Genomic DNA, 54,766 nt, shown 5'->3' with positions numbered 1-54,766 from the left:
CGTCACCACGACGGTGAGCGTGCCGCGCGCGGCCGGACGCCGTGCGCTCCCCCGCCCGAAGCCGCGGAAGCAACGAAGGAGGACCGTCATGAACGGACCGGTACGGTCCCGTACGCCCCGGCCGCAGTCCGCCGGCGGCACCGACATGAAGCTGCTCGGTATCTATCTCAACGACCACCTCGCCGGCGCCACCGCGGGCACCCAGCGGGTCGGCCATCTGGCGCGTGCCTCCCGCGGTACCGCGCTCGGCCGTGCCATCGGTGGCGTGGCCGCCGAGATCGCCGAGGACCGGGCGACGCTGCTGGAGATCATGCGGGACCTGGACGTCCCCGTGCGCCGCTACAAGGTCTGGGCCGGCTGGGCGGCCGAGAAGGCGGGCCGGCTGAAGGGCAACGGCCGGGTGGTCCGGCGCTCTCCGCTCAGCACCGTGCTGGAACTGGAGGCGCTGCGGCTGGGCGTGGAGGGCAAGGCGGCCGGGTGGACCACCCTGCGCCGGCTCTCCGCGGCCGACACGCGCCTGGACCCCATCCTGCTCGACACCCTCCTCGACCGGGCCGAACACCAGCAGAACACCGTGGAGGAATGGCGCGTGCACGAGGCCGAAACGGCCCTCCGCACGACCGACCGGGCCACCGCGTGATCCTGGGCCGGGGCGTGGCGCTGGGCCGGGCCGGCAGATCCCTCTGCCGTGGCCGGCCCGCCGGATCCGGCTGCCCCGGCCGCTCCAATCAGCCCGGCCGCCTCGGCCAGTCCAACCCGCCGAGCAGCCGGCCGACTCGACGAGTCCGGCCGACCCCGCCGGCCTTGCCAGCCCGACGACCTCGGCATCCGCCTGCCCCGGCCGCCCCAACCAGTCCGGCCACCTCGGCCAGTCCAACCCGCCGACCAGCCGACCGACTCGACGAGTCCGGCTGACCCGGCCGACCCCGCCGGCCCGACGACCTCGGCCGGCCCGCTGCCCCGACGGCACCGGTGGCCCCGACCACTTCTGGTGACCCGTCCGACCCGGCACGGCCCGGCCGACACCGGTCACCCGCCCACCCGACGCAGCCACCGCAGCCGACGCCCCCCCACGCAGCCGCCGCCCGCCCGACGCGGGTCCCCGGCCACCCGGCACGGTCGCCCGTACGCCCCTCATCCCCACCTGTCGGCCGGAGCGGCTCGGCGGGGGCTTTCGTAGGCTGGAGGGATCCGTTCCTCCTCGTGGAGGGCTGCCGGCAGGCAGGAGATGGTCGTGATCGAACTGGCCGCGGCGTTCGCCGTCGCGGGAGCGGCGAGCAACGCCGTGGGCACCGCGTTCCAGCGGAAGGCGGCCTCGGCGAGCAGCCGCAGCGGGCTCCGGCTGCTCGCGGATCTGGTGCGCCAGCCCTTCTGGGTGATCGGCATGGCCGGCGTGATCTGTGCCGCGTTGTTCCAGAGCCTGGCGCTGGTCAACGGCCCGCTCGCGCTGGTCCAGCCGCTGTTCATCCTGGAACTGCCGTTCGCCCTGCTGGTCGCCGCGCCGCTGATGCACCGGCGGCTGCCCCACTGGGGCTGGTGGGGGGTGGGCGGCTGTGTGGCGGGCCTGGCCGTGCTGCTCGTCGCGGCCGCCCCGCACGGCGCGACCGATCACGCGCCCCTCGCTCGGTGGATCCCGGCCCTGTGCCTGTGCGTCGGCGCGATGGCCGTGGCCGTGCTGCTGGCGGGCCGGGGACACTCCCCGGCCCGGCGCGCGGCGCTCCTGGCCGCCGCGTCCGCGACGGGCAACGCCCTGACCGCCGCCCTCCTGAAGTCGGCCAGCGGCACCTTCGCCGACGACGGCTTCTCGGCGTTCCTGCGGTCCTGGCAGACGTACGGCTTCGCACTCGCCGGTGTCGCCTCCGTGCTGCTGCTGGAGAACGCGCTGCAGGCCGGCCCGCTGGCGGCCGCGCAGCCCGCGCTGACCATCGGCGACGCGGTGGTCAGCCTGACCCTGGGGATCACCCTCTTCGACGAGCGGATCCGCACCGGCTGGTGGCTCGTGCCGGAGGCCTGCGGGGCCCTGCTGATCGTGGGGGGCGTACTGGTCCTCAGCCGGGCCGTGCAGCGCATCATCGTGCTGCCGGTGCCGGCCGAGGAGCAGCACTCCACGACGTGAGGCCGCTCAGGGAACGGTGACGAGGCGGCGGCGCCCCGCAGTCGGCCGTCAGCGCGTCCCGCAGGGCGCGGGCGGGGGGCCGGCCCGTTCCAGCGGTCGTCCGGATCAGGCGGCGGCGTGCGGACTCGGGGTCGGGTACCTGCTCCAGCAGCCCACGCCGGTCAGCTCGTGCACCGCCTGGTGGCAACGGTCACCTGGTACGCCCCTCCCCGCTCGGCACCGTACTGGATCGAGCGTCAGCGGTGTGTGCCCGCTGGAAGGTCCCGTACAGCAGCCACAGGGCCGGGATCAGCAGCACTGCGCCGCAGGCCAGAGCGATGAGACAGGCGGAGAGCACGGCGGGCTGGGAGGCGGCCTGGTCCACGGTGAGGCTGCCCACCAGCATGGCCGGGTACTGGGCCGCGCCCCACGCCCACAGGATCGCGGCGACGGCCAGCGCAGCCGCTCCTCGGGCCGCGACGTACCGCCGCCGCGTCAGCAGGCCGAGGCCCACGACACCGCTGATCGCGCTGAGAACGACCAGCGGCAGCGCCCGGTGGGTGAGTCCGTGGAACAACTGGGGAGCGTCCGCGTGCAGCACGGCGATCCCGGCCAGGGCGACGGCTCCGCTCGCCAGTCCGCTGGCCACCGCGCGCCGGGCGAAGGCCCGCGCCAGTTCCGCCTCGCCCTCGCGGTCGGCGTCCGCGCACAGGTAGACGGCGGCGAGATGCGCGCAGGTCAGCACGGCCAGGACACCGCCGAGCGCGGAGGTGGGGTTGAGCCAGCTGGTGATCACGTTCCCCTCGGCGAGGCCGGCCGGCACCCGTCCCGAGGCGACCGCGCCGGCGACGGCGCCGAGGAAGAAGGGGGTGACCAGTGAGGAGACGGCGAAGCACGCGCCGAAGAGCCGGCGCTGCCACAGCTCGGTGCTGGCCTTGCGGAAGGCGAAGGCGGCGCCGCGGGCGATGATGCCGAGGGCGGCGAGGGTCAGCGGCAGGTAGAGCGTGGACATCACGGCGGCGAACACCGGCGAGAAACCGGACCAGAGCAGCACGATCACGAAGATGAGCCAGACGTGGTTCGCCTCCCAGATCGGGCCGATGCTGTGCTCGATGAGTCGTCGCTGCGCCTCGCCCCGGCGTGCGCCCCCGGCGAGCAGGTCCCACACACCGGCACCGAAGTCGGCGCCTCCGAACAGGGCGTAACACGTCAGCCCGAGCCACATGACGGCGAGGGCGGTGTCGGCGAGCACGGTGCCTCCAAGGACGACTTCTGTTCGCTGGTCGACGGCGGTGGTGGGGTCGGGAGGGGCCGAGGCGACATGGTCCGGCGAGTCCGCGTGCCGTCTGGTCAGACCACGGGGTACCTCCGCACGTCCGCTTCCTGTGGTGCGGCCGGAACGGCTGTTCCACGAGCCAGGCGGCGCAGCACGTACACCGTGGCGACGGTCATGGCGGCGTACACCACCAGCACCAGCCACAGGCCCGCCATCAGGCCGGGCGCGGGGTTCACGGCGTCCCGTACGCTCATCACCCCCCAGACGATCCACGGCTGCCGGCCCAGTTCGGTGACGGTCCAGCCGCTCTCCAGTGCCACCACGGACGCAGGCCCTGCGAGCGCGACGAGCACCAGGAGCAGACGGCTCCCACGCCGGTCAAGGAGTCCGCCGCCCGAGCGCCGGGTGCGCCACCACGCCAGGAGCAGCCACAGGCCGAGGGCCAGCAGGAAGAAGCCGACGCCGACCATGAGGTCGAAGGCCCAGTGGACGCCGGTGACGGCGGGCCACTGGCTGCGGGGCACCGTGTCCAGTCCCTTGACGACCGTGTCCGTGCGGTATCCGACCAGCAGGGAGAGACCGTCGGGAATCTCCAGGCCGTACTTCAGTCCGTCCTGCCCGGCGACGCCGCCGATGGTCAGCGGAACGTGGGAGCCGGTGCGGTACACGCCCTCGATGGCCGCCAGTTTGACCGGCTGGTAGTCGGCCAGGAAACGGGCGGCCCAGTCACCCACCACGATCTGGAAGGGGGTGACCACCGCGCCGACGGTGAACGGAATGGCGAAGCCCGCCTTGTGGTAGGCGTCGCGGCGACCCCGCAACAGGGCGACCGCGTACACGGCGGCGGTCAGGAAGGAGGACACCATGAACGCGGCGAGGATCATGTGGACCGTCTGCGGCGGGCTCGCCGGGTTCAGCATGGCCGCCCAGGGGTCCACGTGGACGATCTTGCCGTCGCGCAGTGTGAAGCCGCGGGGCTGGTTCATCCAGGCGTTGGCGCAGACGACGAAGAACGCCGAGGCGGTGCCCGCGATCACGATGGGAACGCCCATGAGCAGGTGCCTGCGGGGCGGCAGCCGGTCCCAGGCGTAGAGGTAGATGCCGAGGAAGATGGCCTCGATGAAGAAGGCGATGCCCTCCAGGGCGAAGGGCAGCCCGATGACCTGGCCGAAGCGCCCCATCAGCCCCGGCCAGAGCAGCCCCATCTCGAAACTGAGAATCGTGCCGGACACCGCGCCCACGGCGAACAGCACGCCCATGGCCCGCGCCCAGCGCCGCGCCAGCAGTTGCAACGCCGGATCGTTCCTGCGGACGCCCAGCCATTCCGCGAGGAGGGTCAGCGCCGGCAGGCCGACTCCGAGGCAGGCCACCACGATGTGCCAGGCCAGCGAGAAGCCCATCTGCGCCCGCGCCGCCGACAGGTCTCCCTCTGTCGCGGCACGCGCCAGGACGATGACGGGATACGAGCCAGGGGCCACAGCGATGTCGTTCACAAGCACTCTCCCGTGCGCCCGAAGACTGTCACCGCAGGCTGCCCCTGCGTCACCGGCACCAGCCCGCGGCCACCTCGGGGTAACCCGCACGTGTCAGGGCAAACCGGCCAGAAGTATGAGTGCCGCACTGCCGGCACGTCCCGGCGCCTATCCGGACCAGGGGGCCCGTTGCGAGGGCTTCGACCGCCCCGGTGTCAGCTGGGGTCCTCCCCGGACTCCGCTCGTTCCTCCAGGGCCTCGTCGGTGGCCTCGCCGGTCGTGTCGGGCTCGGGGTGTCCTTCCTCCTCCGGGCGGACGTCCCGCTCGTCCGTTTCCCGCTCCGCGGTGTCGCGGGAGGCGATGCCCGGCGCGCGGTGTCCTCCACGACGGACAGGGCGTTCAGCAGCCGCTCGGTGGCGGTGACGACGGCCGGGTCAGCGCATGAGGGGGACGGCGGCGATGGCCGCCCGGGGCAGCGGCTCCCGCACGGCGGCCACGGTCTGTTTGCCGGCCACCCGTCGCGAAGACGGAGGCCTGCGCCGTCGCCGGCGCCGAGCGGCAGCGCCTCGAAGGTGGCGGGGTCGTGCGGGTCGGAACGGCCCGGTGGCCGGTCGTCGGCGAGGCGGGTGGGGTCGGGGGCGTAGGCCACGTGCCGACGGCGCGGCGGCGACCGTACGCGGCTGTGCCACCCGGTGGCCGACGGCTCGCCCCGCCGGCCCTCCCCGCTAGCGCCGCCGCGTGAGCCGTACCTCCTCCACGCCCAGCAGCCCCAGGAGCGGCACCCGGCCGACCCGCTGGCCGGGGTCGACCACCAGCCCGGAGTCGCGGACCAGGTCCAGCAGCAGCTCGGCGAGCGGCATGACCATGTGCCGGCCCCAGCAACGCTCCGAGGAGTGCCCGAAGGGCAGGTAGCCCGGGGTGGTGTCGGGGTCGAGGCGGTCCCAGCGCTCCGGGCGGAAGGAGTCGGGGTCGTCCCAGAGGGCGGGGTCCCGGTGGGAGAGCAGCGGCAGCAGCAGGACGTCGTCCCGCTCGCCGATGCGGCCGTCTATGGCCGGGTACTCGGGCGAGGCGTTGCGCAGGATGTTCCACGAGGGCGGCAACAGCCGCAGCGACTCCAGGATGACGTTGCGGTGGGACGTGCCGTCGTCGAACGGGAAGCCGAGCCAGAGGGCGTTGGCCACCAGCGTGGAGACGGTGAAGCACAACGGGGCCGCGGCCCTGCGGTACATACCCATCACGTACCGCCGTTCCTGGTACCCCCGCGCCCGCGCCGCGCGGTTCGCGAGGCCGGTGAGCCGGTCGTCCGGCCGGGGCCAGCCGGGCAGGGCGGCGCCGACGGCGATCACCGACCAGGTGAGCTTCGGGGTGAGTTCGAGGGTGCGGCTCATCAACATGCGCAGTCGGTACGGGTCCTGACCGAGGATCAGGTCGCGCAGGAAGAGGTGCCCGGTCAGCGGCCAGGGGCCGGCGAGGTCCACGTCCTTCGGCAGCGGCCCGGCCAGGGCGTCGCGCACGTCGTTGCCGATGGTGCGGGTGACCGTGGAGGCCTCGGTGCGGGTGATGGAACGCCCGTGCAGCGGCTTGAAGGTGGGGCGTTCGGCCTCGGTCGCCCGGCGTGCGGCCAGGATGCGGTCGGCGACCTCGTGTCCCGCGACGCCGACGGTGTCGGGTTCGAGCCGGAAGACGTCCTGGCCCAGGTGGTCGTCGAGGAGCGCGGCGAGCCGCGGGGCGAACACGGTGGCGCGCGCACGCGCGGGGGATGACGGCGGCATGGCTGCTCCGGTACGGGGCGGGGCGCGGACGGCGGGGGACGACGGGGCACCGCTGCCCGGCCGGACCGCGTCGCGGTACGGCCGGACAACGATGTCAGCGCACGCGGCGGTGCGCGATCGGTACAGATCAGTACCAGAGGTACCAGGCGTTGGCCTTGAGGCTCTTGGCGGCGGCAACGCGGTTGCGGAGTGCGAAAAGGAGCTTCATCACTGCACCTCCCCTCGGGGGCGGACGGATGACACGCGTCGGTCCGGACCGGGCCGGGGGAGATCACGTGTCGGCGACGCCCCGGAACCTTCCCGTGATCGTTCACTGGTTAATCATGAGGACGCTCAAAAGCGCTGCTGTGCAGTCGGTTTCGGACTTTCGCCGATCATCGGCGCTCCGGTTTGACGCAGGGTCCCGCAGGCGGGAGCCGTGACCGCCGCCGGGACCCCACGCGCAGGTGACGGGAGACGGCGACCGCCCGGATGCCGGACGTCCACTCGTGGAATGCGGACACGCGCCGCGCCTTCGCCCACGGGCCGACGCCCCGACATTGACCGGATTACCCATCCACGCGATCGCCGTGCCGGACAAGGCCACTTTGCGCCGATTGGACTTTGCCCGGCCGCTGTTGGCCTTCCTAACGTGGGCGGCATGGCATTACAGGACAGCTCAGGCGATGAGAGGGCAGGGCGGATCGTCGTCGGGGTGAGCGACTCGCTCGCCGGGTTGGCCGCGTTGCGCCGCGGCATCCGGGAGGCCCGCGAAACCGGCCGGACACTGGTGGCGGTCCGGGCCTGGGAGCCACCGGAGGGCGAGGCGCTCTATCTCCGCCGGCCGGAGACCTCGTGGGCCCGGCTGTGGGCCGACGACGCCCGGCAGCGGCTGGAGCGGGCCTTCGACCTGGTGGCGGGCGGACCACCGGCGGACCTGCGGATCGTACGGCGGGTGGTCAGGGGCCCGGCGGGGCCGGTGCTCTGCTCGGTCGCCTCGGCCCCGGACGACCTGCTGGTCATCGGCATGTCCCGGCGCCGTGGCCCCTTCGCCCGGCTGCACCGCAGGCCGGTACACCGCTTCGTGCCGGACCGGGCCGGGTGCGAGGTCCTGGTGGTGGCCGGCCCCCGGCTGCTGCCACACGAGGCCCGGATCCTGCGACGCGACGACGCGGCGACTCCACTGGGCCGGGCTACGGCGGACCGGTGACCCGGCCCGGGCGGGACGGGGCTACCGGTGACCCGTCCCACCCCGCGACAGCAGCGCACCCCGCCCAGGGACAGCCCCGGAGTCGTCGCTCGACCCGCAGCGAGGCCGCGGCTCAGCCCGCGGTGGCAGCCCGGGCCGTGGGCGGGCGGCGGGCGTAGGCCTCTATCTCGATCTTCATTCGGGGGTCGGCGAGGCCGCACTCCAGCATCGTGGCGGCCGGCCGGACCTCGCCGAAGCAGCGGCGCAGCACGGGCCAGCAGGGCTCGAAGTCCGTGCGGTCGGGCAGCAGGTAGCGCACCCGCACCACGTCGGCGAAGCCGCACCCGGCCTCGGCCAGCGCGGCCCCGATGTTGCGCAGGCACTGCTCGGCCTGCTCCACCACGTCGTCGGAGATGGTCATGGTGGTGTAGTCGAAGCCGGTGGTCCCGGAGACATGCACCCAGTCCCCGTCGACCACGGCGCGGGCGTACCCGATCTGTTCCTCGAACGTGGAGCCGCTGAGGATCGCGCGTCGTTCCGTCATGCGCCGAACGCTAGGCGACCGGCGCCGGCCGGTCTAACCCCTACTCGGCCCGCACCGGGTGGCGGCTCATGATCGAGACCCGGTTGAAGGCGTTGATGGTGACGGCCACCCAGACCACCGCCGATATCTGGTCCTCGGTCAGGACGTCCCGCGCCGCCGCCCAGGCGGTGTCGGCCGCGGACGTGTCGGCCGCGGCGGTGGTCGCCTCGGCGAGGGCCAGGGCGGCGCGTTCGGCGGGCGTGAACAGCTCGGTCTCGCGCCAGGCGGCGAGCACGCCGAGGCGCTGCGGGGTGTCGCCCGCCCGCAGTGCGGCCCGGGTGTGCAGGTGCAGGCAGTAGGCGCAGCCGTTGAGCTGGGACACCCGGAGGTTGACCAGTTCGACCAGGACCCGGTTCAGACCCGCGTCGGCGGCGACCGCGCGGACCGCCTCGGACGTCTGCACCAGCGCGTGGTACGCCTTCGGGCTCTGCTTGTCGATGAAGATCCGCCGCGTGCTGCCGGCCGGTTCGGGACTGGTCAACCTGGACTCCTCCGGGTCAGTTTTGTTGAACTTGAAACTATCACGCCGACCCGGCGGCACCGAGGGGACAGATCCAACCGACCGGAGCACAGTCCGGGAAGCCCCGCCGTGGCGCCGACGGGCGCGTCGGTGACGTCGTGCATAGCATCCAGGTATGGCAGACATTCCCGACCAATTGGTCAGGCTGGAACGTTCCGCCGAATCGGAGCGCGCACAGCTGGCCGGCCTGAGCGGTGAGGAGTACGACGCCCAGTGGCAGGCCTGGCGACGGGCGGCCGAGGCGTTCCAGGCCGCGGTGACCGAGCACTCGGCGCACGAGGGCATGTCGCGGTACGAGCTGGAGCAGGCGGTGAAGAAGGCGGTCCGGAGCGCGGAGGAGGATCCGGCACAGTAGCCGGCACGGGCAGCGGAGGCTCGGTGGCCGTCGGGCGCAGGTCGCCGGCGTGGACGGTGGCCGGGTCGAGGCGGTCCCGGCCGATGACGGCGTCCCGGTCGGCGCGGCGGCCGGCTCGGCCCGGCGGCCCGACCGCGCCGCGCGCGGGCCTCCCCGCCGGCGAGCCCGCGTAGCCAACCGCTGGCGGTGCCGACCGTGCCCTGGCCGGGATACGGGCCGCGGCCCGCGTGCCCCCGCCCTCGCGCGGGATGTCTACGGGCGCTCCCATCCTGACCGCCGGACTCGACCTCGACGACCTCGCCCGCGCCCGCTTCGACTTCGATCCGACCGGGCACTACGCCCGCCCCGACGTCTTCACCCTCCACGTCGACGAGTCCGCCCGCACGGCCGTCAGCGGCCACTGACCGGCCCCTGCGTGCCCCGTCGACGGTGGCCGAGACGCTGATCCGTCCGGACGCCCTCCGGCCGCGCTGCTGTCCAGGTCAGGAGGAGACGATGATCCGGCGGCCGCTGTCGCTCGCGTCGACGCACTCCCGGTAGGGGTTCGGGTCGCCCTGACGCTCCTGGCACTTCCACGAGGTCCCGCCCACGCGGACCGTCGCGGGTGCGGCCCCCTTGTCGGAGGTGGCCCTGGCGTAGACGTCGGCCACTTGCAGGGCCGTGGCGCAGGACACGCTCCGGTCGGCCGACACCGCCAGTCCGGTGGCCTTGTCCGGCCCGCAGTACGACACCGATGGCCGGGTGGGATCGGCGCCGCCGGTACCGGTGTCGGCGACCGCGTGGGCCGGGGCCCACAGGCCCAGTGCCGCGGCCCCCAGCAGGGCCGCGGCCGAGCTCCTCTTGATCGAGCGCATGGGGTGTGCCTCCCTTACGGCGACGACGGGGGTGGCCTGTGCGTTCGTCCCCGGGGCGGGGCAGGCCGGATGCGCCGTGTAGCCAGCCTTCCCCGGTACGCGAACCGCTTACCAGGGTGGCTGGGCCGCCTGAGTCCGTCCGGGAGCGGAGTGCGCGGGCGGCGTCAGCGGTTGACGAAGGTGAGGCTGTTCGCGTCGTAGCGGTCGCCCGCGATCTGCCCGGCCGGGGCGGCGGCCTCGATGGCGGCGAGGTCCTCGGCGGTCAGCTCGATGTCCAGGGCCGCGAGGTTCTCCTCCAGGTACCGCTGCCGCCGGGTGCCGGGGATCGGCACCACGTCCTCGCCCCGGTGCTGCACCCAGGCCAGGGCGAGCTGGCCGGCGGTGACGGACTTGGCGGCGGCCAGCTCGTCCAGCTTCGCGACGATCGCCAGGTTCCGTTCGAGGTTGCCGTCGGCGAACCGCGGCTGGCTGCGCCGTACGTCGGTCTCCGCCAGTCCGTCGAGCGTGGAGTACCGGCCGGTCAGGAAGCCGCGCCCGAGCGGCGAGAACGGGACCAGGCCGATGCCGAGCTCGCGGCAGACCGGGGCGACCTCCGCCTCCAGGTCCCGGGTCCACAGCGACCACTCGCTCTGCAACGCCGAGATCGGGTGCACCGCGTGCGCGCGCCGGATGGTCTGCGCGCCGGCCTCGGACAGCCCCAGGTGACGGACCTTGCCGGCCCGCACCAGCTCGGCCATGGCGCCGACGGTCTCCTCGATCGGCACCCGCGGATCGACCCGGTGCTGGTAGTAGAGGTCGATGTGGTCGACGCCGAGCCGGCGCAGCGAGGCCTCACACGCCTGGCGTACGTAGGCGGCGTCGCCGCGGATCAGGGTGGGCTCGCCCAGGCGGTTGGCGAAGCCGAACTTGGTGGCCAGCACCACCTCGTCGCGCCGTCCGGCGACGGCCCGCCCGATCAGCTCCTCGTTGTGGCCGAAGCCGTAGAAGTCGGAGGTGTCGAGGAAGGTGACGCCGAGGTCGAGGGCGCGGTGCAGGGTGGCGATCGACTGCTCGTCGTCCGTGGCGCCGTAGCCGTGGCTCATGCCCATGCAGCCGAGTCCCTGCGCGGACACGGCCAGCTCGCCCAGATACCGGGTGGGGACGTCGGTCATGCTGCTGCCTCCTGGGCTCGTCGATCGTTTCCCCGGGACGCTAGGTGTTGGAGCGCACTCCATGTCAAAGCGTCTGCTCTTGGCGTCGGGCGCGTCCCGAGGGTGTGGACGGGCCGGCGTGGCGGGCCTTCCTGGACCCCGTCCGGTCGAGGACAGGGAGTACGCGGACATGACGGTCCCGCGTGACGAGCCGCTGGCGCGTCGGGCACGGCGCCGGGACGCGCGCCGCGGCCGGCGGCGCGGTGGCGGCGGCGCGTGCTGATCGCGGGGGTCACCACCGCGCTCCTCGGCGGGGGTGTCCGGCATGCCGTCTCCCGGTACACGGCGCGACCCCGGCCGGCCGTCGTCTCCTCCCGGTCCGCGAAGACGATGCCCTGGCCGGCACAGGCCGGTCCGGCGGTCACGCCGTCACAGCACGCCTCCCGCCTCGTCGTGGAAGACCTCCGGCCAGTACCGGTGGTCGTCCGGACCCTCGGTGGGGCGGCAGGCCACGGGGTCGACCGCGGCCAGCACCTCGATCATGGTGTCGGCGAGCTGGTGGTAGAAGTCCCGGGTGAAGCCGTGCTCCTCGTCGAGGGCCTGCTCGCGCTGGTGCAGCCAGAGGGTGAAGGCGAGCGTGGAGACGTCGGCGTTGACGGGGACGACGTGGTCGGCGCCGGTCTCCGTGAAGAACAGGGCACCGGTTCGGCCGTCGACGAGGACCGTGAGGTCGTGGACCAGTCCGCCGAGTACGACCAGGTGTTCCGCGTCCGGCGGCAACTGCTCGGAGCCGTCCCACAGGTGGGCGTGCCGGGGGTTGCCCTGCGACTCGGCCCGGTCCTCCGGGAGCGTGGGGAGCGGCTCCGGCTCAGGGCCGTAGAACATGAACCCGTCGGAGGGCAGGCCCACTTCGGTCAGGAAGCGGCGGGTCGGCGGGTGGACGAGGGCCGGTGGCAGCTTGTCGTCCGTGAGCCGCACCAGTCCCCCGGCGCCGAACTCCTCCTCCAGAAGGCCTTCCGGCAGGTCCAGGGCCAGCCCCTGCCCGGGCCCGGCGACCAGGCCGAGCGGGCGCATCACCGCCGCGATCCGCCAGAACACCGGTATCGGATGGTCCCAGCCGGACCGGGGGCCGGCCGGACCCCAGCCGTCCTCGCCCCACGTCTCCTCGGTGAACACCGCGGTCAGCAGCTGCTCCGCCTCCCGCACCGCCGCGGGGCCCGTCCGCCCGGCCAGGCCGGCGAACCTGCCGCGCAGCCCCCGGAAGTCGTCCACCGCGGCGAGGAAGCGGGCCAGCGCTCCGACCGACGGCGCCAGCGGGAACAGCTCCGCGCCGTCCGGCGACTTCTCGTAGAGCCACATGCTGAACACCCGGCCGGTGGCGCCGTCGAGGACGACCTCCTCACCCTCCTCGTCCCCCTCCACGATCAGGTGGCCGATCAGCAGCAGTTCGGCGAGGTCCGCGTCGAGCCGGGCCGGGTCACCGCCGCGTACGGCCAGGTGTTCGCCGACCGTCGGCAGCGCCGGGCCGGTGAGCGGGCGGAAGCTGACCAGGCCGTGGCCGTCCAGCCGCTGCCCCGGAGCCAGGGCGCGGCGGGTCGGGTCATGGACGATCGACGGATGCGGTGCGTGCGCCGGGATGACGACGCTGGTCTCGGACATGGTTCCCCCGTGTGCTGAGCGATGGCGGCTTGTCCACCATAGGAGCCGCCACTGACAACGGCGTCCGCCGCTGCCGTGCGGGAGGCGCACCGAGCACCTCCCGACAGGTGCTCCGCCTGCTCCGCCCGTGTGAGCGGGAGCTGACCCCGTTCGCGCAGCGGGCATATCGGGGTTGTCGCCCTCCTGCAATCCGAAAGGTCCGGTATGAAACGCCTCGCGCTTCCCGCCCTGGTCACCGTCGCGGTTCTCGCCTCGGGCGGGACGGCCACCGCCCTCGGCGCAGCCGATCAGCCGGGAGGGACGGGAACGGGCCCACGGGCGGAGGACTACACCTGGGCCGAGGGCAGACACGCCGTACTGCCACCCGGCGGGACCGGCAGTTCCGAGGCCCAGTGCCCGCCCGGACAAGTGCCGACGGGCGGCGGCTACAACGCCTTCGACGCAGGCAGTATCGACCTCGTGGTGAGCGCCAACTCACCGACCAGCGACGGGTGGCGCGCCGTCGCCCGGAACACCGGCTCCACGCACACGGTCGAGTTCTGGGCCGTGGTGCTCTGTGCTCCCGGCACGCAGACCCGCAGCCCCCGGCTCGTCGTGGTCACCCGGTAGCAGTCGGGCGGCGAACAGGCACCGGGTCGTGTACGGCCCCGGTCTGCACGGCGGCGTCGAGGGGCCGGGGCACGGCCCCGGGTGGCCGTCAGTGCGCCGCCGGCAGCACCTGGACGGTGTCTCCGACCGCGCGTTCGCCGGCCGCGTCGGACGGGTGGTTGACCAGTGTGCCGTTGACGGCCATCGCGGTGGAGCCGCCGCCGTCGAGGTTCATCGCCTGCACGGCTCCGAGCGACCTCATGAACGCGGCGGCCTCGTGGAGGGTGAACCCTTCGCTGCCGTTCTTCAGCCGTCCGTCCACCGTCGCGAGGATCAGCCGGCCCCGTCGGTCGATGCCCGCCATGGTGCGCGGCTGGCGGACGTTGGCCCAGGCGTATCCGAAGGAGGTGTATTCGGGGTCGACCACGCCCTCGGCGGCGGCGTCGATGTCGATGCGGCCGTCCTTCACCAGCGTCGGCGCCGCGCTGACGATGGAGTCGTCGCCGTCGAGGGTGACGCGCCGGCCGTCGGCGGTGCGGACGACCTCTCCGACCCTGATGCGGCGGTTCGGCCCGGCGTGTGCCGCCAGCCAGTCGGCCGCCCCGCCGATGCCCTGCAGCACATACCCGCCCTCGGGGACGCGGCCGCCGCGCGCACCGGTGGAAAGGACACGGCCGGAGGCGTCCAGCACGACCTGGGTCCCCGGGCCGGTCGGCAGGTCGGCCTGGAAGGCATCGGTGAACCGGACCATGTCGTCGGCCAGTCGGCAGGTCACGTCCTGCCAGGGCAGTTCGCTGGGCGTGCTGCCGGGACGGCCGCAGTCCCGGACCGTGCCGGGCACCCGGTTGACGCCCTGGACCGGGTAGGCGGCCTTGCCCGCACGGGCGGTGGCGGTGCTCGTCAGGTCCGCGATCCGGATGCGGTGGCCGCCGTCCTCGATGAGCAGGGCGGACCGGGAGCCGGCCGCCATCGACTCCAGTTCCCCCCGGTAGGCGCCGATCCCGGACATGGTGCCCGGCACGCCGTCGCCCGGTGACAGCACGAAGAAACCGCCGTTGACCCCGACCAGCGACTTCAGCTTCCGTGCCACCGCCGAGGTGGTCTCGCGCTGTGCCACGTTGCCGTCGTGCGTGGCCTCGATGCGTCCGTCGAAGGTCTTCGGGTCGATCACCGCGACGTGGACGTGCTCCAGGTCGGCCGGCTCCTGGATGTCGTACCCGGTCCAGGACAGGGTCGTGCGGACCCCGGCCGCGGTGACCGCCGAGGCGGCCGTCCGCGCCTCCTCCTGGGTGGCGAAACGGCCGACCCGGACCCGGTACCCCATCAGCCCGTGCGGCGTGTCGGCGTACTCCGGCCACTGCACGCTCTCCACGCGCGGCCGGAAGCCGGCCTGGGTCAGCTTGCGGGCCGTGTCCTCAGCCCAGGTGCGGGTGGAGACCTCGGCCCAGGTCACGGGCGCGTCCGGGTCGTTCGTGCTCCACCGGCTGCCGGCCGGCGCCTGCACGGTGACCGTCCAGGAATGCCGCGCGCCGGGGTGCTGGATGACACCGGTGCGGACCGTGACGCCGGGGGCGACGGTCTGTGTCGTCCACTGCTCGGTCCCCGTCCGGTGCACCGGGCCCGCCTCCGCCGCGCCGGGCAGGAAGGCCGGGACCGTGACGGCGAGCACGAGGGTTGCCGCGAGTCGGGCACGGGCACGGGCGGAGTACCGTGCAGCACCCCGGATGCGGGTACGACGCATGCGCATGCCACCTCACGAATGGTCGGGGGGCGACCGTGCCCCGAGCACACCTTGACAACGGTGGTCCACTTCACCGGCCGTACGTGACATCCACTGTCTCGCGAACGGAAGGAAACACAACAGGCACGTGAACGCGCCCGTGCCTGCTGGGAACCGGCCGGCCGGCTCAGGCGAACGCGGCTCGTGCGGCCGCGTGGAACTGCACGTACTCGATGGTCGCGCCGCCCGGGTGGCGCACGGTCAGGTTGCGCCCCGTGGGGACCTCGTTGGGGCCGTCCAGGATCTCTCCGCCGTGCCGCTCGGCGATGCGCAGCACCTGGTCGACGGACTCCACGATCGTGGTGGCGTGCGTGCCGCGGTACGGGGCCAGCGCCTCCTCGGTGCCCGCGAGCAGCAGATAACCGCCGACGCTCGCGAGGTCCAGGTCCCGGTAGGTGAACCGCAGCCGGGGCTGTTCCCCGGTCAGTTCCACGAAGGTCGGCAGGGCCGCGTCCAGGTCGTCGACGTAGACGCGGGCGAGGGTGGCGAGCACCGGCATGGCCATCTCCTAGATCATTTCGACTTTCCCGAAATATCGAAGTGAGCCGCATACTACGGGTGTTGCGCAGGCGAGGAGGAGGAACGGTGGCACAACCCGACGATCCTGAACGGGACTTGGCCGCAGTGCTGCACGCACTGGGTGATCCGGTGCGGCTGGAACTGGTCCGGCGGATGGCCGAGAGCGGCGAGAGCGCGTGCAGCCCGGAGGGCCTGGACGTGCCCCGGTCGACGTTGTCCCATCACTGGCGGATCCTGCGCGAAGCCGGGATCACCGAGACCCGCCGGGCCGGAAAAGCCCGCCTGATGTCCCTGCGCCGCACCGACCTGGACACCCGCTTCCCCGGACTGCTCGCCGCCGTGCTGGCCGGGGCCGGACGATGAGCACCGCCGTCACCGGCTCGGTCGGCCACGCCGTCCCCCCAGCAGCCGCTCGCCGACCTCGGTCATGTGCCGCCAGTGCGTGGTCACCGACGCGGCCAAACCGGTGTTCAGGAGACTGAGGCCCGCCCGGAACAGCACGTGGTGGCCTGCGGAGTGCCAGAGATGTCTTTCGGCATGGTCGGCGAGGGCGTCGGTGTTGGCGCGCAAGGGGGCCGCCAGGTCCGGGGGTGGCTGGTCGGGGTCGGGCCACACCTGGAGGAGGGCGTCCGCCGCCGCGGTGGCGGCCGGACGCCACCGGTCCCCGGGCATGGTCTGGCGCACCACACGCGCGGTGAGGGCGTGGATGCGTACGGCCCGGGGTTCCGCGCGGGTGGCAGGCCAGGAGGGCGTAGCGGTGGAGAGGCGCAGGGCGGTGTGCGCCTGGTCCGGGGTGACCGAGGGCGCCTGCGCCGGGGTGAGGTGGCCGAGGAGGACGACGTGCTCCAGAGGGCGTGGGGGTGGCCCGCGGGGTCGGGGAGGGCGCTCACGCGCAGGACGGTCACGGCCAGGCCGGTGGCATCCAGCCCCGCCCGGGGCTGCGCCGGGCCATCGGCGGAGCCCGGGGCCACGGTCGGACCGTCGTCCTGGCCAGCGACAGCACCGACGGCGCGCCGGGCGAGTCCGGGACGCGTACGCCGGTGCTGAAGCAGATGGTGGCCGAGCGCGAACGGCATCTCGGCGCCGACCATCCCCACACTCGCGCCACCCGGGCCGCACTGGCGGAATGGCAGGCGCCGGGAAGCTGACATCGTCCACGGGGACCGCGAGCCGGCCCCCGGCGGCCGGCGCTGATCACCCCGCCCGCCCCGTCGCACTCCGCCTAGAGACTGAGCGTGATCGCCGCCCCGACGCCGCCCAGGCCGAGGGCGAGCGCGGCCGGTCCCCAGCCGCCCCTGCCCCAGGGGAAGAAGCGGTCGGCGGACAGGCGGCCGGGGCCGATGGCGGCGACGGAGAGGGCGACGACGGCGATGCACACGTTGTACTCGACGCCGCCGTCCGACTCCCACGCACCGTGGGCGGCGGTGACCGTCGCCATCGCATTGATCATGACGCCGATCAGGGCGGCGGCCGCGAGCGGCGTGAGCAGCCCGAGGGCCAGGCCGAGGCCGCCGAGCAGTTCGGACAGGCCCCCGATCACGGCGAAGAGCTTTCCCGGGCGGTAGCCCAGCGCTTCGAAGCCCCTGGCGGTCGCGGACAGGCCATGACCTCCGAAGAGCCCGAAGACCTTCTGCGCCCCGTGCCCGGCCATGAACAGGCCGATGGCCAGCCGGAGGAGGAGAAGGCCGCAGTCGGCGGCGGTCACGAGGGGCTCGGGGGCGGTGGGTTGCGCGGCGGGTGGGGTGGAGGGGCCGGAACGGTTCAGAATGCGCTTGAACAACATGACAGTGCTCCGGTGGGAGGGCCAGAGCGGGCGTTTTCCCCCAGCTCGGACGGTTGCCGAGCAACCTGTGCGGGCTCGGCTCCACGCGGCGTCGTAGAGCATGCCCCCGTACGACCGATCCTTCCGTCGCGGGCGGTGTCGTGCATCCGGGGGGACGTTCACCCGCAGCCGCACCGTCAACCGTCCGCACGGCGCGCCCGCTGTCGGGGGGATCTTCCCGCGCCGGACACGCCCCGCCTCGCCCCCTGTGCCAGGCTGCCGGGCGAAGGCCCCGCTCCCCCCCGGCCGGGCCCGGCTCCAGCAGCAGGAGGCAGCGACCTTGACCGCCGACGACGATCCCCTCGGCTGGGACACCTCCGCCGCGGCCGGCGCCTACCGGGACCGCGACATGCGGCTGGCCGAGAGCCTGATCTTCCCCGCCGTCCTGCAACGGCTCTCCGGCGGCTCGGGCCCCGGTCGGCTGGCCCTGGACGTCGGCTGCGGCACCGGCGCGGTGGCGGCGCGGCTCGCGGGGACCGGCGGGTGGACGGTCCAGGGCATCGATCCCTCCGCGGACATGCTGGACATCGCCCGGGCCGACCGCGCGCACCCCCGCATCTCCTACCGCCTGTTCGACGGCCGGTCCCTGGACTGGCTCGCCGACGACAGCGTCGATGCCGCCGTGTGCTGCCTGGTGTACTGCACGGACCCCGACGACGACCGGCTGGCCGGCCTCACCGCCGAGATCCGCCGGGTGCTGCGCCCCGGTGCGCCGTACGTCCTGGCCGATCTCAACCCGGCGGCGACCGGCGTGGCCTTCTCCACCCTGCGGCACGGCGAGCCGGGGGTGGTGTACGGCGACGGGGACACCGTGGCGACGCTGCTGCGCCTGCGCGACGGCAGCACGATGACCGGTGTCACCTACCACCGCTCCCTCGACCGGTACCGCTCCCTGCTCACCGGGGCCGGCTTCCCCTCCCCGGCCGTGGAGCTGCCCACCCTGCCCGCCGACGGCCCCGCCGACCAGGCTACGGCGGAGACCCGGGTCGCGCCGTACATGATCCTCACGACGCACGCCTGACTCCGGTCCGCCGCGTCAGGCCAGCCGTGGCACCACCTCGGTGGCGATCCACTCCATGGCCTCCTCGACGTGCTCGGCGGCGACGGGCAGCCACAGGGTGCAGGCGGTGACCCCCGCCTCGGCGAGCCGGGTGAGGTCGGCGGCGACGCCCGCCGCGGTGGGAGCGGCGCCGCCGAGCGGCCGTCCCGGTGCCGTGACCGCCGCGGGCAGGCCGGGCGGGGTGAGGAACGCGGCCGTGGCGAGCGTGAGACGGTCGGCGTCCGCCGTGCCGGCGAGTCCGCGCAGCCGGCGCCGTACGTCGGTGATCCCCGCTGCGTCGACACCGGTGCCGTACCAGCCGTCGCCGAACCGCAGCGCGCGGCGCAGGGCGGCGTCGCTGTGGCCGCCGACCCACACGGGCGGACCGCCGGCGGTGACCGGGGGCACTCCGAGGCGCGCCGCGCGCAGGGTGGTGAAGGGCCCGTCGAAGTCCGCGGGCCGCCGGGTCCACAGGGCCCGGGCGGCGGCGAGGTGGTCGTCGGTGCGCGCACCGCGTTCCCGGGCGGGTACGCCGACCGCGGCGAACTCGTCCGGGTTCCAGCCGGTGCCGACGCCCAGGACCAGCCGGCCGCCGGAGACGACGTCCAGGGTGGCGGCCTGGTTGGCGAGCACCAGCGCCGGGTAGTACGGCGCGACGAGCACGGACGTCAGCAGCCGCAGGCGCGTCGTCGCCCCCGCGACGGCCGCCAGCAGCACGAGCGGGTCGGTGTCGAGGCCGAAGCCGCTGTCCAGGAGGCGGTTGCCGACGGCGACGTGGTCGAAGCCCAGGTCTTCGGCGCGGCGTGCGGCGCGGAGCGCGCCGGCTCCGTCGTCGAGCGGCCAGCGCGGTTGCAGGGAGACGCCGAGGCGCAAAGGGGGCATGGGGTCGCCTTTCGGTGACGGTACGGCGGTCCGGCGGTCAGCGGACCGCCCTGTCACCCACCCCGACTTCCGTGCGCCGCCTGGTTCATCCCCGGCCGGGGCACCGGGGGGCATCCGGGCCGTCCGGCGAGCGTCCGTGCCCGGTCCTCCGGACTGTCCGCGGGGCGGTGGGACGCTTCACCGCTCATCCGTTCTACCGACACTCCCTGGTCATGGTAGGTTCACAGAAAAATCGAAGCCGCCCCGGGTTGCCCGGTATTTTGGAGCGCGTATTCATGCCTGGCGCCACCGTTTCGGTCGTCATCGCCGCGTACAACGCGATGCCGTATCTGACGCAGTGCATCACCTCGGTCGCGGACCAGAGCATCGGCCGTGAACGGCTCGAGGTCATCGTCGTGGACGACGGTTCGACGGACGGCACGGCCGCCGAGCTGGAGCGCCTCAAGGGCGTGTACCCGGAGATGCTGCGCGTCTTCCGGCAGCAGAACTCGGGCGGCCCGTCGGCCCCGCGCAACCTCGGCCTCGACCACGCGACCGGCACGTTCGTGTTCTTCCTGGACGCCGACGACCGTCTCGGCCCCGAGGCCCTGGAACGCATGGTGCGGATGGCCGAGGAGAACGGCACCGACGTCGTGCTCGGCAAGATGGTCGGCGTCGGCGGGCGGGGCGCGCCCACGTCGATGTTCAAGCGCAACCAGCCGCGCACGGACGTGTTCTCCTCCCGTGTGTACTGGACGCTCAACCCGATGAAGCTGTTCCGCCGGGAGCTGCTGGAGCGGCACGGGCTGCGCTTCCCCACCGACCTGGCCATCGGCGAGGACCAGCTCTTCGTCGGCCCGGCCTACGTGCACGCCTCGGGCATCTCCGTGGTCGCCGACTACGACTGCCTGTACTGGATGCAGCGCGAGGACGGCGGCAACATCACCCTCCGGCTGAAGGGGACGCAGCGGCGGCTGCAGTTCCTGCCCCGCATGGTCGACATGATCCTGGAGCTGGTGCCGCCCGGTCCGGGCCGCGACCACCTGGCGCACCGGCATCTGACCGTGGAAGTCCAGCAGCTGCTCGCCGGCCACCTCGTCCACGAGCCGCGCGAGACGCAGCTCAAGACGCTGGACCGGCTCGCCGAGATAATCGAGCCCCTGTGGCACGAGGGCATGAACGACCAGCTCTCGGCGATGGCCCGGCTGCGGCTGCACCTGGTGCGCCACCGCATGCTGGACGAGGTGCTCGAACTCGTCGCGTTCGAGAAGCGGCTCGCCCGGTCCAAGGTCGCCACCCCGGTCCTGGTCGAGAACGGCCGGGCACTGGCCCGCTACCCGTTCCTGCGCGACTCCGAGCGGGCGATCCCCGACGAGTACTACGACGTCACCGCGCAGCTCGGCCTCCGCCACCGCGTCAGCCGCGCCGAGATGGACGGCGGCGTGCTCCACCTGGCCGGGCACGGCTACCTGCACCGGGTGGAGACGCGGGACGTCACCACCGAGCTGGTCCTGCGCGAACGGGACAGCAAGACCGAGTACCGGCTGCCCGTCACGCACACCCCGACGCCGGGGCTGGGCGCGGACGAGGACGAGGGGCAGTACGCGTACGACCTGGCCGGGTTCGAGGCCACCGTCGACATCGCGACCGCCGCCGACGGCAAGCCGCTCGCCGACGGACTGTGGGACATCTCCCTCGCCGTCGGCGCCCAGGGGCTGAGCAAGGAGGTGCGGATCGGCAGCAAGCGTGCCGAGGACGTCTCCGGCGAGCCCAGCACCCGCGTGCTCGCCACCGGCGAGGGCCTGCGTGCCGTCACGCTCTACACCACCAAGCCGTACGGCAACTTCACGCTGGAACTCGGCGAGAGCAAGCACAAGGTGCGGTCGCTGCTGCGCGTCGACAAGGACATCCGCTGGGCGGACGGCTCCCCCACCGGGCTGCGCGTCAGCGGGCGGCTCGGTCTGGCCGAATACCCCGCGGACGCCCTGGCCCTGGCCCTGGAGGACGGCACCGGCAACACCGTCACCCTCGCGGTCCGGGAGATCGCCGCCGACGGCGCCTTCCACGTCACCGTGCCGGTCGGCGCCCTCCCCGCCGGGGTCTGGACGGCGGAGCTGCAGCTCGGCCCGTGGGCCGCACCGCTCCCCGCGCTCCCCTCGGACCTGGCCCCCGCGAAGTGGCGGCGCCTGGCACTGCCCTGGTACGCCCGGCCCCAGGCCGGCACGACCGACCGCTTCGCCCTCAAGGTCGCACGGACGGAGCTGGTGAAGGGACTCGCCAACCGCCTCAGGTAGCGGGGCGGACCGTCGGCGCGGCCGTGCTCCCGCAGGGCGCGGCCCGATGCCCCCCGGGGATCACCTGGTGGGCCGGGTGCAGGTCGTGTCCCGGGCCGGGAGGCGGCCGGTCGCCAGGTAGGTGTTGACGGTGGTGTCCACGCACGCGCTGCCGAACACGCCGTACAGCGCGTGCTGGTCGGCTCCGCGCAGGGTCACCAGGCGGGAGCTGGGCCAGCGGTGGCGGACCGATCGGGCGCCGGAGTAGACGGTGCGCGGGTCGCCGGTGGCGTTGACGAGCAGGGCCGGCAGGTCGTCGCGGATCGTGGTGGGGCGTTCGCGGGGCGCGTCCCAGAAGGCGCACGGGCTGATGTCGTTCGTGACGGGCGCGAACAGCCGGTCCCCGGTCCCGGCGCGCCGCAGATCGCGCCAGTACGTCTCCGGGTCGCGCGGTGCGGCCACGTCCCCGCACAGGATGGCCGTCTGCGCGCTGCCGTAGGCGGACTCGTGCCCGGTCAGCAGGAACTCCAGCACCGAGGCCAGCCACGGGGACGGGGTGACCGTCCGGCCCCCGGCGGCGTGCCGCAGGTCCCGGACGCCCTGCGCGAAGTCGCCGTAGGCCTGGGGGTTGTCCTGGGAGAGTCCGTTGAAGACGACGACGGGCAGTACGTGGTCGTCCACCCGGTAGCCGCCCAGGCGCAGGGGGGTGCGGGCCGCGGCGGCGCGGACCGCCTCCAGGGTGCCCAGGACGGCGGCGCGGGTGCGGCCCAGCCCGTAGGCCGCGTGGTGGGCGGCGGCCCAGTCGGCCCAGCCCCGCAGGGCGTGCCGGTTGGCCTCCTCCGAGCCCCGCAGCAGCCGTGGACTGTAGCGGGCGGGGTCCACCACGCCGTCCAGGACGACCCGGTCGACGCGCCGCGGGAACATCGACGCGTAGACCTGGCCCAGGTAGGTGCCGTACGAGTAGCCCAGGTAGGAGATCCGGCGCTCGCCGAGGGCCGCGCGGATCACGTCCATGTCGCGGGCGGTGTTCCGGGTGCTCGCGTACGGCAGCAGGTCACCGGCGTGGGTGCGGCAGCGGTCGGCGAGGTCCGCGGCGAAGGAGACCATGCGGTCGAAGCCGGCGCGGCCGGTGCCGGCTCCGCGGACCATGCTGCCGGTGGGCCACCGGCAGTCCAGCCGGGTGCTGCGGCCGACGAAGCGGGGGTCCACACCGACCACGTCGTAGCGGGCGGCGACGTCCTTCATGGCCGTGCGGACCCACGGCGGATCGCCGATCGTCTGTCCGCCGGGTCCGCCGCTGTTGAGCAGGAGCGCGCCGGCCCGGTGGGCGGTGTCGGTTCCCCGGATCCGGGATATCGCGACGGTGGTCGTACGGCCGGCGGGGCGGGAGTAGTCCAACGGCACGGTGACGTCGGCGCATTGGGCGCCGGCCTGTTCCAGCTCCTTGCCGGTGGTGTCGTCGGGGCCGAGCAGGCAGCTCTTCCAGTGGAGGTGCTGGTGGTGGTAGCGGGCGAGGGGGTCGGCGGCCGGCCGGGCCGCCGCGGGTGCGGCGGGTGCGGCGGGTGCGGCGGGTGCGGCGGGTGCGGCGCCCAGGGCCAGCGCGCCCGCCAGCGACAGGGTGACGGCTGCCGCGCCCCGGGAGAGGAGGCGGCGCGGGCGCGGGCCGCCGGCCGGCGAGGTGGAGCGGGTCATGCGGGGGTCCTTTCGGTGGACGTGCCCTCGCAGAGGGCCTTGTCGACGACGTCGAGGAAGTCCCGTTCGGCCTGGAGGGTGGCGGGCACCTCGGTCAGGGCGACGGCGGCGGCGCGGCCGCCGGGGCCGGTGGCGACCAGCGCGCGGTGGCCGCCGGGCACGGTCCCGGCGTGGCCCCACCAGGTGCCGCCGCACGACAGCGGTGAGGAGATCAGGCCGAGCCCGTAGCGGGCGCCGGGCCAGAGCCGGTCGGGGTCGGCGGCCACCGTGCGCCGCATCTCGGCGAGTTGGGCTGCGGGCAGCAACCGGCCGGTGGACAGCGCGGTGGCGAACCGGGTCAGGTCGGCCGGGGTGGACACCAGGGCGCCGCCGACGCCGCCGAAGGTCGTGTTCCAGTCGGTGCCGTCCGCCCGGCGGCCGTCCCCGGCGGTGAAGTAGCTGTGCGAGTGCGGGCCCCGGATGCGGACGGCGTCGCCCGGCCAGTAGGTGTCGTGCAGGCCCAGCGGGCCGATGATGCGGCGGGTGATCTCCGTCTCCGGGCTGTGGCCGGTGACCTCGCGCACGATCAGCCCGGCGATCAGGTAGTTCGTGGTCGCGTAGTGCCAGGTGTGCTCCGGGCGCGGCAGCCGCAGGGCGCGGGCGATGAGCGGGCGCGGCTCGAAGTGGCGGTACCGGAGCCGTTCGATGTGCCGCCACTCGGGGGCGTCGAGGTAGTCGGGCAGCCCGCTGGTGTGCTGGAGGAGCTGCCGTACGGTGATCCGGCGGCCGTCGTGACCGCCCGCGCGGATCAGGCCCGGCAGGTAGCGCTCGACGGGCGCGTCCAGGGACAGCCGCCGCTCGGCGGCGAGTTGGAGGACGACCGTCGCGGTGAACGTCTTGGTGACGCTGCCGACGCGCAGCCGGTCGGTGGTGCTCATGGGGCGGCCGGTGCGCAGGTCGGCCACGCCGTCGCTCGCCGTCCAACGGGCGCAGGACGCGTCCGGACCGGCGCCGGTGACCAGGACCGCGGCGCCCGCGATCCGGTCGTGCGTCACCAGGTGGTGCACGGACCGGCTGAGCGCCGGATGCGGGCCGCACGCCCGTGGCGCGCCCCGTGGGGACTGCGCGGCGGCGGCCGGGGCGGAGGTCAGCAGGCAGACCAGCGCCATGGCCGCGAGGCCGGTACGCCGGCGGAACGCGGAACTCGATGAGATCGCCATGCGACCTCACGCTAGGCAGCGCCCGCACCGCGCTCACTCCGGCAGGCAGGCGATTCGGTGCGGGGGGCAGCACCAGCGAGCGCCCGGAGGCGAACCCCCGGGCCCCGTAAGGGATCACGCCGTCAGACAGGCGTACCAAGGGTGAACCTCGGGCGCACCCGCCGGCTTCCGGGTCGGGGGCTGACACTCTGGGCGGGACGCAGGGTCCGCTCGTTGCCGCTGGGGGAAGGCATGACGGTTGGGGAGGCCGCCGGCGGTGCCGTCGGGAGGGTGCCGCGGCACGTGGCCTGTGTGATGGACGGCAACGGGCGCTGGGCGGCCCGTCGGTCGTTGCCGCGTACGTCGGGTCACCGTGCGGCGGAGACGACGGTGATCGACGTCATCGAGGCGGCCCGGGCGGCCGGGGTGGAGTGGCTGAGCCTGTACGCGTTCTCCACCGAGAACTGGCGGCGGCCGGGTACCGAGGTCGACTTCCTGATGCGGCTGGTGCGCCGCGTGGTGCGCAAGCACGCCCCGCTGCTGCACGCGCGCGGGATCCGCTGCCGGTTCCTCGGCGTGGCGGATCCGCGCATCCCACCGGCGCTGGCCCGGGACTTCGCCGATCTGACGACGCTGACCGAGAGGAACCGGGGCATGACGCTGACCGTCGCCTTCGACCACGGCGGGCGCAGCGACATCGTGGCGGCGGCGCGGTCCCTGATCCGCAGCGGAGTGCCGGCCGAGGCCGTGGACGAGCGGTGCTTCGCCGCGCACCTGCCCTTTCCCGACACACCCGACGTGGACCTCGTCATCCGCACCTCCGGGGAGCAGCGGATCTCCAACTTCATGCTCTGGCAGGTCGCCTACGCGGAGTGGATGTTCCCGCCGGTCCTCTGGCCCGACTTCCGGGCGCCCCACTTCCTGGAGTGCCTGCGCACCTACCAGCAGCGCGACCGCCGCTTCGGCGGCGTGCCGCCGAACGCGAACGGAGAACGACCAGCGTGACCGAGACGGGCAGCCAGTTCAACGAGTTCTTCAACGATCCGCGCTGGGCGCCGGCCGTCATCCGGGCGACCGTCCTGGAGGCCGCTCACCCCCAGGTCGGCGCGGCCCTCCTCGACAGCTCGACGTTCGTGACCCACCCGTGGCGCCGGCTGCGCAACACGGTCGTGAGCCTGCAGCGCATGTTCGGGCCCGACGACGAGGTGCGGCGCAGGGAGGCGGCGCGGCTCAACCGGCTGCACGCCCGGCTGAAGGGTACCGACGCGCACCACCGGCCGTACGACGCGCTGGATCCCGCGGTGCGAGCCTGGGTGGTCGCGACGCTCTTCGAGAGCAGTGTCACGATGTGCCGGCTGAGCGGGCAGCCCCTGGAACAGACGGTCATGGAGCGGCTGTACGCCGAGTTCCGGGCGTATCTCGCCGCCCTGGACGGCGATGCGGACCGACTGCCGCCCACGGTGCGGGAGTTCTGGCCGTACTTCGACCGGGTGGTCGATGAGGAGCTGGAGAACACGGAGGCGATGCGGATCATCCTCTACCGGCTCTTCGACCATCTGCCGGCGCCGCCGCTGCTGCACGGTCTGCCCACCCTGTGGGCGACCGGCCGCGCGGTCGCCGGTCCGCTGCTCGGTGTGGTCACCGTGGCGTCCCTTCCGGAGCCGTTCCGCCGGAAGACGGGGCTGCCCGAACTGCCCGGCGCGCAGACCCTGATGCAGGGCGCCTATCTGGGCGCGGGCCTCGCCCGGTTCCTCCCGGACGGCTGGGTCCGGCCCGAGGCCGTCATCGGACTGCTCTCCCTCTCCCCCGACAGCGACGACCCCCGGGCCCGGACGGTCAGCGCGCTGCGGGACCGGATGAAGCGGGCCGGGGCGCTGCTGCGGCTGCTCGCCCCGGTCCCGCCCGAGCCGGACCCCGACCCCGGATCCGTGTCGCGGCGCAGCGCGAAGGAGTTCTTCACGCAGGTGCTGGACCAGACCGGGGACGGCTACCTGGACTGGCCCGACCTCGCCGCCATGGCCCGCGAGATCGCCGGCCGTCTCGACCTGGACGAGCCGGCGGAGACGCGGCTGTACGACGCCTTCGCCGCCTGGTGGCGGGAGCTGCAGGCGGCCCTCGACACCGACGGCGACGGCCGGGTCAGCGCCCGGGAGTACGCGGCGGCCGTGCCCTCCCTCGCCGGTCCGGCGCTGATCAGGGTCGCCGAGGTGCTCTTCGACGTCACCGACGCGAACGGCGACCAGCGGGTCGACGCGGACGAGTACCGGGCGCTGTTCCGCTCGGGGTTCCGCCGGGACGTGCCGGGTGCGGACGGCACGTACACGCGCGCGGCGTTCGTGCGGGACTTCCTGGCCTTCATGTCGGGCCGGGAACGCTCGACGCCCTACGACCCGCTGCTCGCCGACGCCTGAGCGGCCCCGGTGCGGCGGTGAGCGGTCAGCCGAGGCCGAGGACGCTCAGGGTGCGCTCGGCCATGTGCCGCTCGCCGAGGGCGTTGGGGTGGACCGGGACCACGTTCTGCCCGAACAGGAGCGGCTCGATCCATCGGGTGCCGACGGGCTGGCAGGCGTCGTGCCCGGCGGAGGCCTCGGCGAAGTCGATGTAGGTGGCCCCCGCCTCCTCCGCGGCGCGCCGGACCACGGTGTTGAGGTGTGCCTGGAGGGCGTGCAGGTAGGGCACGTCGCCGGTGGCGACCGGCAGTCTGACGAAGCAGGAGGGGTCGGCCGTGGCGGGGGTGATCCACGGGTAGCCGAGCACCGCCACCCGGGCCTGGGGCGCCTTGGCGCGCACGGTGCGGAGGGCGGTTTTCAGTGCCGGATAGGTGGTGGCGTCGATCTGGTCGTCGAAGGACGTCCCGTACCGGTCCTTGCACGGGCTGCCGTGGCCGCCGCTGAGGACGCCCGCGGTTCCGCACGCGACGATGGCGTTGATGAAGGTGCCGTTGTCGTTGCCGCCGATCGTGAGGGTGACCAGGTCGGTGTCCGCGCCGACCGCGTCCGCCTGGGGGGCCACGCCGGGGTACTGGGCCTCGGTGAAGTCCTTGGTCTGGGCGGCACCGCAGGTGACGTCCCTCAGGCGCGCCGCCGTCCGGGAGGCGATGACGTGGGGGTAGTTGGCCGTGGAGCGCAGGCAGAGCGGGCTGGTGAGGTCGACGGGGAGGACCCCCGAGGCGGCGCTGTAACTGTCCCCCAGGGCTGCGTAGTCGAGGGGTGTCGTGGCCTGGGCGGGGGTCGTGGTGAGGCCGAGGGCCAGCGCGCCGGCGGCGGCGGAGGTCGCGGTGAGGAGGCGGCGCAGGGCATGCAGGGGCATGTGGTGCTCTCCCTTCTCGGGACGGGGACACGGGACAGCCGGGCATGGCGGTGCCGTGGGTGGGGTGGATCGCGAGAACGGGGCGGCTCTTCGAGCGGAGGTGTGCCGGCGGCCGTGCGACGCCGGCCGCGGGTTACGGCGGGGTTACCGCCGGGTACTACCGCTAGGTAATGTGAGGCCGCCGCAGGGCGGAGTCAACCTTGCCGACAGAACTTTTGAAAAACGGACGGCCTGATAATCCGTCCGAATCCGGGGCACCCGTACGGTCAGGAGCACCACCTCACCGGCTGGAGGCCCGTCATGATCGCCCTCGGCATCATCCTGCTCATCATCGGCTTCCTCACAGGCATATCGATCCTGTGGACCATCGGCGTGATCCTGCTGGTGGTGGGAGCCATCCTGTGGATCATGGGATCCATGGGCCACGCGGTCGCCGGACGGCGCCACTATTGGTGAGCGGCACCCTGTGATCCCTCCCGGCGGGCGCTGACCTCGGTGCCCGCCGTGGCAGGGCGCGAGCCGCGGCCCACCGGAGGCAAGTCCGGCGGGCCGCGCGTCATGCGCGAGGCCGGCAACCGTCGTTGAGGCTCGTCGCATCAGCTTCCCCCTTGCCGTCGGCGCGGCCGAGCCGCACCGACCAGAAGGACCGGTGTCGCTGTGCCCTTCGTCCGCGGGTGCCGCCACACCGGTCGAAGCGTTGCCCGGAACGACCCACCGTCTCCCCAACCTCCACGCGCCGCCCGCGTTTCCCGCCCGCGCGCCGGGCGACTGTCGCGGAAGCGCCGCGGAATTGTCCGTGATCCGTAACAGCGGGATCCTCCGCTCAACCGTCGCCGTCCTGCCAGGTGCCGAGCACATCGGCACGGCACAACGCGGACACGGCAGGGGGCGGGACGGACATGGCGCGGCATGGCGGACGGGGATGGTACGGACGGGTGGTCGCGGCGGCGGTGGGGGTCACGGCGGTCGCCGCCGCCACCTCGGTGTGGACCGCGCAGGCCGGCCAGAGCGGCGGCGGATCGGCGGCACCGGGGGCCGCCCGGCACGCCGCGCCGAAGGCGGCACCCGTGTCCGCAGCCATCGCCCACGCCTCCGACCGGGGCGAGCACGCGGTCAACATCACCATCGACGACGGTCCGGACCCGGTCTGGACCCCGCAGGTGCTCCAGGTACTGCGGGAGAACGGCGTCAAGGCGACGTTCTGCATGGTCGGCACCCAGGCCCAGGCGCACCCGGACCTGGTCAAGCAGGTGGTGGCCGCCGGGCACCGGCTGTGCGACCACACCGTGTCGCACGACACCACCATGGACACCAAGCCCGAGTCCTACCAGGCGCAGCAGATCGTCGACGCGGAACGGCAGATCACCAAGGCCTCGGGGGGTGTGCGTCCGATGTACTACCGGGCCCCGGGCGGCGCCTTCACCCCGTACAGCCGCAAACTGGCGGCCTCCCACGGGATGCGGCCGCTCGGCTGGAACGTCGACTCGAAGGACTTCGAGCGGCCGGGCAGCGGCGCGATCACCGCGACCGTCGAGGGTGAGCTGGCCAACGGCCCCACCATCCTCTTCCACGACGCCGGCGGCGACCGCTCCCAGACGGTGGTGGCGCTGCGCACCCTGCTGCCCTGGCTGAAGCAGCAGGGCTACGCGTTCGGCTTCCCGGTGCGCTGACCCGCGGCCGGGCGCCGATCGCTCACGGCTCCCCGCCCCGGGGCGCCCGCAGCACCCGGCCGCTGACCCTGGGACCATGGGCGTGTGGACGTGCTCGAACTGGCGCCGACGCCCCGGACCGCGGTGGCCTGGCTGCCGCCGCCCGAGCTGTGGCCGGCGATCCAGGAGATCCGCTTCGAGCACGATCCCCAGGTACGGCGGTGGCCGCCGCATGTGAACCTGCTGTTCGGCTTCGTACCGGAGGAGGAGTTCGAGCGGGCCGTACCGCTGCTCGCCGCGGCGGCGGAACAGAGCACGCCGTTCCCGGCGCGCCTGGCCGGTGTGCGCTGGTTCCGGCACCGGCACTACGCGACGGTGTGGCTCGACCCGGCCGCGGCGGGCCCGGCGCCGTGGTCCCGGCTCCACCGGGAGCTGGAACGGCGGTTCCCGCTCTGCCAGAGGCGCGGGGGGCGTTTCACCCCGCACCTGTCGCTCGGCCGCACCCGGGATCCGGAGCGGCTGGCCGTCGAGTGCGCCGTCCGGCTGGGCACGCTGTCGGCACCGGTCGAGGAGGTCGTGCTGCTGTCCCGGCGCGACGAGGAGCCCATGCGGCCCCGGGCCGTGATCACCCTGGGCACGGGCGAGGTCCGCCGAACGTCGTCGCGGGAGTCCTGAGGAGGGCCGTCTCGGGCACGGGAAAGGGAGTTGGGCCCCGTGCGCAACTCGGCATCCGGTCGGCGCGGGGGGGGATTCCGCTCCCTGGAGCTGGATGATCCCCGACGCCTCCGGTACCGGGCCGGGGGCCACGCAGGGCGCCGCGTGGCTGCCGGAGCTCCTGGGCGAGCCCCCGTTCCGGGTCGGATGACCGCTCCCCGCGGCGGCGCGCGGGTCAGGGCAGCGGGGTGCCGCCGGTCGCGTTGAGGATCTCCGCGGTGATGAAGCTCGCCTGGGGGGAGGCGAGGAACACGTAGGCGGGGGCCAGTTCGGCGGGCTGGGCCGGGCGGCCGAGCGGGCTCTGCTTACCGAACTCCGCCGTGTCGGGCATGGTCGAGGGGATGAGCGGGGTCCACACCGGCCCCGGTGCGACCGCGTTGACCCGGATGCCGCGCTCGGCGAGCATCTGGGCCAGCCCCTGGGTGAAGGTGACGATCGCGCCCTTGGTCATCGCGTAGTCCAGCAGGTGCGGACTGGGCTGATAGGCCTGCACCGACGTGGAGTTGATGACACAGCCCCCGGCCGGGATGTGCGGCAGCGCGAACTTGGTCAGCCAGAACATCCCGTACAGGTTCGTCCGCATCACCCGGTCGAACTGCTCGGTGCTGATCGCCTCGATGCCGTCCGGCTGGGACATCTGATAGGCGGCGTTGTTCACGAGGACGTCGATATGGCCGAACTCGGTGACCGCGCGGTCGATCAGCGACCGGCAGTTGCCCTCGTCACGGATGTCGCAGGACACGGCGACCGCCTTGCGTCCCGCGTCCTCCACCAGCCGGGCCGTCTCGCGGGCGTCGTCCTGCTCCTCGTCGAGGTGGGTGAAGAGCACATCGGCACCCTCGCGGGCGTAGGCGAGGGCCACCGCCCGTCCGATGCCGGAGTCCCCTCCCGTGATCACGGCCTTGCGGCCGTCGAGGCGGCCGGATCCGCGGTAGGACTCCTCGCCGTGGTCGGGCGGCGGGTCCATCGGGCCGGTCCAGCCCGGATGCGGCTGGTCCTGAGAGGGGAAGTCGGGGCGGGCGTGCTGTGTGACCGGGTTCGGCCGGTCACCCTGCGGGTCCGTCACAGTGGCCTCCTGCGTCTCGGGGGGACGGGACGGCCGGGTTCCCTTCTCTGGCCGGGTGAAAAGCGTCCGCGCCGGTCAGGCCCTGGGCGCGTCGTGGCCGGTGGCGCGCAGGTGGTCCCTGCGGGCCAGGTTGTAGATCCGCAGGAGGTGCTTCGCCACGGCACAGGGCGCGGCGTCGGCATGGCACTGGCGGCACGTCCGCATGTGCTGCTCGTAGGTGAAGCGCGCGTTGTCCAACGCGTCGTTGACAGAAGACATCGACTTCTCCGGGCAGGGCGGCGTCGGGGGACGGCGCCGAGTTGACTGACTGGTACACCCGGAACAAGGTGATCATGTTACTGGCGGTACTGGGAAACTCGTACTGCCGGGGGCGGAGGATTCCGGTCAGGTCCCCCTCCGCCGCCGGGGCCTGCACCCTGGCGGGGCGCAGCGGCGCCGGATCTCACGCACGTCCGCAACGGCGGCCGGCGGTACGAGGTGACCGTCACCGTGCGCGACAGCCGCTCCGAGCCGGAGGCGGTCCGGCGGGCGGCGCGCGCCCTGGCGGACGAGCACGGCGCCCGCATCGTGCTGACCATGGCCGGCACCCGCTGCCCGCCGTGGCCGACGCCTGCGAGGCGGCGGCGGTGCCGTGCGTGTCGACGACGTTCCCCTCGCAGGCGTACCTGCACGCCCGAGGCCTCGGCCGGGAGCACCGCTTCCGGTGGACGTACCACTTCGCATGGGGTCTCGACGACATCGCGCGGGTCTTCGCCAGGCTGTGCGAGGGGGTCCGCGCGCCGGGTGCCGTCGGCTGCCTGTGGAACGACGACCTGCAGGGCCGGCTGCTGCGGCACGAGCGGTACGGGTTCCCGCCGACGCTGTCCGGGCGCGGCCACATGCCGGCCGACCTGGGTGCCTCGGGCCGCAGGTCGGCCGGCTGCGCGCGAACGGCGCCGGCCAGCGCGGCCACCACCACCGACCTGGCCCTCTTCCACCGCCAGGCCCGGGACGCCGGACTGCAGCCCCGGCTGATCACCTGCTCGCGCCGGCTGACCTACCCGCACACCCACACCAGCCCCGCCCCCGACGTGCACGCCGAACTCGGCGACGCGCGAGTGGCCACCCTCCTCTACTGGAGCCTCGGCCATCCGTACCGCTCCGGCCTGGACGGCATCACGTGCGCCGAGCCGGCCCGGGCCTGCCAGGAGACACCGGGGCGCCCTGGCTCCAGCCGCTGGGGCTCGCGCACGCGCTGCTGGAGACCGCGCACCACGCCCTGGCCACGGCCGCCGATCCGGCCGACCGCGCCTCGGTCGCCGACGCCGTTGCCCGCACCCGGCTGGACACCATCGCGGGCACGCTCGACTGGACGACCGGCCCGGCACCGAACATCGCGCTGCTGCCCCTGGCCGGCGGCCAGTGGCAGCCGGCACCGGACGGCCCCCGCCTGACCGTCGTCATCAACACCGACCAGCCGGAGGTGCCCCTGACGGGAGACCCGACCCCGGCCGGCTGAGCACCCCTGCGGGGCGCGGGAGACGGCGGCGCGCCGGGCTGGGCTCACGCCGGTGCACCCCACCGCGCCGCCCCTGGGGCCGGTGCACGCACCGAGTGGCGAACTCACCGGTGTGCCGGTGGAGTTGGCGGTGAACGGCGGGCTGTGGTGCACCGGGCGCCACCGGATCCCGGTTGGTAAGATCGTCGTACGGCATCGCGTGTCGGTCACCGGCCGGGTGAGGCATGGAGGTGCCGGGAGTTTGCCCTCGGAGGCATTCCTCTCATGTCAGTCGAGTTGAACCACACCATCGTCCACGCCCGGGACAACCGGGAGTCCGCCGCGTTCCTGGCCCACGTCCTGGGGCTGGAGCCCGGCCCCGCGTGGGGCCCGTTCGTCCCCGTCGCGACGAGCAACGGGGTGACCCTGGACTTCGCCACGATCCCGGCGGAGTCGATCGTCATGCAGCACTACGCCTTCCTCGTGTCGGACGAGGAGTTCGACGCCGCCTTCGCCCGGATCCGGCAGGCCGGCATCACCTACTGGGCCGATCCGCACGGAAGGCAGCCGGGCGAGATCAACCGTCACCACGGCGGCCGGGGCCTGTACTTCATGGATCCGGCCGGACACGGGATGGAGATCATCACCCGTCCCTACGGCAGCCACCAGCAGCCGCCGCAGTCCTGAGGAAAGGGCAGGCCAGGGCCCCGGTCCCGGCCTGCCCCGGCCGCCCGGCGCCGCCGGGCCGCACGGCACACTGTGGGCATGAACGACTACCGCCCGGTCCACCGGGACCCCGCTCCCGAGTGGTACGGACGGCTGCGGGTGCAGGCCGACCTCTCCCCCGCCGACTGGCTCACCGTCCACGGGCCGTGGCCGGCCGCCATGGGCACGGTCGCCGGCGTCGCGGCGCCGGGCTTCGCCGCGTACGCCCGGGTCCTGCACCCGGCCCGGCTCGACGAGCGGCCGGTGCGCTGGTCCACCGTGGCCGCCGCCGGGGGTACGCGGGTCACACCGGTCACCCGCTGGCCCGAGGTCATCGGCGCGGACCAGGACTACGTCAACCGCTCGGACCTGGGCCTCCCCGGTGTGTGGGACGAGCATCCCGACGAGGGTCCCACCCCGCCGGAGGTCGCGCGGGCGCTGCTGCCCGTGCTGGCCCGGCACACCGGGACCGCCGAGGAGTGCTGGTTCGGGCTGTGGAGCGGGTACGGCCGCTGGGACTGGGAGCGGTTCCCGACGTTCGGGACGCCGGGCCGGGACGAGGTGCTGCTCGCCGGCCGGCTGGCCGACGCCGTCTCCCCGGTGTCCCTGGACGAGTTCACCGAGCTTCCCGATCTGTGGTGGCCGCGTGACCGCGCCTGGTGTCTGGGCGGTGACGTGGATCTGGTCAGCACCTACGTGGGCGGTTCACCGGAGCTGATCGCCGACCTGCTGGCGGCGCCGGACCTGGAGGCCCATCCCGTGCACCCGGCCGATCCGGTCGGCTGAGCACCCCGAAACATTTCGCTCCGAACCTCGAATGATGCGAGGGGTATTGACGCCCCCTCACCCCCTTCTATCATCCAGAGCATCCGGAACGCCGACCACTGTTCGGCTGGTCAAACGGCCGTTCACGCCTTTCCGGGGTGTCATGCGCATGACATATCACCGCCCGCAACGATCGACCGTACGAGGAGAACCATGAAGTGTCCTCGAAGGCCCGGCCGACGCCTGGCCTCCCTCTTAGGCGCGTTCGCCGCCGTCACCCTCGCGGTGAGCGGAACGGCCGGCGCCCAGCCCGCACCGCTGCAGGCGAGCACCCTCGGCGCCCAGGCCGCCCAGTCCGGGCGGTACTTCGGCACCGCGGTGGCCGCCGGGAAGCTGGGCAACGGGACGTACACCGCGATCCTGGACCGGGAGTTCAACGCGGTCACGCCCGAGAACGAGATGAAGTGGGACGCCACGGAGCCCTCCCGGGGCTCGTTCAGCTTCACGGCCGCCGACCAGATCGTCGGCCACGCCGTCGCACACGGGCAGCGCGTCCGGGGCCACACCCTGGTCTGGCACTCCCAACTGCCCGGCTGGGCCGGCTCGATCTCCGACGCCACCACCCTGCGCAGTGTGATGCGCAATCACATCAGCACCGAAATGGCCCACTTCAAGGGCAAGGTGTACGCCTGGGACGTGGTGAACGAGGCGTTCGCCGACGGCGGCAGCGGAGCGCGCCGCGCCTCCGTGTTCCAGAACGTCCTCGGCGACGGCTACATCGAGGACGCCTTCCGCACCGCCCGCTCGGCCGACTCCGCGGCCAAGCTCTGCTACAACGACTACAACATCGAGAACTGGTCGGACGCCAAGACGCAGGCCGTGTACCGCATGGTGCGCGACTTCAGGTCCCGTGGCGTGCCGATCGACTGCGTCGGCTTCCAGAGCCACTTCGGCTCGTCCGGACCGCCCGCGAGCTTCCAGACCACGCTGGCGAACTTCGCGGCTCTCGGCGTGGACGTGCAGATCACCGAGCTGGACATCGCGCAGGCGCCGGCGACGGCGTACGCGAACACGGTGAAGGCCTGCATGAACGTGGGGCGCTGCACCGGCATCAGCGTGTGGGGCATCCGTGACAGCGACTCCTGGCGCAGCGGGGAGAACCCGCTGCTGTTCGACAGTGCCGGGAACAAGAAGGCCGCGTACGGTGCGGCGCTGTCCGCGCTCGGCGGGACGGCGGCCGCACCGTCCGCCGCGGCCGCGCTGCCGTCCAGCTTCCGCTGGTCCTCCGGCGGACAGCTGATCGCGCCGAAGCCGGACGCGACCCACAAGATCGCCGGGATCAAGGACCCGTCCGTCGTCTACTACAACGGCAAGTGGCACGTGTTCGCCAGCGTGGCCAGCGCGTCCGGCTACAACCTCGTCTACCTGAGCTTCAGCGACTGGTCCCAGGCGGGGTCGGCCACCCACCACTACCTCGACCGCACGGCCATCGGCACCGGCTACCGGGCCGCGCCCCAGGTGTTCTACTACGCGCCGCAGAAGCTGTGGTACCTCGTCTACCAGACGGGCAACGCGTCGTACTCCACCAATCCGGACATCGGCAACCCGAACGGCTGGAGCGCGCCGCGCAACTTCTACGCGTCGATGCCGGACGTCATCAGGCAGAACATCGGCAACGGCTACTGGGTCGACATGTGGGTGATCTGCGACAGCGCCAACTGCTACCTGTTCTCCTCCGACGACAACGGGCACCTCTACCGCTCGCAGACCACCGTCGGCCAGTTCCCGAACGGGTTCACGAACACCGTCATCGCCGCCCAGGACTCCAACAAGTACGCCCTGTTCGAGGCGAGCAACGTCTACAAGGTGCAGGGAAGCAACCAGTACCTGCTGCTCGTGGAGGCGGTCGGCTCCGACGGGCGGCGCTACTTCCGCTCCTGGACCTCCGGCAGCCTGGCCGGCTCCTGGAGCCCGCTGGCCGCGTCCGAGGGCAATCCGTTCGCGCGGGCGAGCAATGTGTCCTTCCCGTCGGGCGCCTGGACCAAGGACATCAGTCACGGCGAGATGATCCGCGCCGGGTACGACCAGACGCTGACCGTCCCCGCGTGCAAGCTCCAGTACCTCTACCAGGGCCTGGACCCGAACGCGGGCGGTGACTACAACAGCCTGCCGTGGCGGCTCGGCCTGCTCACGCAGACGAACTCCGCCTGCTGAACGGCCGGAAGCGGGACGCCGCCCGCAGCGGCGTCCCGCCTTCCCGTACCGTCGTCCGTCGGAGTTCCCAGGGCAGTCGGGGTACTACTCCCCGGGGGCGAGGGTGCGGGCCACGACGGCCGCCGCGTCGGCGATCAGCTCCTGGTCGACGGGGGCGTCCGGGGCCGTCTTGCTGGACAGGACGGCCAGCACGAGGGGGGTCCGCCGGGTCGTCCAGGCCACGCCGATGTCGTGGGCGCTCGCGTAGTCACCGGTGCCCGTCTTGTCCGCGACGACCCAGTCCCGCGGCAGCCCCTTGCGGAACCGGTCCGCGCTGGTGACGGTGCCCTTCAGCCAGGTGACGAGCCGCTCGCGGTCGGCGGCGGCCAGCGCCCGGCCCAGGGTGACGCGCTCCAGGCTCGCGGCGATCGCCTCCGGGGTCGTGGTGTCGCGCGGGTCCCCGGGGACCGCGGCGTTCAGCTCCGGCTCCCACCGGTCGAGCCGGCTCACCTCGTCGCCGAGCGACCGGTGGAAACGGGTGAGACCGGCCGGGCCGCCCACTTCCCGGAGCAGCAGGTTGCCGGCCGCGTTGTCGCTGTACTGGATGGCCGCCGCGCACAGGTCGGCCACGGTCATGCCGGTCGCCAGATGTTCCTCGGTGCGCGGCGAGTTGGGCAGGAGGTCGTGCGGCGGGTAGTGCACGACCCGGTCCAGCGGCGCGCAGCCGCCGTGGTCGCGCAGGACCGCCGCGGCGGCGAACGCCTTGAACGTCGAGCACATCGCGAACCGCTCCCCCGCCCGGTGGGTCACGGTCCGCCCGGTGCGGACGTTGCGCGCGTAGACACCGAGCCGGGCGCCGTAGCGCCGCTCCAGCTCGGCCAGCTCCGCCTGCCCCGCGCGTACCCGGGCGTCCGGAGCGGCGGACGCGGCCGGGGCGGTAAGCGCCGTGGCGGTCATCGCGGCGCCGGTGACCGCGAGGCCGGCCTGGAGCAGGCGGCGGCGCGGCAGCGGGGTGGGTCGGTCGGCAGCGGTCACGGGTGTGGTCCTCCCAGTCGTCGTCGGTGTCGATCTCCGACGGGGGACAGCGAAACAGCAGGCGGGCACCCATGTCCAAGAGGGAACTTTGAAGATCCCATGCCTTATTGATATGAGTGACCGGTGGATCTCCTGGCACATCTGGACGCGTACGTGGCGACGGCCGAGGAGGAGAGCTTCTCCCGGGCGGCCGACCGGCTCGGCATCGCCCAGCCGCTGCTCAGCCGCCGCATCAAGACGCTGGAGGAGCACTTCGGCGGCCTGCTGTTCGACCGGTCCCGGCGGCAGATCGCGACCACCGAACTGGGCGTGCTGCTGCTCCCGTACGCCCGGGACGTGCTGGACCGGGCCCAGCGGCTGCGGCAGGTCGCCCGCTCGGCCCGGCGGTCGCGGGTGCGGGCCGTCGGCGTTCCCGCGGACTGCGCACCGGCCGCGCTGGCCCGGGCCCTGCGCGCCGGCACCGAGCACGGGGTCGCCCTCGGCATGCGCGAACTGCCGCCGCTGGACCGGGTTTCCGGGCTGGCCGACGGCTCGCTCGGGTACGCGCTGGTGCGGGCCGCCCCGGAAGAGGCGGCGTTCCGGGTGCCGTTGGGGCTGGCGTCGGCGCCGTTGCGGGACGGCACCGGGAGGCACCGCATCCACCTCGAGGACCTGCGGCCGCGCCGCACGCGCGCCGCCGCGCCCACCGCACCACCGCCCCTGCTGCTGCTGACGGAGGACCACGTGCCGTACTTCGAGGAAAGGCTGGCGCGCGCCGCCGCCCGCGCGGGGCTGCCCGAGGGCCGGATCCGGCCGGCCGGGCCGGCGGCCACCGCGCTCGCCGAGACCCTGGCCGGGAGCGCGCTGCTGCTGTGCACCGAACCGTTCGCCCGCCAGCACGGAGCCCACTGGGCGCCCCTGGCCGACCGCGCCCTGCACCGCGGGTACGACGTGGGCGCCGCCCCGGGCCGCAACGGCGCCGGCGACGTGCCGGGCTGGCTGGCCGCGCTGCTCGCCACGGCCGTGGGCGCCGTACCCGCCCGGCGCGGCGAGCCGGGACCCGGAGCGGGGAACGAGGACCTCGGCGCACGGCTGGCGGCACGCGGATGAGCGGGGCCGTCGTGCACCACCCGGTGTACACCGGGGACGACACCGCCCTCCTGGACGTCGCCGAGGCGATCGCCGCGGACTGGGCGGCCCTCGGCGTCCGCGGCTCCTTCCTCGCCCGCAACCTCGACACCGGCCAGCAACTCGGCTTCGACATCGACGAGTCGACTCCTCTGGCGTCGGTGGCGAAGGTCCCGCTCGCCCTCGTCGTACTGGAGCGGATCGCGACCGGCGACCTCGATCCGGCGCTGCCGGTGACGGTGGACCCGGGCACGAGCAGTGTCGGCCCCACCGGGCTCGCCGCCTTCCGGCATCCGGCCACCGTGGCCGTCGCCGACCTGGTCCTGCTGATGCTGTCGGTGAGCGACAACGCCGCCGCGGACGCGCTGCTCGGCCTGGTGCCGGTGGCGGACGTGGACGCCCGGCTGCGCGCGTGGGGGTGCGACGGCATCCGGCTGCGGCACCGGATGAACCACCTGTACGAGTGCGCCGCCGGCGCCGCCGGCAACGACTTCTCCCTCGCGCTGGAGCTGGCCGTCCGGGACGCACGGGCGGGCCGGCACACCATCGAGACCCTGGACCCCGCCCACGCCAACGCCGGCTCGGCCGCGGCCCTCGTCGCCCTGCTGGGCCGCGTGTGGTGCGACGAGATCGCCACTCCCCCGGCGACGGCCGAGCTGCGCCGGCTGATGGGCCTCCAGGTCTTCACACAGCGGCTGGCGAGCGAGCTGCGCACGGACTCGCTCCGGTGGAGCGGGAAGACCGGGACGTTCCTGCACCTGCGGCACGAGATCGGGGTGGTCGAGACGGAGTCCGGGGAGCGGGTGGCGATGGCGGCGCTGACCCGTTCGGGGCGCCGGGCGGGGCTCGCTCCGGACATCGACCTCGCGATCGGGGTGGCGGGGCGGGAGGCGTTCGAGGCGCTGCGGGGTTAGGGGCTGGTCGCGCCGGCGGCGGAGCCGCAGGTCCGTCAGGGCAGCAGTCGCTGTTCCTTCGCCACCGCCACCGCGCCCGCCCGTGTGTCCACGCCGAGTTTGTCGTAGATGCGCCGGAGGTGTGTCTTGACCGTGGCCTCGCTGATGTAGAGGGCGCGGGCGATGGCGTGGTTGGGCAGGCCTCGGGAGAGGTGGGCGAGGATGTCGCGTTCGCGTGGGGTGAGGGAGGGGCGGGGGTTGCGCAGGCGGGACATGACGCGGTCGGCCACCGGCGGTGAGAGTGCCGGGCGGCCCTGGGCGGCGGTGTGGATCGCCGTGAAGAGGTCCTCGGCGCGCTCCGCCTTCAGCAGATAGCCGGTGGCGCCCGCCTCGATGGCGCGGGTGACGTCGGCGTCGGTGTCGTACGTGGTCAGGACCAGGACGTGCGGGGCGGGCGGGGTGGCGCGCAGCCGGCGGGTGGTCTCCACGCCGTCCATGCCCTCGCCGAGTTGCAGGTCCATCAGGACGACGTCCGGGGCGGTCCTGCGGGCGAGGGCGAGCGCCTCCTCGCCGCTGCCGGCCTCGCCGACGACCTCGATGTCCGGTGCGCTGTGCAGGAGCGCCAGCAGTCCGGCGCGTACGACGGCGTGGTCGTCGCAGACGAGGATGCGCACCGGTGTGCGTGCCGCCGTGCCGGGGGTCATCGTGGCTCCAGGGGGATCGCCGCCGACAGGGCCGTACCCTCGCCCGGTGCCGACTCGACGGTGAGGGTGCCGCCCAGCTGGCGCAGGCGGGCGCGGATGGCGGGCAGGCCGTGGCCGCGCGCGTCCGCCGCGGCGGCCGGGGACGCGGGAGCGGCCGGGGTGTGCGGGTCGAAGCCGCGGCCGTCGTCGGTGACGTCCAGGACGATCTGGTCGTCCAGGCAGGTCAGGGTGAGGGTGGCGGTGCCGGCCGCCGCGTGTTCGCGGACGTTGGCGAGGGCGCCCTGGGCGATGCGGAGCAGGGCCGACTCCACGGGGGCGGGCAGCGGGTCGGGCGGGGTGCCCTCGGTGTGCACCCGGACGGTGAGCGCGGGTGTCGTCTCGCGCTCGGCGACGGCGCGCAGGGCCTGGAGCAGGCCGCCGCCCTCGGCCAGGTCGGCCGGGGTCAGGTCGTGGACGAAGCGGCGGGCCTCGGCGAGGCTGCGCTCGGCGATCGCCGCCGCCGTGCGGACGTGGTCCCGGGCCGTGCCGGGCGCGGTGTCCCACAGCCGGTCGGCCGCCTGGAGCAGCATGCGCTGGCTGGACAGGCCCTGGGCGAGGGTGTCGTGGATCTCCCGGGCGAGCCGTTCGCGTTCGGCGAGGGTGCCCTCGCGGCGCTCGGTGGCGGCGAGTTCGCGCCGGGTGCGGACCAGGTCGTCGATGAGGGCGTCCCGGCGGGCCGCCTGGCGTTGCATGACGACGAACACGGTGGTGGCCACGGCGGCCACCGCGGGCGGTGCCAGCAGCACGTTCGGGTCGGGCCAGCCGGCCAGGCCCAGCTGGGCGGCGACCGCGAGCACCGTCAGCAGTGCCACCAGCGGGATCGCCGCGCGCGGCGGGAGGGTGCGCAGGCCGGTGTAGAAGAGCGGGACCGCGCACCAGGCGAAGCTGGGGGCCAGGACGACGAGCAGCGCCCAGGCGGCCACGACCAGGCCGAGCCAGGTCAGGCGGCGCGGGGTCGGCCGGGTGCCGAGGGCGGGCCCGAGGACGTAGAGCGCGGCCAGCAGCGCGGACAGGGCGAGCACCCAGGGGGTGTGCGGTCCGCCGGCGTGCCGGGCGAGGTAGCGGGCGACGGACGCGGCCAGCAGCACGAAGAACGCCGTGTGCATGACGACGGTGAGGGCGCGGGTGTCGTCGCGCTCGGCTACGGCCACCGCCGGCACCTCCCTCGCGTGGCTGAACTGGGCAAACACCTTCCATTGTGCCCAGGTCGGCGGCCCGTGGGGTCATCCGATCGGATGACCACCGGGACGTCCGGTACGGCGACGCGGGGCGGCCGGATCCGGGCCGAGGATCGGTTCCGGGAGCGACCGACGCCCCCAGTCCCTGCCCTACCGGAAGGTTCCCCAGCATGCCCAGCCGCACGAAGCCGTCCCGCCGTACCCGTGTCCTCGTGGGCGGCACCGCCCTGGCCGTCGTGGGTGCCGGTGTCGTCGGCACGGTCGCCGCGAACGCCGCGGACTCCACGGACGCCACGCCCGCCGCCCCCGTCGCGGCCCGCAAGGGCGAGCTGACGCAGAGCACGCACCTGACACTGGACGCCGCCACGAAGGCGGCGCGCGCCGCGGTGGAGGCGGCCGAGAAGGACGGCCGGCAGGTGTCGGTGGCCGTCGTGGACCGCAACGGCAACACCCTGGTCACCCTGCGCGGGGACGGGGCGGGCCCGCAGTCGTACGAGTCCGCGGAGCGCAAGGCGTTCACCGCGGTGTCCTGGAACGCGCCGACCTCGGAGCTGGCCCAGCGGCTGGCGCAGGCGCCGAACCTGAAGGACATCCCGGGCACGCTGTTCCTCGCGGGCGGCACGCCGGTGACCGCCCAGGGCGCTCCGGTCGCGGGCATCGGCGTCGCGGGCGCGCCGTCGGGCGACCTGGACGAGCGGTACGCGCGGGCGGGCGCGGCGGCGCTCGGCCGCTGATCCCGGCCGGCCCGGCCCCACACGGCGGCCGGGCTCCGGGCTCCGGGCTCCGGGCTCCGGGCTCCGGGCTCCGGGCTCCGGGCTCCGGGCTCCGGGCTCCGGGAACAGCGGAACGTCCGGGTCCGCCCCGCGGGGCGGGCCCGGACGTCCTGTTCAGTGCGTCGGGAGGGTCAGACGAGGTCGAACCGGTCCGCGTCCATCACCTTGCTCCACGCGGCGACGAAGTCCTTGACGAACTTCTCCTTCGCGTCGTCGGAGGCGTACACCTCGGCGAGCGCGCGCAGCTCCGAGTTGGAGCCGAAGACCAGGTCGGCACGGCTGCCGGCCCACTTCACCTCGCCGGTGGCGGCGTCGCGGCCCTCGAACGTGGTCTGGTCCTCGGAGGTCGCCTTCCACGTCGTACCCAGGTCGAGCAGGTTGACGAAGAAGTCGTTCGTGAGGGCGCCGGGCGTCTTGGTGAGGACGCCGAGCTGCGACTGCTGGTGGTTGGCGCCGAGGACGCGCAGGCCGCCGACGAGCACCGTCATCTCGGGGGCGCTCAGGCTCAGCAGGTTCGCCTTGTCGAGCAGCAGGTACTCGGCCGGCAGGCGGTTGCCCTTGCCGAGGTAGTTGCGGAAGCCGTCCGCGGTCGGCTCCAGCGCCTCGAAGGACTCGGCGTCGGTGTGCTCCTCGGTCGCGTCCACCCGGCCCGGGGTGAAGGGCACCTCGATCTCGAAGCCGGCTTCCTTGGCGGCCTTCTCCACACCGGCGGCGCCGCCGAGGACGATGAGGTCGGCCAGGGAGACCTTCTTGGCGCCGGAGGAGGCGTTGAACTCCTGCTGGACGTTCTCCAGGGTGCGCAGCACCTGGGCCAGCTGGTCGGGGTCGTTGACCTCCCAGCCGCGCTGCGGGGCGAGGCGGATGCGGGCGCCGTTGGCGCCGCCGCGCTTGTCGCTGGCACGGAAGGTGGACGCGGACGCCCACGCGGTGGTGACCAGCTGGGACACCGACAGGCCCGACTCGAGCAGCTTGGTCTTCAGGGCGGCGATGTCCGCCCCGTCGATCAGCTCGCCCTCGCGCTCCGGCAGCGGGTCCTGCCACAGCAGGGTCTCCTGCGGCACCTCCGGGCCGAGGTACAGCGACTTCGGGCCCATGTCACGGTGGGTGAGCTTGTACCAGGCGCGGGCGAAGGCGTCCGCGAACTGGTCCGGGTTCTCGTAGAACCGGCGGGAGATCGGCTCGTAGATCGGGTCGAAACGCAGCGCCAGGTCGGTGGTGAGCATCCTCGGACGGTGCTTCTTCGACGAGTCGTGCGCGTCCGGGATGATCTCCGGGGCGTTCTTGGCCACCCACTGGTGGGCGCCGGCCGGGCTGCGCTCCAGCTCGTACTCGTACTCGAAGAGGTTCTTGAAGAACCCGTTGCTCCACTGGGTCGGCGTGGCGGTCCAGGTGACCTCCAGGCCGGACGTGATGGCGTCCCCGCCCTTGCCGGTGCCGTAGGTGCTCCGCCAGCCCAGGCCCTGCTCCTCCATGGAGGCGGCCTCGGGGTCGGCGCCGACGTGGTCCGCCGGGCCCGCGCCGTGGGTCTTGCCGAAGGTGTGGCCACCGGCGATGAGGGCGACGGTCTCCTCGTCGTTCATCGCCATGCGGCGGAACGTCTCACGGATGTCGCGGGCCGCGGCGATCGGGTCCGGGTTGCCGTTCGGGCCCTCCGGGTTGACGTAGATCAGACCCATCTGGACGGCGCCGAGCGGGTTCTCCAGCTCGCGGTCGCCGGTGTAGCGCCTGTCGTCCAGCCAGGTGGTCTCGGGACCCCAGTAGACGTCCTCCTCGGGCTCCCAGACGTCCTCGCGGCCGCCGCCGAAGCCGAAGGTCTGGAAGCCCATCTGCTCCAGGGCGACGTTGCCGGTCAGGATCATGAGGTCGGCCCAGGAGATGCTCTGGCCGTACTTCTTCTTCACCGGCCACAGCAGACGGCGGGCCTTGTCCAGGTTGCCGTTGTCCGGCCAGCTGTTGAGCGGCGCGAAGCGCTGCTGGCCGGCGCCGGCGCCGCCGCGGCCGTCGCTGATGCGGTAGGTGCCCGCGCTGTGCCAGGCCATACGGATCATCAGGGGGCCGTAGTTGCCGAAGTCGGCGGGCCACCAGTCCTGCGACGTGGTGAGCACCTCGGCGATGTCCCGCTTCACGGCCGCGAGGTCCAGGGCCTTGAAGGCCTCCGCGTAGTCGAATTCCTCACCGAGGGGATTGGCCACGGCCGGGTTCTTGGCGAGGATCTTGAGGTTGAGCCGCTCCGGCCACCACTGGCGGTTGCCGCCACCCTGGGTCGGGTGCAGGGCCCGGTCGTGCGCGACGGGGCAACCGCCGCTCCCCTCCTCCGACTTCGCGTCTGTGACGATCGCGTCGTGGTTCTCAGTCATGGCAATCCTTCCGAACTGTGCGGAACTCGGTGCTCAGGAACTGCGGCCGGTGGAACAGCCGGGGCACACGCCCCAGTACACGACCTCGGCCTCGTCGATGGCGAAGCCGTGGTCGTCGGCGGCGGTCAGGCAGGGCGCGTCGCCGACGGCACAGTCGACGTCGGCGACGGTGCCGCAGGACCGGCAGACGATGTGGTGATGGTTGTCGCCCACGCGCCCCTCGAACCGGGCCGGATGGCCGGCCGGCTCGATGCGGCGCACGAGGCCCGCGGCGGTGAGCGCGTGCAGGGCCTCGTAGACGGCTTGCACCGAGATGTGGCCCACGCGATCGCGGACTCCGGCGGCGATCGCCTCGACGCCGAGGTGGTCGCCGTCCCGGACGGTCTCCAGCAACGCGACGCGGGCTGCGGTCACGCGCAGGCCGGCACCGCGGAGCTCCTCGGCGGTGGTCGGTCTCGGGGAGGCGGTCATGAGGGCGAACCTACCGTCATAAACACGAGAGGTTCAAGAAAACGAACGATGCAATTCAGGCCGTGTGCTGTGGACTTCCGGCCGCCTCCGGATCTCATGCGGGACGGGAACGGTCTCGGTAGTGGCGGGCCAGGGCGTGGAAGGCCTGCTTCGGTTCCCAGTGCCAGGCGGAGTTCGGGTCGTCCGGGTGGTCCTTGACGGTCCGGGTGATGGCGTAGCTCGCCATGTCGAGGTCGTGCCGCGGGTCGTCCGGGCGGTGCGGGGCGTCGGGGGTCACGAACTCGAAGGCCATCGCCGCGTACAGGTCCATCGACGAGAAGACGTCGAGGAGTTGCGTGAGGTAGGCCGCCTGCGTGTGCTCGCTGCGGACCAGGTCGCCCTTGATCTCCTCGGGTTTCTTGTCGTGGTCGACGACGTCCCAGCCCATCCCGCCCGTCTGGGGCGCCCCGACGTAGGCGCAGGTGCCGAACTCGGTGACGGCCACCGGTTTGCCCCACCGCAGATAGCGGCTCAGTTCCCTCACGTGGTCGGCTGGATCGGTGAAGTACGCGTAGTAGTCGATGCCCACGATGTCGAAGAGGCGCCAGTCGACCCGGTCGTCCTGGGCGGCGGCGTAGCCGAGCCGGCCGCCGAAGACGGACCGTCCGACCGCGGCGGCCTTCGCCGTGAAGCGGTCCAGGCGGCGCTGCATCACCACGGGGTCCACCCGGCCGGCGAGCAGGTTCCGGATGCGTTCGAGCGCGGTGTCGCCGGGCACGATCCCGGGCACGAAGAGCCAGAACTCGCAGCCCACGCTCAGGTCCACCGCGGCCCCCTGCCGGCGCAGCCGTTCCGCGAACCGGCCGGTCTCGGCGAGGTGTTCCAGGACGTCCCGCTCCGGGACGTCGCCGAGCGTCGGCTGGAGCCAGACGCGCAGGCCCCGTTCGGCCGCCTCGGCGGCGGTGGCCGTGAGGCGTTCCACGCCGTCCCCCGTCACGTCGACGGTGTCGGCGTACAGCTCGTCCCGTATGACCCGGATGTCCTCGCGCATCCGGGCGGCGCTGAAGGCCGTACCCGGTGTCTCGCCCTTCCCCACGGTGTACACGACCCCGTGGTGGCGCAGTCCGCGCTGCGCGGCCCGCGCCGGGCCGGCCGGCAGCACGGTCGCGGCCAGCCCCGCGGACGCCAGGCCGGCCAGGAACTGTGCCCGCTTGATTCCCTTGGTCCTCTGCATACGGTCACCCTGCCGGGGCCGGCCGCACCGGCGCCGTCCGCCGGCGGTCTACGGAGCGGGGCCGAAGGGCGGGAACGCCTCGCCGAAAGTCGCACCGCTTCCCGGCAAACGGTCATGAACCGCACATGAACGCCATGACGTGGGAGACTCGGACTCCGTCATCGAGGTGGTCGTCGAGAGGGACGCCGGTGGACCTGGACGCCGTCGCCGACGAGCTGTACGGGCTGCGGCCGGAGGAGTTCGTGGCCGCCCGTGACCGCCGCGCCCTGGACGCCCGCAAGGCCGGCGACCAGGCCCTCGCCAAGCGGATCGGCGCGTTGCGGCGGCCGAGCCTGGCCGCCTGGGTCAGCAATCTGCTGGTGCGCCGGCAGCCGGACGAGGTCCAGCCGCTGCTCGGCCTGGGTGAGGAGTTGCGCCGCGCGCACCGCGAGCTGGACGGTGCCCTGCTGCGCCGGCTCGCCCGGCGGCAGAACGAGGTGATCGGCGCACTGGGGCGCCAGGCGCGGCAACTGGCCGCGGAGGCCGGGCATCCGGTGGGCGAGGGCGTCCAGCGCGAGGTCGAGGAGACGCTGCACGCCGTGCTGGCCGCTCCGGAGGCCGCGCGGGAGTGGGCGGCGGGACGGCTGGTGAAGCCGCTGCGTTCGACGGCCGGGTTCCCGGCGGCCGACGAGACCCTGCTCGCGCGCCGGCCCGCACCCGAGCCGGAGAAGCCCGCCCGGACCAGGGACCGTACCCGGGACGAGGACCGCCGGGAGGAGGAGAGGGAACACCGCCGGCGCCTGGCCGAGGCCCGCGAGGCCGAGCGGGAGCTGCGCGCCCGGCAGAAGGAGGCCGACGCGGCCGGACGGGCGGCCGAGGAGGCCGGTACCCGGATGACCCAGGCGGAGGAACGGGTCCGCGAGCTGCGGGAGCGGCTGCGGCACGCCGAGGAGGAACAGCACCGGGCGCGGGCCGGCGAACAGGACGCGCGGGAGCGGACACGGCAGGCCGACCAGGCCGTCCGCGAGGCCCGGCGGCGGGCCGGCACCGCCGCCGAGCGAGCGGAACGGCCGGCCCCGGCCGACCGGACCCGCGGCCACCGGGCGGAACGCTAGAAAACCGGTGGAGCGGCGCGGTCGCGCGCCGCTCCCGTGCCGCCGAACCAAGTCGTCGAGCCGAAGGCGTGCCGTTGTATACCGCTTCGGCGCGGCGCTATCCGTGGAGCCAGACCCGCAGGGGGCCGACCGGCTCGAAACCGTGGCGCAGGGCGGCCTCCAGGCCGGCACCGTGCTCGTAGCCGACCACCGGCAGGCTCGGGAACAGCCGGTGTACCGCTTCCAGTACGCCCGGCCAGGCCGCGTCGGGGCCGCCGTCGATGGCGAAGACGTTGGAGACGCCGACCACATGGTCGCTGCGGCTGGCCACCGCTCCGGCGACCACCCGGCCGCGCGGGTCCCAACCGGCGAGCACGGAGGTGGCCGGGTCGTCGAGCAGTTCGGGCTGGAAGAGGTCCGCGTCGCCGTCGTCCCAGGCCAGTGCCCAGGCGCGCAAGCTGTCCGGCGCGTCGGCCACGCCCCACGCGAGGTCGGACGCGGTGGCGGGCGCACTCGTCGCACGATGGATCCACTGCGCCTCGAACAGGACCCGGAAGCCGGCCGCGGTCAGGTCGAGGTCGGCGAAACTGTCCTTGACGGAGGCGCCCGGCGCGGTGGTGTCGATGCGCGCCGCCGGTACGGCCGGGTCGACACCCGGCGCCAGCGTCACCGCGTCGGGGTAGTACCGCGGCGTGCGGGCCGGGGCGGTCCAGGCCTCCGGTCCGAACTCGCTCGCCAGGCCGTGCGACCGGCTCATCGCCGCGCACCACTCGGCGTTGTTGCGGGCCGCGGCCCGGACCATCGACTGCTTCGGCGTCGTCACGTGGGGATCATGACCCGTACCGGGCGGTGTGGCGAACACTTTTCCGGTGCCGTGGGATCAGGCGGCCGGCCCGGCCCGCGGTGTCGGCTGGGAACGGAATGAACTACCGGGCCCGCGGCTGACCGGGCCTCGCCGCCGACGGCACGGGCAGCCCGGTCGGCGCCTTCGTCCGTGCCGGGCGTCCTCACTCGTGCGGGTGCACCCCGTCCCGCCGTCCGTGGCATCCACGGCGGCCGGCCGTTCGGCAGCAGTGTGATCTTTGCCATGCGGCGTGATGGATCGGGGGTGAACGGGCAACGTACCCCTTCATGCCCCACGCGAACCCCCAGCGGCAGGTGATGTGATGACCACGGCGACGACCCGGGCGCTCCGGACGCCGCCCGCCCGGACCGGCGCGGCCACCGCCGGATCCCCCGCACCGGCCGCCCCGCCCTCCCTGCCGTCGCTCACCGGGCTGCGCTGGATGGCGGCGCTGCTGGTGTTCGGCCTGCACGTGAACAACTTCGGCTACTTCGGCGGCACCGGTGGCCGCCTCGTGAACTGGGCCTTCGGCGCCGGCGCCACCGGAGTGTCGTTCTTCTTCGTGCTGTCGGGATTCGTCCTGACCTGGTCGGCGCGGCCCCGGGACCGCGCGCTCGCCTTCTGGCGGCGACGCGTCGCCCGGATCTACCCGGTGCACCTGGCCACCCTCACCGTGGCGCTCGTCATGGCGTACACGCTGGCCCACCAGCCCCGGCCGACGGCGAAGCAGGCGCTGGCGAACGTGCTGCTGCTGCACTCCTGGTGGCAGCCGTGGTGGCAGACCCTCGACCCGGTGAGCTGGTCCCTGGCCTGCGAGGCGTTCTTCTACGCCGCCTTCCCGCTGCTGTTCCTGCTGCTGCGCCGGCTCGGGGCGCGCGGTTCGCTCGCGCTGGGCGGGCTGGCCGTGGCGGCGGTCCTGGTGCTGGCCTGGTCGGACGCCCACCACTGGTGGGACCACCCGATCTACTCGTTCCCCGCCGCGCGGCTGCCCGAGTTCGTGCTCGGCGCGGTCGCCGCGCGGCTGGTGCTGCTGGACCGCTGGCGCGGCCCCGGTCTGGAGGCCTCGCTCGCGTTGGCCGTCATCGGCTACTTCATGGTGCCGCAGGTCACGCCCGGCTACTCCGCCACCGTGTGCACCCTCACCGGGTTCACCCTGCTCATCCCCGCGGCGGCGGTCGCCGACCTGCACGGGCTGCCGTCCTTGTGGCGGCGCCGGCGGATGGTGCGGCTCGGGGAGCTGTCGTTCGCCTTCTACATGATCCACCTGCTGGTGCTGCGGGCCGCCACGGAGGTGCTGGGCAAGAAGCCGCATTTCGGCGCCCCGGCGGGGCTGGCGGTCACCGCGGCCGTGTTCGGTGTCTCGCTCGGCCTGTCCTGGGTGCTGTACGAGGCGGTGGAGTGCCCGGCACGGCGCCTGCTGCTGCGCCGCCGCCGGCCGGCCCCGGTGCCGGCCCGCCGGGAGGCCCCGGCACCGGCACACGATTGACGTCGGTCCCGGCACGAGCGGGCACGGCGCTCGGCCCTCCCTCCGCCGCCCCGGCCGACTCTCGGCGTCCCCCGTCGCCACCGCGCCACGGTTCCCGGTCGCACGCGCGGGTGACGTCGGCAACAGCGAGGAGAGTCCCGCGCCATTCGGGGTAGGCGGCTCCCGACACCGGCCCGGCGGCAGCCGCCGACGGGCCGGCACCAGTCGAACGCACCGAAGGAGCCGAGTCGACGTGCGCGGGAAGCGGAGCGGAGGGGTCGTACGACCCTCGCTCCCGCCTGCCCTGCACTCCCGTCGCCGCGGCCTGCCGGCGCCGGGCGCGGGACCGCCCCCGGGGTACCGGGCGGGCGGGCGGCGGACCGGGCCTCCGCTGCCGGAGCCATCCGCCCGACGTTCCGGACAAAGTGCCTGTGACCTGGGGGAAGTTCGTGTGGGCGCGGTGCCCGGAGCGGGTTTGGCCGTGCCGGACACCGAGAGCTACGGTGGGCGGTCGGCGATGATCGGCGTCGGGAGCCGGAGGACCGGCAGACCTGGCCGTGCGAGAGGAGAGGATGAGCGTGCCCGAGCAGGACGCGGTCGAATCGGCACCGCAGGTGGTGAGTTCCTTCCTGGAACAGCGCAAGGAACAGATCGCCCAGCGCTGGGCCGACGCCCCCCTGTTCCGGTCGGTCTTCACCGTCTCCCGTGACGAGGCGGTCGAGGCGTGCAAGGCCGTGCTGGAGGCGCTGTCCGAGGTGGCCGTCAGCGGACGGCTGGAGGACATCGGGGCACCCGGCTTCGCGCCGGTGCGTGACCAGTTGGGGCGGATGACCCAGACCCGCGCCCGTGCCGGATCCACCCCGGCCCAGATCGCCGACGAGGTGGGCGGGCTGCGCGACTCGGCGGTCGAGTTGCTGCGCGAGGAGTTCCTGGACCCCGCCGCCCCGCAGGCCCAGGAGTCCGTGCTGGCGCTGACCCTGCTGTTGTGCACGCTGCGCCTCGTCGTGATGGAGACCGCGCTGGACGCGAACGCGGAGCTGATCGAACGGCAGCGGCAGCAGCTGCTCGAAGTGGCCACCCCGGTGATCAAACTGTGGGAGGGCACGGTCGCCGTACCGCTGATCGGGACGCTGGACAGCGCGCGCAGCCAGGTCGTGATGGAGTCGTTGTTGGAGGCCATCGTCGACCAGCGGGCCCGGTACGCCATCCTGGACATCACCGGGGTGCCGACGGTCGACTCGCTCGTCGCACAGCACCTGATGAAGACGGTGGCCGCGGCCCGCCTGATGGGTGCCGAGTGCATCGTCTCCGGGATCCGCCCGGCCATCGCGCAGACCATCGTGCAGCTCGGCATCGACCTGGGCACCGTGCTCACCCGTGCCTCGCTGTCCGACGCGCTGGCCTACGCGCTGGGCAAGCAGGGCATCGAGGTCTCCCGTGCGGACGCGGGTGCGAGCGCCCGGTGAACCACCCCACTCCCGCTCAGCCCGCCCAGGTCCCGGTGCTCGCCCTGGGCGACGTCCTGCTGGTCTCCCTGCAGGGCGAACTGCACGACGGCATGGCCGAACAGTTGCAGCACGACATCAGCAGCCGTATCGCCACCAGCCGGGTCACCGGCGTGGTGCTCGACATCTCGGGCGTGGACATCGTCGACTCCTTCCTCGGCCGGGTGCTCGCGGAGATCGCCTCCACGGCCAGCCTGCTGGCGGCCCGTACGGTCCTGGCCGGCATGCGGCCCGCCGTGGCGATCACCCTGGTCGAACTGGGGCTCACCCTGCCCGGTCTGGTCACCGCCCTGGACGTCGACCGTGCCATGGAACTGCTCACCCAGAGGGGGAGCTGATGCAGCCGTCCGGCCAGGCGACCGCGACGAGCCTGCCCATCGGCTCGGACGCGGATCTGGCCTGGGTCCGGCAGCAGGTGCGGCAATGCGCGGCGCAACTCGGTTTCGGTCTGGTGCAGCAGACCAAGCTGGTCACGGCGGCGAGCGAACTGGCCCGCAACACGCTGGTGCACGGCGGCGGCGGGCGGGCGGAGATCACCCCGCTGGACAACGGCCGTACCCGCGGCCTGCGGATGAGTTTCATCGACGACGGTCCGGGCATCCGCGACCTGGAGCTGGCCATGACCGACGGATACACCTCCGGCGGCGGCCTCGGACTCGGGCTGAGCGGAGCGAAACGGCTGGTGCACGAGTTCAGCGTCGACACCGAGCCCGGCCGGGGCACGACCGTCACGGCCGTCGCCTGGGTCGCTCAGGTTCCCTCGTCCCGTCCGGGGGTGGGATGAGCCGGGTGTGGGAGGTCCCGGTGCACGACTCCACGCGGGTCCGGGACGCCCGGATCGCGGCCCGTGAGGCGTGCGCAGCGGCGGGCCTGGCCCCGGTGCGCACGGCGGACGCGGAGCTGGTCGCCACCGAGCTGGCCACCAATCTGCTCAAGCACGCCGGCGGGGGCCTCATGGTGGTGAACCTCGTGGTGCCGCCGACCGGCGGGGAGGGCACGTCGGTGCAGCTGTACTCGCTCGACCACGGGCCGGGCATCGCCGACGTCGGCGCCGCCCTGCGGGACGGCTGGTCCACCGCCGCCGGCTCACTCGGCGCCGGCCTGGGCAGCTGCCTGCGCAGCGCCAACTCCTTCCATCTGTACAGCCAGCCAGGCCGTGGGACGGTGGCCGCGGCCCGGATAGACCCCGAGCCCGGCCGCCGCGGAAGCTCCGCGGCGCCGGTGCCCGCGGGCGGGATCACCGTCGCCCTCGCGCAGGCCGAGCAGTGCGGCGACGCCTGGACCTGGGCACGCTCGGGAAGCCTGCTGACGCTGCTGCTCGCGGACGGCCTCGGGCACGGCGCGAAGGCCGCGCACGCCTCCGGCGCCGCCGTGGCGGAGCTGCACCACGCCGCGCACCTGACGCCGGCCGAGCTGCTGCGCCGCCTGCACGCGGTGCTGCGGCGCACCCGGGGCGCCGCGGTCACGGTGGCCCAGGTGGACGAGGAGCGGGCGGAACTGAGTTTCGCCGGGGTCGGCAACGCCGGCGCCCGGGTGCGCACCGGGGACTCCTGGACGTCCCTCGTCTCCCACCCGGGGATCGTCGGGGCGTACTTCCCGGCACAGGTCCCGGTGCGCCGGTTGCCGTGGCACCGGGACAGTCTCCTCGTCCTGCACAGCGACGGACTGCCCAGCCGCTGGCGGCCTCCGGAGGACCCCCTGCTCCTCGCCCACGACCCGTCGGTGGTGGCGGCGGCGGTCCTGCGGGACGCCGGCAGCCCCGCCCGCCCCGTACGCGACGACACCAGCGTGGCCGTACTGGCCCCCGACCGCCGGACCAGCGCCCATGACAGCCGCCTCTGAGAACTGGACCATCGCCACCGCCGCCGACGCGGCCCGGGCCCGTGCCCTGCTGGGCCGGCTCCTCGCGGACGCCGGAGTGTCCGCACTCGACCGTGTCCGCTTCCTCGCCGCGCTCGGCGCCCGGCTGCGCGGCGGCCTCGCCGCGGGCGGCACGGAGCTGAGCGTGACCGCCGGCGCGGGCGGCGAACTGCGGATCGCCGTGGGCGGGCCCGAGCCCTGGCAGCACACCCTCGACTGTCCCTCGCCGGTGGCCCATCCGCCGTCCGGTCTGGACGACGCCCCGCTCGCCGAGGCGCTGCTGGACGCCGACGCGGACGCCGACGCCCTGCTGGCGCGCCTGACGGAGACGGAGGAGCTGCTCGGGCTCCACCGGGAGGAGCTGCACCAGACCAACCAGGGGGTGCTGGCGCTGCACGCCGAGCTGGAGGCGGCGGCGCTGGCGCAGCGCGAACTCCTCGACGCCGAGCGGGCGGCGCGCGCGGAGGCGGAGAACGCCCGCCGCCTGCTGACCTTCCTGGCCAACGCAAGCGCCGTCCTGAACGCCTCCCTGGAACACGAGGACATCCTGCGCCGGCTGCCCGAGCTGCTGGTCCCGGAGTACGCGCGGCACGTCGACATCTGGCTCGTGGACGACGAGCGGACCCCGCCGGGCGAGCGGGCGGCGGCCACGGTGACGGCGGCCCGCACCGGCCGCCCGCAGCACGCGGGCCCGCACCCCGGCGAACTGCCGGGCGTGGACGACCTGCCGGCCTCGGCGCTGTATCCGGACCGGTCGCTGCTGTGCCTGCCGCTGGGCGCGCGTACCGTGCAGGGCGTGCTCACGCTGGCCGCGCCCGGCGACCGTTTCGACCCGGACACCACCGTGATGCTGCTGGAGCTGGCCCGGCGGGCGGGCATCGCCCTGGACAACGCCCGCCAGTACGAGCAGCACCGGGACGTCGCCGAGGCCCTGCAGCGGGCGCAGCTCACCGATCTGCCCACCACCCGGGGTCTGGACCTGGCCGCCCGCTATCTGCCGGCGACGCACGGCCTGAACATCGGCGGCGACTGGTACGACGCCTTTCCGCAGCCGGACGGCAGTGTGCTGGCGGTGATAGGAGACGTCACGGGGCACGGGCTGCGCGCGGCGGTCATCATGGGCCAGCTGCGCACCGCGCTGCGCGCCTACGCCGTCGAGGGCAACGGCCCGGCGCGGATCCTCACCCTGCTGCACCGGATGCTCCGCCACCAGCAGCCGGAGCTGTACGCGACCTGTGCGATCGCCCGGTTCACGCCCGGGGAGCCCGACGTGGTGTGGGCCGCGGCCGGGCATCCGCCGGCCGTCGCGCGCGGTCCCCGGGGCGAGGTGCGGGTGCTGGACGCCAAGCCGGGGATCATGCTCGGCGTTCCGGTGCCGTTCACGTACGAGGAGCACACCCTGGAGCTGCCGGCGGGGTCCACACTCGCGCTGTACACGGACGGTCTGGTGGAGCGCCGGGCCGCCGGGATCGACGCGGGCATCGACCGGCTGGTCCAGGCGATGGGGGCGCTCGGCGGGGCGGATCTGGTGGATCTGGACGCGGCGGCCGACGCGCTGCTCAAGCCGATGCTCCACGACTCCGAACACGACGACGACATCTGCCTGTTGCTGTGCCGCACCACACCGGAGTGATCTCGCCGTGGGGGGGGGGGGCGGGGGGGGGCGGGGGGCCGCCCGCCCGGCCGCGGGGCCGCCCCCCCGGCCGCGGGCGGGCGGGGGGGGGGGGCGCCGCCG

At 73.8% G+C, this 54,766-nt stretch carries 55 protein-coding genes and 1 pseudogene (1 of these 56 cut by a window edge); 30 read left to right on the top strand and 26 right to left on the bottom strand.

Going from position 1 to position 54,766, the window contains the following annotated elements; genetic code table 11:
* The 3 genes and pseudogenes from ABZ923_RS22010 to ABZ923_RS22000 form a co-directional block, all read left to right on the top strand.
* Positions 1-25, top strand: a pseudogene (locus ABZ923_RS22010) (hypothetical protein) (its annotated part extends 596 nt beyond the left edge of the window); the annotation flags it as partial.
* Positions 26-88: 63 nt separating this feature from the next.
* Positions 89-640, top strand: coding sequence for a hypothetical protein (locus ABZ923_RS22005; protein WP_361474414.1), 552 nt, complete (start codon positions 89-91; stop codon positions 638-640).
* Positions 641-1,234: 594 nt separating this feature from the next.
* Positions 1,235-2,116 carry a DMT family transporter gene (locus ABZ923_RS22000; RefSeq protein WP_361474380.1) on the top strand — a complete coding sequence of 294 codons (882 nt, stop codon included), beginning with the start codon at positions 1,235-1,237 and terminating at the stop codon, positions 2,114-2,116.
* Positions 2,117-2,306: 190 nt separating this feature from the next.
* Here ABZ923_RS22000 and ABZ923_RS21995 read toward each other — a convergent pair whose 3' ends face one another.
* The 4 genes from ABZ923_RS21995 to ABZ923_RS21980 all read right to left on the bottom strand — a co-directional run bounded on the left by ABZ923_RS21995 (position 2,307) and on the right by ABZ923_RS21980 (position 6,823).
* Complete coding sequence (locus tag ABZ923_RS21995) at positions 2,307-3,347, bottom strand: cytochrome d ubiquinol oxidase subunit II (protein ID WP_361474377.1); 1,041 nt, start codon at positions 3,345-3,347, stop codon at positions 2,307-2,309.
* A 98-nt stretch (positions 3,348-3,445) separates the two neighbouring features.
* The gene (locus ABZ923_RS21990; RefSeq protein WP_361474374.1) at positions 3,446-4,864 is read right to left on the bottom strand and encodes a cytochrome ubiquinol oxidase subunit I; all 1,419 of its coding nucleotides are present in this window, start codon (positions 4,862-4,864) and stop codon (positions 3,446-3,448) included.
* A gap of 704 nt (positions 4,865-5,568) precedes the next feature.
* Entirely contained in the window at positions 5,569-6,615 is a 1,047-nt protein-coding gene (locus tag ABZ923_RS21985; RefSeq protein WP_361474371.1) for a cytochrome P450, read from the bottom strand.
* Between the two features lie 127 nt (positions 6,616-6,742).
* Complete coding sequence (locus ABZ923_RS21980; protein ID WP_223284023.1) at positions 6,743-6,823, bottom strand: tryptorubin family RiPP precursor; 81 nt, start codon at positions 6,821-6,823, stop codon at positions 6,743-6,745.
* A gap of 432 nt (positions 6,824-7,255) precedes the next feature.
* On the opposite strand from ABZ923_RS21980, the gene ABZ923_RS21975 reads away from it, so the two are divergent.
* Positions 7,256-7,804, top strand: coding sequence for a universal stress protein (locus tag ABZ923_RS21975; RefSeq protein ID WP_361474368.1), 549 nt, complete (start codon positions 7,256-7,258; stop codon positions 7,802-7,804).
* A 112-nt stretch (positions 7,805-7,916) separates the two neighbouring features.
* Here the strand turns inward: ABZ923_RS21975 and ABZ923_RS21970 are convergent, their stop codons facing one another.
* Positions 7,917-8,327 carry a RidA family protein gene (locus ABZ923_RS21970; RefSeq protein WP_361474365.1) on the bottom strand — a complete coding sequence of 137 codons (411 nt, stop codon included), beginning with the start codon at positions 8,325-8,327 and terminating at the stop codon, positions 7,917-7,919.
* A 40-nt stretch (positions 8,328-8,367) separates the two neighbouring features.
* Entirely contained in the window at positions 8,368-8,847 is a 480-nt protein-coding gene (locus ABZ923_RS21965; RefSeq protein ID WP_361474362.1) for a carboxymuconolactone decarboxylase family protein, read from the bottom strand.
* Positions 8,848-9,001: 154 nt separating this feature from the next.
* Here ABZ923_RS21965 and ABZ923_RS21960 point away from each other — a divergent pair, with 154 nt between their 5' ends.
* Positions 9,002-9,241, top strand: a complete 240-nt coding sequence (locus tag ABZ923_RS21960; protein ID WP_361474359.1) for a hypothetical protein — start codon at positions 9,002-9,004, stop codon at positions 9,239-9,241.
* 248 nt (positions 9,242-9,489) lie between these two features.
* On the top strand, positions 9,490-9,645 hold the full coding sequence (locus ABZ923_RS21955; protein ID WP_361474356.1) for a hypothetical protein: 156 nt from the start codon (positions 9,490-9,492) through the stop codon (positions 9,643-9,645).
* 78 nt (positions 9,646-9,723) lie between these two features.
* Here the strand turns inward: ABZ923_RS21955 and ABZ923_RS21950 are convergent, their stop codons facing one another.
* The 3 genes from ABZ923_RS21950 to ABZ923_RS21940 all read right to left on the bottom strand — a co-directional run bounded on the left by ABZ923_RS21950 (position 9,724) and on the right by ABZ923_RS21940 (position 12,884).
* Complete coding sequence (locus ABZ923_RS21950) at positions 9,724-10,095, bottom strand: hypothetical protein (RefSeq protein ID WP_361474353.1); 372 nt, start codon at positions 10,093-10,095, stop codon at positions 9,724-9,726.
* Positions 10,096-10,259: 164 nt separating this feature from the next.
* Positions 10,260-11,246, bottom strand: a complete 987-nt coding sequence (locus ABZ923_RS21945; protein WP_361474351.1) for an aldo/keto reductase — start codon at positions 11,244-11,246, stop codon at positions 10,260-10,262.
* 408 nt (positions 11,247-11,654) lie between these two features.
* Entirely contained in the window at positions 11,655-12,884 is a 1,230-nt protein-coding gene (locus tag ABZ923_RS21940) for an SUKH-4 family immunity protein (protein ID WP_361474348.1), read from the bottom strand.
* 204 nt (positions 12,885-13,088) lie between these two features.
* On the opposite strand from ABZ923_RS21940, the gene ABZ923_RS21935 reads away from it, so the two are divergent.
* Positions 13,089-13,493 carry a hypothetical protein gene (locus tag ABZ923_RS21935; protein ID WP_361474345.1) on the top strand — a complete coding sequence of 135 codons (405 nt, stop codon included), beginning with the start codon at positions 13,089-13,091 and terminating at the stop codon, positions 13,491-13,493.
* 88 nt (positions 13,494-13,581) lie between these two features.
* Here ABZ923_RS21935 and ABZ923_RS21930 read toward each other — a convergent pair whose 3' ends face one another.
* Both ABZ923_RS21930 and ABZ923_RS21925 read right to left on the bottom strand, forming a co-directional pair.
* The gene (locus tag ABZ923_RS21930) at positions 13,582-15,213 is read right to left on the bottom strand and encodes a phosphodiester glycosidase family protein (RefSeq protein WP_361474342.1); all 1,632 of its coding nucleotides are present in this window, start codon (positions 15,211-15,213) and stop codon (positions 13,582-13,584) included.
* A 166-nt stretch (positions 15,214-15,379) separates the two neighbouring features.
* On the bottom strand, positions 15,380-15,757 hold the full coding sequence (locus ABZ923_RS21925; RefSeq protein WP_361474339.1) for a hypothetical protein: 378 nt from the start codon (positions 15,755-15,757) through the stop codon (positions 15,380-15,382).
* 80 nt (positions 15,758-15,837) lie between these two features.
* Between ABZ923_RS21925 and ABZ923_RS21920 the strand changes: the two genes are divergently transcribed.
* Entirely contained in the window at positions 15,838-16,134 is a 297-nt protein-coding gene (locus ABZ923_RS21920; protein WP_361474336.1) for a helix-turn-helix domain-containing protein, read from the top strand.
* 9 nt (positions 16,135-16,143) lie between these two features.
* Here the strand turns inward: ABZ923_RS21920 and ABZ923_RS21915 are convergent, their stop codons facing one another.
* Positions 16,144-16,455 carry a hypothetical protein gene (locus ABZ923_RS21915; RefSeq protein ID WP_361474333.1) on the bottom strand — a complete coding sequence of 104 codons (312 nt, stop codon included), beginning with the start codon at positions 16,453-16,455 and terminating at the stop codon, positions 16,144-16,146.
* 176 nt (positions 16,456-16,631) lie between these two features.
* Here ABZ923_RS21915 and ABZ923_RS21910 point away from each other — a divergent pair, with 176 nt between their 5' ends.
* Entirely contained in the window at positions 16,632-16,919 is a 288-nt protein-coding gene (locus tag ABZ923_RS21910) for a hypothetical protein (RefSeq protein ID WP_361474330.1), read from the top strand.
* A 74-nt stretch (positions 16,920-16,993) separates the two neighbouring features.
* Here the strand turns inward: ABZ923_RS21910 and ABZ923_RS21905 are convergent, their stop codons facing one another.
* The gene (locus tag ABZ923_RS21905) at positions 16,994-17,554 is read right to left on the bottom strand and encodes a DoxX family membrane protein (RefSeq protein WP_361474327.1); all 561 of its coding nucleotides are present in this window, start codon (positions 17,552-17,554) and stop codon (positions 16,994-16,996) included.
* A 319-nt stretch (positions 17,555-17,873) separates the two neighbouring features.
* On the opposite strand from ABZ923_RS21905, the gene ABZ923_RS21900 reads away from it, so the two are divergent.
* Complete coding sequence (locus ABZ923_RS21900) at positions 17,874-18,614, top strand: class I SAM-dependent methyltransferase (protein ID WP_361474324.1); 741 nt, start codon at positions 17,874-17,876, stop codon at positions 18,612-18,614.
* 15 nt (positions 18,615-18,629) lie between these two features.
* Here the strand turns inward: ABZ923_RS21900 and ABZ923_RS21895 are convergent, their stop codons facing one another.
* Entirely contained in the window at positions 18,630-19,514 is an 885-nt protein-coding gene (locus tag ABZ923_RS21895) for a TIGR03619 family F420-dependent LLM class oxidoreductase (RefSeq protein ID WP_361474321.1), read from the bottom strand.
* 275 nt (positions 19,515-19,789) lie between these two features.
* Between ABZ923_RS21895 and ABZ923_RS21890 the strand changes: the two genes are divergently transcribed.
* Positions 19,790-21,787, top strand: a complete 1,998-nt coding sequence (locus tag ABZ923_RS21890) for a glycosyltransferase family 2 protein (protein WP_361474318.1) — start codon at positions 19,790-19,792, stop codon at positions 21,785-21,787.
* A gap of 60 nt (positions 21,788-21,847) precedes the next feature.
* On the opposite strand, the gene ABZ923_RS21885 is transcribed toward ABZ923_RS21890, so the two are convergent.
* Both ABZ923_RS21885 and ABZ923_RS21880 read right to left on the bottom strand, forming a co-directional pair.
* Complete coding sequence (locus ABZ923_RS21885; RefSeq protein ID WP_361474315.1) at positions 21,848-23,458, bottom strand: alpha/beta hydrolase; 1,611 nt, start codon at positions 23,456-23,458, stop codon at positions 21,848-21,850.
* Entirely contained in the window at positions 23,455-24,657 is a 1,203-nt protein-coding gene (locus ABZ923_RS21880) for a serine hydrolase domain-containing protein (RefSeq protein WP_361474313.1), read from the bottom strand. Before ABZ923_RS21880 ends, ABZ923_RS21885 begins: the two co-directional genes overlap by 4 nt.
* A gap of 231 nt (positions 24,658-24,888) precedes the next feature.
* Here ABZ923_RS21880 and uppS point away from each other — a divergent pair, with 231 nt between their 5' ends.
* Positions 24,889-25,641, top strand: a complete 753-nt coding sequence (gene uppS / locus ABZ923_RS21875; RefSeq protein ID WP_361474311.1) for a polyprenyl diphosphate synthase — start codon at positions 24,889-24,891, stop codon at positions 25,639-25,641.
* A complete protein-coding gene (locus tag ABZ923_RS21870) occupies positions 25,638-27,047 on the top strand; it encodes an oxygenase MpaB family protein (protein ID WP_361474309.1) in 1,410 nt (469 codons plus the stop codon). Before uppS ends, ABZ923_RS21870 begins: the two co-directional genes overlap by 4 nt.
* A gap of 25 nt (positions 27,048-27,072) precedes the next feature.
* On the opposite strand, the gene ABZ923_RS21865 is transcribed toward ABZ923_RS21870, so the two are convergent.
* Positions 27,073-27,945: an SGNH/GDSL hydrolase family protein gene (locus ABZ923_RS21865; protein ID WP_361474306.1), complete on the bottom strand. Its 873-nt coding sequence runs from the start codon at positions 27,943-27,945 to the stop codon at positions 27,073-27,075.
* A gap of 300 nt (positions 27,946-28,245) precedes the next feature.
* Here ABZ923_RS21865 and ABZ923_RS21860 point away from each other — a divergent pair, with 300 nt between their 5' ends.
* From ABZ923_RS21860 to ABZ923_RS21850, 3 genes are all read left to right on the top strand, one after another.
* On the top strand, positions 28,246-28,401 hold the full coding sequence (locus tag ABZ923_RS21860; RefSeq protein ID WP_201814640.1) for a DUF6131 family protein: 156 nt from the start codon (positions 28,246-28,248) through the stop codon (positions 28,399-28,401).
* A 443-nt stretch (positions 28,402-28,844) separates the two neighbouring features.
* Positions 28,845-29,615 (top strand): polysaccharide deacetylase family protein, encoded by a 771-nt coding sequence (locus tag ABZ923_RS21855; protein ID WP_361474303.1) that lies wholly within the window; start codon positions 28,845-28,847, stop codon positions 29,613-29,615.
* Between the two features lie 84 nt (positions 29,616-29,699).
* Entirely contained in the window at positions 29,700-30,269 is a 570-nt protein-coding gene (locus ABZ923_RS21850; protein ID WP_361474300.1) for a 2'-5' RNA ligase family protein, read from the top strand.
* A gap of 214 nt (positions 30,270-30,483) precedes the next feature.
* On the opposite strand, the gene ABZ923_RS21845 is transcribed toward ABZ923_RS21850, so the two are convergent.
* Together ABZ923_RS21845 and ABZ923_RS21840 are read right to left on the bottom strand one after the other, a co-directional pair.
* Complete coding sequence (locus tag ABZ923_RS21845) at positions 30,484-31,374, bottom strand: SDR family oxidoreductase (RefSeq protein WP_361474297.1); 891 nt, start codon at positions 31,372-31,374, stop codon at positions 30,484-30,486.
* 75 nt (positions 31,375-31,449) lie between these two features.
* Positions 31,450-31,632 (bottom strand): hypothetical protein, encoded by a 183-nt coding sequence (locus ABZ923_RS21840; protein WP_361474295.1) that lies wholly within the window; start codon positions 31,630-31,632, stop codon positions 31,450-31,452.
* A 901-nt stretch (positions 31,633-32,533) separates the two neighbouring features.
* Here ABZ923_RS21840 and ABZ923_RS21835 point away from each other — a divergent pair.
* The 4 genes from ABZ923_RS21835 to ABZ923_RS21820 all read left to right on the top strand — a co-directional run bounded on the left by ABZ923_RS21835 (position 32,534) and on the right by ABZ923_RS21820 (position 36,535).
* A complete protein-coding gene (locus ABZ923_RS21835) occupies positions 32,534-32,872 on the top strand; it encodes a hypothetical protein (protein ID WP_361474292.1) in 339 nt (112 codons plus the stop codon).
* Positions 32,873-33,136: 264 nt separating this feature from the next.
* Complete coding sequence (locus tag ABZ923_RS21830) at positions 33,137-33,538, top strand: VOC family protein (protein WP_361474289.1); 402 nt, start codon at positions 33,137-33,139, stop codon at positions 33,536-33,538.
* A 78-nt stretch (positions 33,539-33,616) separates the two neighbouring features.
* On the top strand, positions 33,617-34,342 hold the full coding sequence (locus ABZ923_RS21825) for a hypothetical protein (protein ID WP_361474286.1): 726 nt from the start codon (positions 33,617-33,619) through the stop codon (positions 34,340-34,342).
* A 192-nt stretch (positions 34,343-34,534) separates the two neighbouring features.
* Positions 34,535-36,535 carry a non-reducing end alpha-L-arabinofuranosidase family hydrolase gene (locus ABZ923_RS21820; RefSeq protein WP_361474283.1) on the top strand — a complete coding sequence of 667 codons (2,001 nt, stop codon included), beginning with the start codon at positions 34,535-34,537 and terminating at the stop codon, positions 36,533-36,535.
* Positions 36,536-36,619: 84 nt separating this feature from the next.
* Here ABZ923_RS21820 and bla read toward each other — a convergent pair whose 3' ends face one another.
* The gene (gene bla, locus ABZ923_RS21815) at positions 36,620-37,549 is read right to left on the bottom strand and encodes a class A beta-lactamase (protein WP_361474281.1); all 930 of its coding nucleotides are present in this window, start codon (positions 37,547-37,549) and stop codon (positions 36,620-36,622) included.
* A 123-nt stretch (positions 37,550-37,672) separates the two neighbouring features.
* Here bla and ABZ923_RS21810 point away from each other — a divergent pair, with 123 nt between their 5' ends.
* Together ABZ923_RS21810 and ABZ923_RS21805 are read left to right on the top strand one after the other, a co-directional pair.
* Entirely contained in the window at positions 37,673-38,638 is a 966-nt protein-coding gene (locus ABZ923_RS21810) for a LysR family transcriptional regulator (protein WP_361474278.1), read from the top strand.
* Positions 38,635-39,570 (top strand): serine hydrolase, encoded by a 936-nt coding sequence (locus tag ABZ923_RS21805; protein WP_361474275.1) that lies wholly within the window; start codon positions 38,635-38,637, stop codon positions 39,568-39,570. Before ABZ923_RS21810 ends, ABZ923_RS21805 begins: the two co-directional genes overlap by 4 nt.
* A gap of 35 nt (positions 39,571-39,605) precedes the next feature.
* Here ABZ923_RS21805 and ABZ923_RS21800 read toward each other — a convergent pair whose 3' ends face one another.
* The gene (locus tag ABZ923_RS21800; protein WP_361474273.1) at positions 39,606-40,253 is read right to left on the bottom strand and encodes a response regulator transcription factor; all 648 of its coding nucleotides are present in this window, start codon (positions 40,251-40,253) and stop codon (positions 39,606-39,608) included.
* Positions 40,250-41,452, bottom strand: a complete 1,203-nt coding sequence (locus ABZ923_RS21795) for a sensor histidine kinase (RefSeq protein ID WP_361474410.1) — start codon at positions 41,450-41,452, stop codon at positions 40,250-40,252. The genes ABZ923_RS21800 and ABZ923_RS21795 overlap by 4 nt, the downstream gene beginning before the upstream one ends.
* Before the next feature lie 188 nt (positions 41,453-41,640).
* Here ABZ923_RS21795 and ABZ923_RS21790 point away from each other — a divergent pair, with 188 nt between their 5' ends.
* Entirely contained in the window at positions 41,641-42,204 is a 564-nt protein-coding gene (locus tag ABZ923_RS21790; RefSeq protein ID WP_361474270.1) for a heme-binding protein, read from the top strand.
* 170 nt (positions 42,205-42,374) lie between these two features.
* On the opposite strand, the gene katG is transcribed toward ABZ923_RS21790, so the two are convergent.
* The 3 genes from katG to ABZ923_RS21775 all read right to left on the bottom strand — a co-directional run bounded on the left by katG (position 42,375) and on the right by ABZ923_RS21775 (position 46,284).
* On the bottom strand, positions 42,375-44,600 hold the full coding sequence (katG, locus tag ABZ923_RS21785) for a catalase/peroxidase HPI (RefSeq protein ID WP_361474268.1): 2,226 nt from the start codon (positions 44,598-44,600) through the stop codon (positions 42,375-42,377).
* A 33-nt stretch (positions 44,601-44,633) separates the two neighbouring features.
* Complete coding sequence (locus tag ABZ923_RS21780) at positions 44,634-45,071, bottom strand: Fur family transcriptional regulator (protein ID WP_361474265.1); 438 nt, start codon at positions 45,069-45,071, stop codon at positions 44,634-44,636.
* A 94-nt stretch (positions 45,072-45,165) separates the two neighbouring features.
* Positions 45,166-46,284, bottom strand: a complete 1,119-nt coding sequence (locus ABZ923_RS21775) for an abortive phage infection protein (RefSeq protein WP_361474263.1) — start codon at positions 46,282-46,284, stop codon at positions 45,166-45,168.
* A 188-nt stretch (positions 46,285-46,472) separates the two neighbouring features.
* On the opposite strand from ABZ923_RS21775, the gene ABZ923_RS21770 reads away from it, so the two are divergent.
* Positions 46,473-47,378: a hypothetical protein gene (locus ABZ923_RS21770; RefSeq protein WP_361474260.1), complete on the top strand. Its 906-nt coding sequence runs from the start codon at positions 46,473-46,475 to the stop codon at positions 47,376-47,378.
* Positions 47,379-47,475: 97 nt separating this feature from the next.
* On the opposite strand, the gene ABZ923_RS21765 is transcribed toward ABZ923_RS21770, so the two are convergent.
* The gene (locus tag ABZ923_RS21765; protein WP_361474258.1) at positions 47,476-48,180 is read right to left on the bottom strand and encodes a hypothetical protein; all 705 of its coding nucleotides are present in this window, start codon (positions 48,178-48,180) and stop codon (positions 47,476-47,478) included.
* Between the two features lie 343 nt (positions 48,181-48,523).
* On the opposite strand from ABZ923_RS21765, the gene ABZ923_RS21760 reads away from it, so the two are divergent.
* The 6 genes from ABZ923_RS21760 (at position 48,524) to ABZ923_RS21735 (ending at position 54,664) form a co-directional block, all read left to right on the top strand.
* Complete coding sequence (locus ABZ923_RS21760) at positions 48,524-49,687, top strand: acyltransferase (RefSeq protein ID WP_361474255.1); 1,164 nt, start codon at positions 48,524-48,526, stop codon at positions 49,685-49,687.
* Between the two features lie 551 nt (positions 49,688-50,238).
* Positions 50,239-51,132: an STAS domain-containing protein gene (locus tag ABZ923_RS21755; RefSeq protein ID WP_361474252.1), complete on the top strand. Its 894-nt coding sequence runs from the start codon at positions 50,239-50,241 to the stop codon at positions 51,130-51,132.
* Positions 51,129-51,509, top strand: a complete 381-nt coding sequence (locus ABZ923_RS21750; RefSeq protein WP_361474250.1) for an STAS domain-containing protein — start codon at positions 51,129-51,131, stop codon at positions 51,507-51,509. Before ABZ923_RS21755 ends, ABZ923_RS21750 begins: the two co-directional genes overlap by 4 nt.
* Positions 51,509-51,955: an anti-sigma regulatory factor gene (locus tag ABZ923_RS21745; RefSeq protein ID WP_361474247.1), complete on the top strand. Its 447-nt coding sequence runs from the start codon at positions 51,509-51,511 to the stop codon at positions 51,953-51,955. Before ABZ923_RS21750 ends, ABZ923_RS21745 begins: the two co-directional genes overlap by 1 nt.
* A 5-nt stretch (positions 51,956-51,960) precedes the next feature.
* The gene (locus tag ABZ923_RS21740) at positions 51,961-53,013 is read left to right on the top strand and encodes a SpoIIE family protein phosphatase (RefSeq protein ID WP_361474407.1); all 1,053 of its coding nucleotides are present in this window, start codon (positions 51,961-51,963) and stop codon (positions 53,011-53,013) included.
* Positions 52,997-54,664 carry a GAF domain-containing SpoIIE family protein phosphatase gene (locus ABZ923_RS21735; RefSeq protein ID WP_361474244.1) on the top strand — a complete coding sequence of 556 codons (1,668 nt, stop codon included), beginning with the start codon at positions 52,997-52,999 and terminating at the stop codon, positions 54,662-54,664. Before ABZ923_RS21740 ends, ABZ923_RS21735 begins: the two co-directional genes overlap by 17 nt.
* Positions 54,665-54,766: the final 102 nt, after the last annotated feature.

The organism is Streptomyces sp. NPDC046881, assembly GCF_040645015.1.
Taxonomy (GTDB): Bacteria; Actinomycetota; Actinomycetes; order Streptomycetales; family Streptomycetaceae; genus Streptomyces.
Note: the sequence above shows the minus strand (reverse complement) of the source record. Positions and strands in the feature narration are given on the sequence as shown.

Excerpts from the sequence above, each read along its gene's own strand:
- ABZ923_RS22005 (WP_361474414.1), top strand. The coding sequence starts at position 89 with ATGAACGGACCGGTACGGTCCCGTACGCCCCGGCCGCAGTCCGCCGGC.
- ABZ923_RS21985 (WP_361474371.1), bottom strand. The coding sequence starts at position 6,615 with ATGCCGCCGTCATCCCCCGCGCGTGCGCGCGCCACCGTGTTCGCCCCG.
- ABZ923_RS21980 (WP_223284023.1), bottom strand. The coding sequence starts at position 6,823 with ATGAAGCTCCTTTTCGCACTCCGCAACCGCGTTGCCGCCGCCAAGAGC.
- ABZ923_RS21975 (WP_361474368.1), top strand. The coding sequence starts at position 7,256 with ATGGCATTACAGGACAGCTCAGGCGATGAGAGGGCAGGGCGGATCGTC.
- ABZ923_RS21970 (WP_361474365.1), bottom strand. The coding sequence starts at position 8,327 with ATGACGGAACGACGCGCGATCCTCAGCGGCTCCACGTTCGAGGAACAG.
- ABZ923_RS21960 (WP_361474359.1), top strand. The coding sequence starts at position 9,002 with ATGGCAGACATTCCCGACCAATTGGTCAGGCTGGAACGTTCCGCCGAA.
- ABZ923_RS21955 (WP_361474356.1), top strand. The coding sequence starts at position 9,490 with ATGTCTACGGGCGCTCCCATCCTGACCGCCGGACTCGACCTCGACGAC.
- ABZ923_RS21950 (WP_361474353.1), bottom strand. The coding sequence starts at position 10,095 with ATGCGCTCGATCAAGAGGAGCTCGGCCGCGGCCCTGCTGGGGGCCGCG.
- ABZ923_RS21945 (WP_361474351.1), bottom strand. The coding sequence starts at position 11,246 with ATGACCGACGTCCCCACCCGGTATCTGGGCGAGCTGGCCGTGTCCGCG.
- ABZ923_RS21940 (WP_361474348.1), bottom strand. The coding sequence starts at position 12,884 with ATGTCCGAGACCAGCGTCGTCATCCCGGCGCACGCACCGCATCCGTCG.
- ABZ923_RS21935 (WP_361474345.1), top strand. The coding sequence starts at position 13,089 with ATGAAACGCCTCGCGCTTCCCGCCCTGGTCACCGTCGCGGTTCTCGCC.
- ABZ923_RS21930 (WP_361474342.1), bottom strand. The coding sequence starts at position 15,213 with ATGCGTCGTACCCGCATCCGGGGTGCTGCACGGTACTCCGCCCGTGCC.
- ABZ923_RS21925 (WP_361474339.1), bottom strand. The coding sequence starts at position 15,757 with ATGGCCATGCCGGTGCTCGCCACCCTCGCCCGCGTCTACGTCGACGAC.
- ABZ923_RS21905 (WP_361474327.1), bottom strand. The coding sequence starts at position 17,554 with ATGTTGTTCAAGCGCATTCTGAACCGTTCCGGCCCCTCCACCCCACCC.
- ABZ923_RS21895 (WP_361474321.1), bottom strand. The coding sequence starts at position 19,514 with ATGCCCCCTTTGCGCCTCGGCGTCTCCCTGCAACCGCGCTGGCCGCTC.
- ABZ923_RS21890 (WP_361474318.1), top strand. The coding sequence starts at position 19,790 with ATGCCTGGCGCCACCGTTTCGGTCGTCATCGCCGCGTACAACGCGATG.
- ABZ923_RS21885 (WP_361474315.1), bottom strand. The coding sequence starts at position 23,458 with ATGACCCGCTCCACCTCGCCGGCCGGCGGCCCGCGCCCGCGCCGCCTC.
- ABZ923_RS21880 (WP_361474313.1), bottom strand. The coding sequence starts at position 24,657 with ATGGCGATCTCATCGAGTTCCGCGTTCCGCCGGCGTACCGGCCTCGCG.
- uppS (WP_361474311.1), top strand. The coding sequence starts at position 24,889 with ATGACGGTTGGGGAGGCCGCCGGCGGTGCCGTCGGGAGGGTGCCGCGG.
- ABZ923_RS21865 (WP_361474306.1), bottom strand. The coding sequence starts at position 27,945 with ATGCCCCTGCATGCCCTGCGCCGCCTCCTCACCGCGACCTCCGCCGCC.
- ABZ923_RS21860 (WP_201814640.1), top strand. The coding sequence starts at position 28,246 with ATGATCGCCCTCGGCATCATCCTGCTCATCATCGGCTTCCTCACAGGC.
- ABZ923_RS21855 (WP_361474303.1), top strand. The coding sequence starts at position 28,845 with ATGGCGCGGCATGGCGGACGGGGATGGTACGGACGGGTGGTCGCGGCG.
- ABZ923_RS21840 (WP_361474295.1), bottom strand. The coding sequence starts at position 31,632 with ATGTCTTCTGTCAACGACGCGTTGGACAACGCGCGCTTCACCTACGAG.
- ABZ923_RS21830 (WP_361474289.1), top strand. The coding sequence starts at position 33,137 with ATGTCAGTCGAGTTGAACCACACCATCGTCCACGCCCGGGACAACCGG.
- ABZ923_RS21825 (WP_361474286.1), top strand. The coding sequence starts at position 33,617 with ATGAACGACTACCGCCCGGTCCACCGGGACCCCGCTCCCGAGTGGTAC.
- ABZ923_RS21820 (WP_361474283.1), top strand. The coding sequence starts at position 34,535 with ATGAAGTGTCCTCGAAGGCCCGGCCGACGCCTGGCCTCCCTCTTAGGC.
- ABZ923_RS21805 (WP_361474275.1), top strand. The coding sequence starts at position 38,635 with ATGAGCGGGGCCGTCGTGCACCACCCGGTGTACACCGGGGACGACACC.
- ABZ923_RS21800 (WP_361474273.1), bottom strand. The coding sequence starts at position 40,253 with ATGACCCCCGGCACGGCGGCACGCACACCGGTGCGCATCCTCGTCTGC.
- ABZ923_RS21790 (WP_361474270.1), top strand. The coding sequence starts at position 41,641 with ATGCCCAGCCGCACGAAGCCGTCCCGCCGTACCCGTGTCCTCGTGGGC.
- katG (WP_361474268.1), bottom strand. The coding sequence starts at position 44,600 with ATGACTGAGAACCACGACGCGATCGTCACAGACGCGAAGTCGGAGGAG.
- ABZ923_RS21780 (WP_361474265.1), bottom strand. The coding sequence starts at position 45,071 with ATGACCGCCTCCCCGAGACCGACCACCGCCGAGGAGCTCCGCGGTGCC.
- ABZ923_RS21775 (WP_361474263.1), bottom strand. The coding sequence starts at position 46,284 with ATGCAGAGGACCAAGGGAATCAAGCGGGCACAGTTCCTGGCCGGCCTG.
- ABZ923_RS21760 (WP_361474255.1), top strand. The coding sequence starts at position 48,524 with ATGACCACGGCGACGACCCGGGCGCTCCGGACGCCGCCCGCCCGGACC.
- ABZ923_RS21755 (WP_361474252.1), top strand. The coding sequence starts at position 50,239 with ATGAGCGTGCCCGAGCAGGACGCGGTCGAATCGGCACCGCAGGTGGTG.
- ABZ923_RS21745 (WP_361474247.1), top strand. The coding sequence starts at position 51,509 with ATGCAGCCGTCCGGCCAGGCGACCGCGACGAGCCTGCCCATCGGCTCG.
- ABZ923_RS21735 (WP_361474244.1), top strand. The coding sequence starts at position 52,997 with ATGACAGCCGCCTCTGAGAACTGGACCATCGCCACCGCCGCCGACGCG.